The following is a 57,671-nucleotide window of genomic DNA, read 5'->3' as shown; positions in this document are numbered from 1 at the left end:
AAATACCGCGGCCGCGCTCGCTTTTTCAGGTAAATAAAATGTATTTCTTGCTGCGGAATTGCTAATTCTGGGATAAATAAAATAACAAGCACGGCAGTTAACGTATTTATTAAGTAAAAATCAGAAAACTATTTCGCCTGAAAAAGTCCTTTCCGTATACTCAGGGCTCACTATTTTTACGGCTGCGCTTATGAACGCTTTGTGGCTATATCGCCTGCGCTATATTCGTCGGCATCTTGCGATGCTGCTGGTGATGCTGTGCGCGATACTTTTACAAAGCCAGCTCGCTGCCGCCGCGCACCGCTGCCAGATTAACCTGCTGGGCGAAAGCGTGGGCGTTCAGCACGCTGTTCATTTGAATGAGAAAAGCGCGCCGAAGGGGATGGGCAAAACTCTGCTGTGCGAGAAGCACTGTCTTCCCGACAGCGGACAGCAGAGCAGCGACTATCCGCCGCTGATTGCGCTGCCGGCAACGCTGAGTGTTGCGGTTATCGAACCCGATCCGCGCGCCGCCCGTCCCGCTGACTACAGACTTCCGCCTCCCGCCGCGGGGCCGCCGGCGACCATCCGGTTCTGCCGGTTCCGGGAATAACCCACCAGATACTCGATTAATTTCAAACTATTAACGATTATCTGGAGAAAACCATGTCTGTGAAATTATCTCAGGTGCCGGCCGGCATCCTGCTTTTATCCGCGTTTATATTCCCCGCGACAGTCAGCCATGCGGCTGACGTTACCAGCCTCCATCAGCCTACGGCCAGCAGCTACCGCATCAGCGGCGTGGTGAAAGCCATTGCCCCGGATGCCGTGACCCTGGCGCACGATCCTGTTCCCGCCCTGCAGTGGCCCGCCATGACCATGCCCTTCGCGCTGGCGCACGGGGTAACTACCGGCGCACTGAAGGTTGATCAGCCCGTACTGGCCGACGTCAGCCTGATCGGCGGACGCTACGTCATTACAGCAATCAGCCCGCGCGGCTGACGGGGGAACACCATGAGACTATCAACGCTGGGCCTGTGGCTCGGTGGGGCTCTGCTCGGCCTCGTCCATGCCCCCGCGCAAGCGGAAGCCTGGAGCCTGACGCAAACCCTCATCGCCGCGAGGCACTACTCCGCGGAACTTTCCGCCAGCCGCAACGAAGCCCGTGCGCTTGACGCAATGGCGGAGTCGGCGCGCCAGCTCCCGGATCCAAAACTGAAATTCGGTATCGAAAATGTCCCGGTGCAGGGCAATAACGATCGCCGCTTTACCCGGGAAGGGATGACCATGCAGCGCGTTGGCATCATGCAGCGCTACGTCAGCGGGGAGAAGCGCGAGCGCAAGGCGCAAACCCTGCTGGCGCAGTCGCAGAGCATTGATGCCCAGTCGCAAACCCTGCTGGCTAATCTGCAGCGGGATACCGCTCAGGCGTGGCTCGACCTCGCCCTGTCGCAGCAGGCGCTGGCGGCGGCCAGCAGCCTGGTGACTGAAACTGCGCGCCAGGAGGACGCGCAGCGGGCCGGCGTGGCAGGCGGCAGCGCCGCGCCTGACAGCGTGCTGACGCTGCGCGCGGCGCTCTCCGCCATGCGCAACAGCGTGACCCTTGCCGGGCGCGACGTACAGGTGGCGCGGGCGCGCCTGCAGCTGCTCACCGGTAAAGACATCACTGAGGCAAGCGGTTCGATGCCCGCCTGGCAGCGGCTTCCGGCAGATGAGCAGTCGCTGCTGGAGGGTGTTGCCCAACATCCTGAAGTGGTGGCCGCCGCCCGGCAGGCCAACGCGGCCAAATCGCGATCGGCGGAGTCTGCCATTGCCGCCATTCCGGATGTGGACGTGGAGGTCTATTACGCCCGCCGGGGTGATGATTACGACGATATGGCCGGGGTGATGTTCACCGTCGATCTGCCGCTGTTTCAGGCCAAACGGCAGGATAAAGACCACGCGGCGGATGTCTCGCGAACCCTGCAGGCCAACGATCGGCTGGCGCTGGCGCAGCGCGCGCATGCGGCACAGCTCGCCACGCTGATCGCCGAGTATCAGGCGGCGCAAACTATCTGGCTGCGCCAGCGGGACGAGATTGTGCCTCTTCAGCGGCAGCGGATCGCGCTGCTGAACGCACAGTACCGCGCCGGGCAGTCGGATCTCGCCGCGCTGCTGGCCGCCCGCCGCGATCTGCTGAGCGCCACGCTGGAGATGTTTACTGCCGAAAAAACAGTTGCCCGAAACTGGGCCGCGATCCGCTATCTGATCCCGCAGGAGATCCTGTAATGAAACTATTATTCTTGACCGCCGCGGCCGCGGCGGTACTGGCCGCGACCGGCGGCTACTATTTTGGTTCACGGCATCACGACGCGGCTCCGCAGGCTCAACAGGCCCAACGCAAGGTGCTGTACTGGTACGATCCGATGATGCCGGGCCAGCGCTTTGACAAACCGGGGAAATCACCGTTTATGGATATGCAGCTGGTGCCGCGCTACGCCGACGAGCAGGTGCCGCAGGCGGCGGGTATCGCCATCAGCGCCCGCCAGCAGCAGAACCTGGGGATGGTGGTCAAGCGCGCGCAAATGCGCGTTCTCAGCCCGCGGCTGGAGGCCTGGGGAACCATCGCCCAGGACGATCGCAGTCTGCGGGCGATGTCGGCGCCTGCCGCGGGGGTGATTGAAAAACTGTTCGTGCGCGCGGTGCAGCAGCAAGTACGCGCCGGCGAGCCGCTGGCGCAGCTCTGGATCCCCGGCTGGGTATCGGCCCAGCAGGAGTATCTGGCCGTTCGCCGGCTGGGAGATCCTGCGCTCACCCGCGCCGCGCGCGAGCGCCTGGCGCTGCAGTTTATGCCCGAAGACGTGGTGCGGCAGGTGGAGCGCAGCGGAAGGGCGCAGGCGCGTGTGGTCCTGCGCGCGCCGCGCGCCGGGTACGTGGCGAAGCTGGATGCCAAAGAAGGGGCCCAGGTGGCAGCCACGGCACCGCTATTTGAACTGGCGAGCCTCGATCCGGTCTGGCTGGTGGTGGACTATCCCCAGAGTCAGGCGGCGCTGCTGGGCGCCGGGGCGCACATTGAAGCGACCACTGAAAGCTGGCCAGGGGAGCGCTTTAGCGGGCGGGTCAGCGAGCTGCTGCCGCAGATGGATGCCGCGACCCGTACCTTAAAAGCGCGGATCGTGCTGGATAACCCCCGGCAGAAATTGAAGCCCGGGATGTACGTGCGGGTCGCGGCGCAGCAGCAGGCTGCCGCGCCGGCGACGCTGGCGGTGCCGCAAGAGGCGGTGATTGCCACCGGCGACAGCAGCCGGGTGATTGTCGCCAGGGATGAAGGACACTTTGAGCCGGTCAGCGTGGTAACCGGCATCAGCGCCGGCGGCTGGACCGAGATCCGCCGCGGCCTCGCCGACGGGGATCGCGTAGTGACATCCGGGCAGTTCCTGATCGATTCGGAGGCCAGCCTGCGCAGCGCGCTGCCGGAAGCCGGGCACGCGCACTCAAATGCGGAGGTGGCACCATGATTGCTGCCGTCATTCGCGCCGCGCTGCGCAACCGTCTGCTGGTTATTATCGCCGCGCTGGGGATGGCGCTGTGGGGGATCTGGGCGCTGCAGCGCGCGCCGCTGGACGCGCTGCCGGATCTCTCCGACGTGCAGGTGATCGTGCGGGTAAGCTATCCGGGCAAGGCGCCGCAGGTTATCGAAGATCAGGTAACGTGGCCGCTGACCACCACCATGCTGTCGGTGCCGGGTGCCAAAACCGTACGCGGTTTCTCAATGTTCGGCGATGCCTACGTGTACGTGCTGTTTGAGGACGGCACCGATCTGTACTGGGCGCGCTCGCGGGTGTTGGAATACCTGAGCCAGATCCAATCCCAGCTGCCGGAAGGCGCCCGGGCCGAGCTTGGGCCGGACGCCACCGGCGTGGGCTGGATCTATGAATATGCGCTGGTGGACAAGTCCGGGCGGCATAGTCTGGCCGACCTGCGCGCGCTGCAGGACTGGACGCTTCGCTACGAGCTGAAAACGGTGCCCAATATCTCCGAGGTGGCAAGCCTGGGCGGGATGGTGCGGCAGTACCAGGTGGTGGTAAACCCCGAGCGAATGCGCGCCCTGAATGTGACGCACCAGCAGCTGGTGGACGCGCTGAAGGCCTCAAATCAGGAGAGCGGCGGCGCGCTGGTGGAGATGGGTGAGGCGGAGTATATGGTGCGTACCAGCGGCTATCTGCGCGGCCTGGCGGATTTTAGTCAGATTCCCGTTGCCAGCAGGAGCGGCGTCCCGGTGATGCTTTCCGATGTGGCGAGCGTGCAGATGGGCCCGGCGCTGCGCCGCGGCGTTGCCGAGCTCAACGGTGAAGGGGAAGTTGCCGGCGGTATTGTGGTGATGCGCTACGGCAAAAATGCGCTTGAGACGCTTCACGCGCTCAAGGCGCGCATTGCCGAACTGCAAAAAACGCTGCCTGACGGAGTGCAGATTGTACCGGTCTACGATCGCTCCGGGCTGATTGAGGACGCCGTGGGCAACCTGACCCACAAGCTGATTGAAGAGTTTATCGTGGTCGCACTGGTCTGTGCGCTGTTCCTGTTTCATCTGCGCTCCGCGCTGGTGGCGATTATCTCTCTGCCGCTGGGGATCCTCGGGGCGTTTATCGTCATGCACTATCAGGGTATCAACGCCAACATCATGTCTCTCGGCGGCATCGCTATTGCTATCGGGGCGATGGTGGATGCCGCCATTGTGATGATCGAGAATATGCACAAAGTATTGGAGCAGTGGCGTCACGACAATCCCGGTCGCGCGCCGGACAGCGCTGATTACTGGCAGATTGCCGGGCAGGCCGCGGCGGAAGTGGGGCCGGCGCTGTTTTGCAGCCTGCTGATTATCACCCTGTCGTTTATTCCGGTGTTCTCGCTGGAGGCGCAGGAGGGCAAAATGTTTGCGCCGCTGGCTTTCACCAAAACCTGGTCGATGGCGATGGCGGCGGGGCTCGGGATTACGCTGGTGCCGGTGCTGATGGGCTATTTTATCCGCGGGCGGGTGCCGGATGAGAGTGCCAATCCGCTCAATCGCTGGCTGGTTCGCGCCTACGAGCCGCTGCTGGAGACGGTTTTACGCTGGCCGAAAGCCACGCTGCTGCTGGCCGCCGCGCTGCTGGTGCTTACCCTCTGGCCGCTGCATCGTCTCGGCAGCGAGTTTATGCCGCCGCTGGACGAGGGGGATCTGCTGTATATGCCCTCAACGCTACCGGGTATTTCCGCGCGCGAGGCCGGGCGCCTGCTGCAGCAAACCGACCGCCTGATTAAGAGCGTGCCGGAAGTCGCAAGCGTGCTGGGCAAAGCGGGCCGGGCGGATACCGCCACCGATCCCGCGCCGCTGACCATGCTGGAAACTACCATTCACTTCAAGCCTCGCTCCCAGTGGCGGCCGGGCATGACGCCGGAGAAGCTGGTGGAGGCGCTGGATAAGGCGGTGCAGATCCCGGGCATCGCCAACGTCTGGGTGCCGCCGATCCGTAACCGGCTGGACATGCTCGCCACCGGGATTAAGAGTCCGGTGGGGATCAAGGTTAACGGCAGCCGGCTGGCGGACATCGAGCGGGTTGCGCTGGACATTGAGCGGGTGGTCAAACAGGTGCCCGGCGTGACGTCAGCCCTGGCGGAGCGCCTCTCTGGCGGCCGCTATGTGGATATCGCCATTCGCCGGCAGCAGGCGGCGCGCTACGGCGTTTCGGTGAAGGAGCTTCAGTCTCTGGTCAGCACGCTGGTGGGCGGGGAAAATGTCGGTCAAACCATTGAAGGCCGAGAGCGATTTCCCGTTAACGTGCGCTATCCGCGGGATCTGCGGGACAGCGTCGATAAGCTTCGCGCTTTACCGGTATTGACCGCCGGCGGCAGCCAGGTGGCGCTGGGAGAACTGGCGGACGTGCGCATCAGCGAAGGGCCGCCGATGCTGAAAAGCGAGAATGCGCGGCTCTCGAACTGGATTTACGTGGATCTGCGCGATCGCGACCTGAAGTCGGCGGTGGAGGAGATGCAGCGCCGCGTGGCGAAAGAGGTGGCGCTGCCACAGGGGGTGACGCTCGCCTGGTCCGGTCAGTTTGAATATCTGGAGCGCGCCAGCCAGAAGCTGAAACTGCTGCTGCCGGTGACGCTGGGGATCATTTTCGTTCTGCTGTGGCTCACTTTTCGCCGCGTCGCTGACGTACTGCTGATCATGGGTACGCTGCCGTTTTCCCTGATTGGCGGCGTCTGGCTACTGTGGCTGCTGGGCTATAACCTGTCGGTTGCCGGGGCGGTGGGCTTTATCGCGCTGGCTGGAGTAGCGGCGGAATTTGGAGTGATTATGGTGCTCTATCTTAACAGCGCGCTGGAGAAGCAGCGGCAGCGCGGCGCGCTGGACGAACCCGGATTGCTGAAGGCGATTCATGAAGGCGCTGTCCTGCGCGTGCGGCCAAAAGTGATGACCGTGGCCACCATTATGGCCGGGCTGCTGCCGGTGATGTGGGGCAGCGGTGCCGGTTCAGAGGTGATGAGCCGCATCGCCGCGCCGATGATTGGCGGGATGATTACGGCGCCGCTGCTCTCGATGCTTGTCATCCCGGCGCTGTACCGGCTCCTGCACCGGACGGCATAGTCGGGGTAGCGCTGCTGTTAACGATTTGGCAAAAATATGACGTTTGAGCAAAAAAACAGCGAATTGGTCTGTAAGTAAAAAGTTAGCGACTTTTATCACTATTTCGTGAAGTTGGGCTGGACAAAAGCCTCCACAATTGCTGTACTGTTACCCGACACAGCATTTGTGTCTATTTTCTTGTAAAGGTAATATTGATGTCTAAGATTAAAGGTAACGTTAAGTGGTTTAATGAGTCCAAAGGCTTTGGTTTCATTACTCCGGAAGATGGCAGCAAAGACGTGTTCGTACACTTCTCTGCAATCCAGACTAACGGTTTCAAAACTCTGGCTGAAGGTCAGCGTGTAGAGTTCGAAATCACTAACGGTGCCAAAGGCCCTTCTGCTGCTAACGTAACTGCTCTGTAAGCGTAACGACAGTAGAATTCAAAAACCCGCCACGGCGGGTTTTTTTTCGCCTAGCGCGTGGCGGAGAATAACCAAAAGGCCGCCGCGGTCATCGCAAACGATCCCAGTATGTTTACCGCAACGTTCGCCAGCGCCCAGCCGAATCGCCCTTCCTGCAGTAAAAATACCACTTCTGCCGAAAAGGTTGAGAAGGTGGTGAGGCCGCCGCAAAAGCCGGTGGTGATCAGCAGCTTCCACATTGGATCGACGCCGCTCATGCGGTTGAACCACGCCAGCCCGGCGCCAATAATAAAAGCCCCCAGCAAATTCGCCGCCAGCGTACCCAGAGGAATCGCGTGGTGTAAGGGGTTCAGGCGCATGCCCAGCATCCAGCGCGCGACGCTGCCGGTACCACCGCCGATAAATACCGCAAAAAGAAGTTGTAACACCGGGATTTCCTGCTATTTGAATAAAGATACGTAATGTTAGCGCCGGGCCCGCCTTCTGGCTACGGTTTGATACAGGAGAGACTATGCGCGTTGCTGCCGGACAATTTGCCGTAACCCCTGACTGGGAAACCAATGCCCGTACCTGCGTACAGCTTATGCGCCGGGCTGCGGAGCAGGGGGCGTCGTTATTAGTGCTGCCGGAGGCTCTGCTGGCCCGCGATGACAGCGATCCTGATCTGTCAGTAAAATCGGCCCAGCCGCTCGATGGCGGTTTTTTAAATCTGCTGCGCGCGGAAAGCCAGACAAACCGGCTCGTCACTATACTCACCGTTCACGTGCCAACCGCGCAGGGAAGAGCCGCCAATACGCTGGTCGCGCTGCGCGGCGGTGATATTATCGCCCGCTATCAAAAAATCCACCTGTACGATGCGTTCAGCATGCAGGAGTCCCGGCGGGTCGACGCCGGCAGCGTGCTGCCGCCGCTGCTTGACGTTGAGGATATGCGGGTGGGGCTGATGACCTGCTACGATCTGCGTTTTCCGGAAATGGCGCTGTCGCTGGCTTTGCAGGGGGCGGATCTTCTGGCCCTCCCCGCAGCCTGGGTGCGAGGCCCGCTTAAGGAACACCACTGGAGTACATTACTTGCCGCCCGCGCCCTGGACGCAACCTGCGGCATTGTGGCCGCCGGTGAATGCGGTAATAAAAATATCGGCCTGAGCCGCATTGTCGATCCCAGCGGCGTGACCCTCGCCGGCGCGGGCGTCACGCCGCAGCTGATTTTTGCAGAGATGAGTAAAGCGTCAATAGAACACATTCGCGACAGGTTGCCGGTGCTTAAGAACCGCCGGTTTGCGCCACCGCAAATTTTATGACGTTTTTTTAAACGTTGCTTGATTCACCTTGTTACAGATTGCTATTGTGTGCCCGCTTAAAACGGGCCTTAATTATATCACCGTGCTCCCGGGAGCAGATGAACCGACATCGTCGATTCCGTCCTGTAGAGCCGCTGCGAATACCCTTCAAATCAGCGAGCTGATTTATCCTTCATGTGAATTTTCCGGGTATATAGTTACGGCTCAGAGCGTTTATTGTTGTCGTTGTTTCAATGAGAAGGTATCTATGGGTGAGATTAGTATTACCAAACTGCTGGTAGTTGCAGCACTGATTGTACTGGTGTTTGGTACAAAAAAATTGCGCACGCTGGGTGGCGATCTGGGTTCGGCAATCAAGGGCTTTAAAAAAGCCATGAACGAAGATGACACCAGCGCCAAAAAGAGTGCAGAAGACGAGATCCCGGCAGAGAAGCTCTCTCACAAAGAGTAATCCCGCGCTCTGCGACAATTTTTAGCGGCGTCGCTTACTGGCGATGCATGCCGGGGATATACCTGCCCTGCCTGAGAGGCTGCAGCGGGAGTACGCTGCGGCCTCTTGTCATTTCTGTTCCATAAGTGCAACCAATTGTTTCAGCCTGACCGACGTTCTGTTGCCGCAGCGGGCTGGCAAACGGTGCTCTCAGCGCTCTCCTTTGGCAATAGTAGATTAAGCAGCATTGCTGCTATCCCACCGCTCGCTACCGCAGAACCAAACAGATTTTTCACCATCGGCGGCAGCTGGCTAAGGAAGTCCGGTTCGGCGTCAATGCCCAAACCGATGCCGAATGACACGGCAATAATCAGCATATCGCGGCGCGTCAGCGGCGCCTGGGTCATAATTCGGATGCCCGCCGCCAGCACGCTGCCGAACATTACCAGCGTTGCGCCTCCCAGAACCGGGGCAGGGATCTGTTGGATCACCGCGCCAAATGTCGGAAAAAGACCCAGCACAACCAGCAGTCCGCCGATCCAGATGCCGACCCGGCGGCTCGCCAAGCCGGTCATCTGAATAACGCCGTTGTTTTGAGCAAATGTGGTGCTGGGCAGCGCGGAGAACAGCGCTGCCAGGATGCAGCTCACGCCGTCCGCCATAATGCCGCCCTTGAGCCTGGCCGTATACTGCTCGCCTTCCACAGGCTGACGGGAAATCAGGCAATTAGCGGTCAGATCGCCCGCTGTTTCAAGAATGCAGATCAGTGAAATAAGGGCTATCGGCAGAAAGAGCGCGTAGTCAAAATCAAAGCCAAAGCGCAACGGCTGGGGCAGGGCTATCCAGCTGTGGGTAAAGGGCTGCCAGTGTAGCCCGCCGCCGAGGGCCGCGAGCAGGGTGCCGAGGGAAATACCGAGGATCACGGCGCCGAGGCGCAGCCAGCTGTTCCTGGCGCGGCTAAAGATGACGATGGTCATCAGGGTCAGCAGGCCGATAAGCAGATTGTGCGGCGCGCCAAAGCTTTTCGCCCCGTGGCCGCCACCCCAGTCGATGATGCTGACTTTAATCAGGCTGATACCAATCAGGCACAGCACGGTACCGCTAACCAGCGGTGTAATAATTTTTCGCAGCTGCCCGGTAAAGCGGCTGACGACGACGGGAATAAAGGCGGCAACGAGCGTGATGCCAAATATCATCGCCATGATCTGCTCCGGGCTGCCGCCCCGACTTTTTACCGCAAACCCGGCGCTGAGGATCGCCCCCAGAAAGGCGAAGCTGGTGTCCTGCAGGCAAATCATCCCCGCGCCAATGCCAAACGGCCTGCGCGCCTGAATAAACGTCCCGGCGCCGGAAACCATGAGCGACATGCTGATAAGCCAGGGCAGGTATGCGTTCAGACCGAGCGCGGCGCTGACAATCAGCGGTGGCGTGATAATCCCCACCAGACTCGCCATGACGTGCTGAAGCGCGGTAAGAAAGGCGGGAAGTGGGGCGGGCTTATCTTCCAGTCCATAAATCAGTTCTGAAGGTTGGTGGGCTGACATAGGGCGCTCCTGATAATCGGGGTTAACAGGAGATGCATGAAACGTTCCATCTTGAAAAGTTGAGATAAAAACGATAACTGGCTAGATAATAAAGACTTTTATGGTGAGTCAAAAGTTTCACCAAAGGTGTTCATGCATTATTACGGTGCGGGAGGCAATAAAAAACCGCAGCGAATGCTGCGGCTTTGTGCAGGTGAAGCGAGAGGACTATTTAACTTCCATCCCCTTTGCCTGCAAATCGGCGTGGTAGGACGAACGCACGAAAGGACCGCAGGCCGCGTGGGTGAATCCCATCGCCAGCGCTTCGCCTTTCATCTCTTCAAATTCGTCCGGGCTCACGTAGCGCTGCACCGGGAGGTGATGGCGGCTCGGCTGCAGATACTGACCGAGGGTCAGCATAGTGACGCCGTGGCGGCGCAGATCGCGCATTACTTCGACTATTTCAGCGTTGGTCTCGCCCAGTCCCACCATCAGGCCCGACTTGGTGGGCAGCTCCGGATGCGCCTCTTTAAAACGTTCCAGCAGCTTGAGCGACCAGTTGTAGTCAGCGCCCGGCCGAACCTGGCGGTAGATGCGCGGTACGTTTTCAAGGTTGTGGTTGAACACGTCCGGCGGCGTCTCTTTTAGAATGTCCAGCGCGCGGTCCATGCGGCCGCGGAAGTCCGGTACCAGGGTTTCAATTTTAATCCCCGGGCTCTTCTCACGAATAGCGCTGATGCAGTCGGCAAAGTGCTGGGCGCCACCGTCGCGCAGATCGTCGCGGTCAACGGAGGTGATGACCACATAGCGTAGCACCATATCGGCGATGGTCTGGGCCAGCTTCTGCGGCTCGTTGGCGTCGGGCGTCACGGGGCGGCCGTGGGCAACGTCGCAAAACGGGCAGCGGCGGGTGCAGATCGCGCCGAGGATCATAAAGGTGGCGGTGCCGTGGTTGAAGCACTCGGCAAGGTTAGGGCAGGAAGCCTCTTCGCAAACGGAGTGCAGCCCGTTTTTGCGCATGGCGGCCTTAATGCCCTGGATACGGGACGAGTCCGCCGGCAGTTTGATCTTCATCCACTCGGGCTTGCGCAGCAGCGCCTCGCGCTCGGTGGCGACATTTTTTACCGGGATAAGGGCCATTTTGTCGGCATCGCGGTACTTAACACCGCGTTCCATTACAATGGGTTTACTCATAGCTTGCGTGTTCCAGTTGCGAGTAACAAAGGTATAGTGCAAATTCAAGTAACGTTGCTTTTATCAACTATTTTTGAATTTAGATTCGGCGAGTATACCATCAATCGGACGCCGAAAGCAGCCTGCTGCCCCGCAATTTGTAAAGAAGATGTTGCGTTCTGTGCGCTGTGAATTTATGCCAGCGAAGTATGTCCGCCTCCTGCAGCGCGGAACGCCTGAGAGATGCTCTCAATGGCTTTTTCCAGCGTCGGATCCAGCAGACTGTGGCTGTTGAAGTACAGCGCAATATCGATAGGCTCTTCTTCAATATGCGGAACGCTGATTTTCTCAATGGGCCAGCAGCGGGCAAACAGGGTATAGCAGCTTTCCGGCATCACGCCCAGCAGGTCGCTGTTGCTGATAAGCGCGGCAATGGTGACGACGTTATAGCTGCTGACGCTAATTTGCTGTTCGGAAAGGATAGCCTGCATCCGGCGGTGATATTCAGTATGGGCCACGCCTTCGACCATCAGCACGGTATAGTCGTACTCGTTGAGCGTTTCCGGCCCCCACGCAATTTTGCGTGCGGGATGATCTTTGCGGGCAACCAGCACCAGCCTGTCGCGATACAAGATATTGTTATTAAGGGCCCGCGGGGTGTAGATGTGGCTATCAATGATTAAGTCGGTTTGAAATTGTCCTAACTGGCTATCAACATCCGTCACTGGAATATTTTTTATAATCACGTGGGGAAGCTTTTCTTTAATAACCTGATAGATAATTGGCATTACGACTACGCCAATTGAGGGAGATGTTCCAATGGTTATTGTTCTGTGCTTGTCGTAGATGCCGGTTAGATCGAGTGCGCCAAGAATAGATTCCAGACCCTGGCTGATGTATTCGTGTAAATGCGTTGCGTAGCTGGTGGGGACGACGCCGTGGCCGCGACGAATAAACAGCGGATCGGGGAATATGGCGCGCAGTTTTTTAATCGACTGACTAATTGCCGAAGGAGTAAGGTTGAGTATCCTTGCCGCATTGACAATCCCTTTGTGGATGTAAACTGCTTCAAAAATAGTCAGTAAATTAAGGTCGATATTACGCAATGTGTGAAAAATTTGCGGCGAACCTTTTCCGTTATGGTTACTTATTTGGTTTGGGGGCTGGTAGTCATATTCCACAGCAGGACTCCGTATTCATTCATAATATGAATGAAGGTTAATTGTTTACTTCAGAGATATTTTCGCGGGAAAAAGTCCATGCGTTTATTATCATTGCCGGGCGCATTAAAAGATTCGCTGAGTTGTTTAGTAAATACCTAATAAGTAGTATTTAAAAGTTGATATTCTTTCGGTCTGAAAAAGAAAATATAGAAAGAGAGAGTTAATGTAAAGGACAACCAGATAAAAAGTGAGGGAACCCGACGAGAGTCGGGTTTTAGCAGAATATATTAAGTATTGATATATATATGAGCAGGATTGTTTAGCAATGCTAAAAAAGACGATACTAAACGCGGGGCTACTTCTTGAGTATTCACTCCGCTACGCATTGCGTGAATATGCGTCATTTCCATCCCGGCGTAGCCGCAGGGGTTGATGCGTAAAAAAGGTGCCAGGTCCATATTGACGTTCAGCGCCAGACCGTGAAATGAGCAGCCCTTGCGAATGCGCAATCCCAGCGAGCAAATCTTCTTTTCACCGACGTATACGCCGGGCGCGTCTGCGCGCGGATGCGCATCAATATCGTAGTCAGCGAGGGTGTTGACCACGGTTTGCTCCAGCAGCGTCACCAGCTCCCTGACGCCAAGCTTGCGCCGCTTCAGGTTCAGAAGTACGTACATTACCTGCTGGCCGGGGCCATGGTAGGTCACCTGGCCGCCTCTGTCACTCTGAATTACCGGAATATTGCCCGGGGCCAGCACATGTTCAGCTTTTCCGGCCTGACCCTGCGTAAATACGGGGGAGTGCTCAACCAGCCAGATCTCATCCGGCGTATCGTCATCGCGGCGATCGGTAAAATCATGCATTGCCTGCGACACGGGTTCGTAGGGCTGAACGCCGAGCTGGCGCACGATAATCGTATTAACATCCAAAACAACATCTCCGCTGGCGGAAGAAATGATGGGGAAGGAGTATATCACACGGGGCAGCGGTATTGCCCGGCGGGTGCCGGGCAGGCAGGGAATTAGAGAACCATGCGTACAATTTCGATATTGCCGAGCTCTTCGTACAGAGTTTCCACCTGCTCAACGTGCGTGGCGTTGATGGTGATAGAAACCGAATGATAGTTCCCTTTACTGCTCGGTTTTACCTGAGGCGAGTAATCACCAGGGGCGTGGCGCTGTACCACTTCCACCACCTGATCAACCAGCTCAGGTTTCGCCAGACCCATCACCTTGTAGGTAAAAGAGGTAGGGAATTCAAGCAGTTCGTTAAGTTTGGTTTTCATGTCAGCTCCGGGTATTTAAAAGTACTGCTCCCGCGATGAGCGCGGGAGCAGAAATAGTCATGCTTAGTATATGGGGATGAAGATCACACTTTCAAGTGTTCATCTTTTAACCAAACCAGTGGTGAAACATTAATTTAATGTAATCAACAATTTTGCCGAAGAAATTGCCTTCCGGAATCTCCTGCAGCACCACCAGCGGGCGCTGTTCAATGGTCTTGCCATCAAGCTGGAAATTAATGGTGCCAACCACCTGATTTTTTTGCAGCGGCGCGTGCAGCTCCGGAGAGTTCAGCACGTAGCTGGCTTTTAAATCCTTCATGCGACCGCGCGGGATGGTGAGGTAAACATCTTTATCAACGCCCAGCGAAGCGCGGTCGGTATCGCCAAACCAGGCCGGTTCAGAAGCAAATTCTTTGCCCACTTTCAGCGGATTAACGGTTTCAAAGAAGCGGAAGCCCCAGGTCAGCAGCTTTTTGCTCTCTGTTTCGCGTCCCTTGAAGGTGCGGCCGCCCATCACGGCAGAGACCAGACGCATCTGGCCTTCTGTCGCCGAGGCAACCAGGTTGTAGCCCGCTTTGTTGGTGTGGCCGGTTTTAATACCGTCAACGTGCAGGCTGTTGTCCCACAGCAGGCCGTTGCGGTTCATCTGGCGGATGCCGTTAAAGGTGAACTCTTTTTCTTTATAGATGGTGTATTCGTTCGGCACGTCGCGGATCAGCGCCTGGCCAATCAGGGCCATATCCCGGGCGGAGCTGTACTGACCGTCCGCATCCAGACCGTGTACGGTCTGGAAGTGGGTGTTTTTCAGCCCCAGTGCGTTGACGTAGTTGTTCATCAGGCCAACGAAGGCGTCCTGGCTGCCGGCGACGTAGTCGGCCATAGCCACGCAGGCGTCATTGCCGGACTGCAGGTTGATACCGCGGATCAGCTGCGACACCGGCACCTGCATCCCTGGCTTGAGGAACATCAGGGACGAGCCCTTAAACACCGGATTGCCGGTAGCCCAGGCGTCGTTGCCGACGGTGACCATGTCCGACTCTTTGAACTTGCCGGCTTTCATGGCCTGACCGATAACGTAGCTGGTCATCATTTTGGTCAGGCTGGCCGGATCGCGGCGGGAGTCGGCATTCTGTTCTGCCAGCACTTTGCCTGAGTTGTAATCAATGAGAATGTAGGATTCGGCATCGATCTGCGGGACGCCGGGGATCATCGTTTTTATATTGAGATCGTCGGCGCGGACGGCGGTAGAGAGTGCCGTAACGGAGAGCGTCGCGATTAGCAAGCGTACAGAGAAAGAGATCTTCATGGTCAAAACAACAACATCCGTGATGGGATTAAAATAAGTGCCCTACTATAGCAAATGGTCGAAGTTGCAGCACCCGGGAACCGACACGACTTTGTTAACGATTTTTACATGTCTGGTTACCCGGTGTGCATTCTTCATAAGCTAGTTGGCGTGAGTAATAAATGACTGGAGCTGCGCTTCGCTCTGCAGACGCTGCTGCAGGCTGCTGGCTTCCCCTTTGCTGTTAAACGGTCCCAGTTGAATGCGCCATACGGCACCATTCTGCGTAACGCGGCCGGGCACGGAAAACTGCTGGCTGAGCTTTTTCTGAAACTGCTGGCCGCGGCTTTCGTCGCTGACCGCGCCCACCTGCACGACGTAGCTGCCGGAAGCGGCTGTCGGCGCAGGCGTTGCTGGTGCGGTCGTTGCTGCGGCGGCTGCCGGTGCGGGGCTGCCCTGTACCGAGCCCGGCGCGGTTACCGGAGCGGCCTGCGTTGGCTGAGCGACCGGCTCGCTGCTTTCGAGCACGCCGGACTGCAGCGGTACAGGCGCGCCGAGGAAGCCGCCGCTTGCGTTAGGCGCACCGGGGTTTCCCTGGGACTGTAGCGTGTCGTTGCTGACGGGGCGCACATTTGCCTGATCGATAACAGGTTCCGGCGCAGAAGATGCGCTGCCCATACCGCCGCCCAGATCCGGACGGGCGGGAAGGGCGTAGGTTTGCTTCGCGACTTTGACGCAGGCCATACCCGGCCCGGAAAGCCCGCCGTCCGGCGCGACGATAATCGGATCGATGCGGACTTTGGTGTTGTTGGAGGTATTCAGGCGATCGGCGGCGGCGCGCGACAGGGAGATTACCCGGTCATTGCCGTAAGGACCGCGATCGTTGATGCGCACTACCAGCATCCGGCCATTGGCAAGGTTAGTGATGCGCGCATAGCTCGGGATAGGCAGCGTCGGGTGCGCCGCCGTGAGCTGCATCGGATCGAAGGCTTCCCCGGAGGATGTCAGGTTACTGCCGGGTTCGGCATCATAGATAGCCGCAAGCCCGGCCTGAGAAAAGTTCGCCGGATCCTGCACAATCTTATAGTTTTTGCCGTCGCGCTGATAATCCTGATTCGCGGACGGATTCAGGCTTTCATATTGCGGATCTGCGCCGGTAATTTCGACAACCGGCCCGCTGCACACGACAGGTTTAGGTGCGCTGACGGTTTGCTGCGGCTGCCCCTCATCATTTGAACAGGCTGTCAGTAACCCTGCGGCAACGCAGACCCCAATCCATAGCTTACGCATTGCGCACCTCTTATACGCTTTTTGACAACATTTTCCTGTGGGTATGTATCGACATCACGATACCAAACCCGGCCATCAGTACGATCAAGGCGGAGCCTCCGTAGCTGACCAGCGGCAGCGGTACGCCGACCACCGGCAGGATCCCACTCACCATACCAATATTTACGAAGACATAAACGAATAAAATCAGCATCAGCCCTCCGGCCATGACCCGGCCAAAGGTTGTTTGCGCCTGTGCGGCTATTACCAGCCCGCGCATAATCAGCAAAACATACAGCGCGAGCAGGATCAGGATGCCGATAAGCCCAAGCTCTTCTGCCAGCACCGCAAAAATAAAGTCGGTGTGGCGCTCGGGGAGAAACTCAAGCTGGGACTGGGTTCCGTGCAGCCAGCCTTTGCCGCGCAGGCCGCCGGAGCCGATAGCAATCTTGGACTGAATAATATGATAGCCGGCGCCCAGCGGATCGGTTTCCGGATCGAGCAGCATCATTACGCGCTGGCGCTGATAGTCATGCATCAGGAAGAACCACAGTATCGGGATAAAGGCGGCAACCAGCACCACCGCCACGCCGATAAGCCGCCAGCTCAGGCCGGCCAGGAACAGTACGAACAGGCCCGAAAGGGCAATCAAAATCGAGGTGCCGAGGTCGGGCTGGGCAGCAACCAGCAGCGTAGGCAGAAATATCAGCACCAGTGCTATCGCAGTGTTTTTCAGGGACGGCGGACAGACGTCGCGGTTGATAAAGCGGGCCACCATCAGCGGAACCGCAATCTTGGCTATCTCCGAAGGCTGAAAGCGCACAACCCCGAGATCCAGCCAGCGCTGCGCCCCTTTCGATATCGCGCCGAAGGCATCCACGGCCACCAGCAGGATAATACAGATGATATAAAGCCAGGGCGCCCAGCCTTCGTATACCCGGGGCGGGATCTGCGCCATGACCACCATGATAACCAGGCCCATCGCAATCTGGCCGATTTTACGCTCCATCATGCCCATATCCTGACCGCTGGCGCTCCAGATAACCAGCGCGCTGTAGGTCAGCAGTGCCAGCAGGATCAGCAGCATGGTCGGATCGATGTGGATTTTTTCCCACAGCGATTTTTTATTGGGATTATCGGTCATGATTATTGGTCCTCCGCTGCTGCGTTAGCCGGGGCCTCTGCAGGCAGAACGGTATTGTTATCGCCGAGCATGATATGGTCGAGGATCTGGCGCATGATGGTACCCACCGCCGGACCGGCACCGCCGTTCTCGAGGATGATCGCGACGGCCACTTTTGGATTATCGTACGGCGCAAAGGCAGTCATCAGCTTGTGGTCGCGCAGGCGTTCGGCGATTCTGTGGGCGTTATAGGTTTCATTCGCCTTCAGGCCAAATACCTGAGCCGTACCAGACTTGGCGGCGGCTTTATAGGGCGCGCCGGCAAAATACTTATGCGCCGTCCCGTTAGGGCGGTTAGCAACGCCGTACATACCGTCTTTAGCGATTTCCCAGTAACCCGAGTGAACATCGCCAATTGGCGTCTCATGCGGCTGCTGCCAGGGCACCTGTTTGCCGTTCTCAAAGGTGCTGTACAGCAGGTGCGGGACTTTAATGACGCCATCGTTAATCAGGATCATTAATGCTTTATTCATCTGGATAGGCGTCGCCGTCCAGTAGCCCTGGCCGATGCCCACCGGGATGGTGTCGCCCTGATACCACGGCTTTTTAAAGCGTTTAAGCTTCCACTCGCGGGTTGGCATATTGCCGGAGCGCTCTTCAGAAAGGTCGATGCCGGTATAGTGGCCGTAGCCAAACTTGCCGAGCCACTCGGAAAGGCGGTCGATGCCCATATCGTAGGCCACCTGATAGAAGAAGGTATCGGCGGATTCCTCTAGTGCCTTGGTGACGTTCAGGCGGCCGTGTCCCCATTTCTTCCAGTCGCGGTAGCGTTTATCAGAGCCGGGCAGCTGCCACCAGCCGGGATCGAACAGGCTGGTATTGCGGGTGATCACGCCGGCGGTGAGGGCCGAAACGGCAACGTAAGGCTTAACGGTAGACGCCGGTGGGTAGACACCCTGAGTCGCGCGGTTCACCAGCGGCGTGTTCGGATCGTTGAGCAGCCCCGAGTAGTCCTTGCTGGAGATGCCGTCCACGAACAGGTTCGGATCGTAGCTCGGCATTGAAACCAGCGCCAGAATTCCGCCAGTGCGCGGATCGGTAACCACCACGGCGGCGCGGCTGCCCGTCAGCAGCGTTTCAATATACTGTTGTAGCTTGAGGTCGAGAGTGAGGTAGATATCGTGCCCTGCCTGGGGCGGCACCTCTTTCAGCTGGCGAATGACACGGCCGCGGTTGTTAACTTCAACCTCTTCGTAGCCGGTCTGCCCGTGCAGCACGTCTTCGTAGTAGCGTTCAATGCCCAGCTTGCCGATATCGTGGGTGGCGGCATAGTTTGCCAGCTTGCCCTCTTTATCCAGGCGCTCAACGTCTTTGTCGTTGATTTTTGACACATAGCCGATGACGTGGGTCAGGGCAGAGCCAAACGGATAATAGCGGCGCTTGTAGCCTTTCACTTCAACGCCCGGGAAGCGGTACTGATTGACGGAAAAGCGCGCCACCTGAACTTCGGTCAGGTTCACCTTGACCGGGATAGAGGTAAAGCGGTGCGAGCGGGCGCGCTCTTTCTTGAAATTGGCGAGATCGTCGTCGTTCAGATCGACGACGCTGCGCAGATCGTTCAGCGTCTGCTGAAGGTTGTCGACCTTCTCTGGCATGATCTCAAGCTGGCAAATGGTACGGTTCGACGCCAGCGGCGTGCCGTTGCGGTCGTAGATAATGCCGCGGCTCGGGGGGATCGGCACCAGCTTGATGCGGTTTTCGTTAGAGCGTGTTTGATAGTCGGTAAAACGCACGACCTGCAGATTATAGAGATTTGCAATAAGCACGCCGGTCAGGAGCAAAATCCCTACAAAAGCGACCACCGCCCGGCGCACGAAGAGCGCGGACTCGGCCGAATAGTCGCGAAAAGAATTCTGTAATTTCATCCGCTGTTTAATCTTCTGACCTGGTCATCATTACTCACGATGATATGGGTGGTTGGTGGTAATACTCCACGCCCGATAGAGGCTCTCGGCCACCAGTACCCGCACCAGCGGATGGGGCAGGGTAAGGCAGGAGAGCGACCAGCTTTGCTCGGCAGCGGCTTTACAGGCCGGGGAGAGCCCTTCCGGACCGCCGATGAGCAGGCTGACGTCGCGGCCGTCATGCTTCCAGCGCTCAAGCTCGACGGACAGCTGCGGCGTATCCCAGGGTTTGCCGGGAATATCAAGGGTGACGATGCGGTTTTTCCCCGCGGCCGCCAGCATCAGCTCGCCTTCTTTATCGAGGATCCGCTTGATGTCGGCATTTTTGCCGCGTTTGCCGGCGGGAATTTCCACCAGCTCAAACGGCATATCTTTCGGAAAGCGGCGCAGGTATTCGGTAAAGCCGGTTTGCACCCAGTCCGGCATTTTGGTGCCTACGGCGACGAGCTGAAGCTTCACCCATTAACCCCAGAGTTTTTCCAGCTCGTACAGGCGACGACTCTCTTCCTGCATTACGTGGACGATAACTTCGCCTAAATCCACCACGATCCAGTCGGCGACCGTTTCGCCTTCTACGCCGAGCGGCAGCATGCCTGCGGCGCGGGATTCCTGAACCACGTGGTCGGCAATGGACATCACGTGGCGGGTTGAGGTGCCGGTGCAGATAATCATGCAGTCGGTGATACTGGATTTGCCCTGAACGTCGAGAGAGACGATGTCCTGGCCCTTAAGGTCGTCAATTTTGTCGATGACAAAATCCTGGAGTGCTTTACCCTGCAAGAGTTCCCCCTGGGAGGTTTAGAGTGACAATAAAAATAGCCCGTCAGTATACCTGATTCAGAAAGAAATTCGGGACAAATGTCCGGCAGCCGGTGCCAGGCGGAATATCATCCCATCCGAAGCCGTTGAATGCATCGCCGTTTTTGTAAAACAATTTCTGTAAATCAATGTAGACCCGCGAGCCCGGCTGCGAAGAATATCAGCCTGCTCACCGCTGTCAATGTCCGTTAGCGATACAGGCCCTGCTCTTCGATGTACGCCAGCACGCTGGCGGGCATCATTTCCGCACAGGGTTCTCCCCGCTGGAGACGCTCGCGGATCAGTGTCGCGGAGATATCAAACCACGGTGTTTCCGCCAGATAGATTTTACCGGCGGGGAGGCGGTGCAGATCGTCTGCGCTGTGGGTGAGATGATCGTCGAGCCAGGCCTGGTGCGCCGGGTCTTTCATGGTGAGTGGATAGCCCGGACGGCGGCACACCAGCAGGTGGGCGTTATCAAGAATGCTGGCGTAGTCGTGCCAGGAGGGAAAGTTCAGCAGCGAATCCTGGCCGATAATAAAGGCCAGCGGCTGGGCGGGGCCCTGCTCCGAGCGCCAGGCTTTCAGCGTCTCTGAGGTATACGACGGAGTAGGGCGCTTCAGTTCGCGCTCGTCGAGGGTAAACAGCGGCTTGTCGGCAATCGCTAGCGCCAGCATGTGCATGCGTTGGGCGCTGGTGGCTTCCGGCTGCGGACGGTGCGGGGGCACGTTGTTTGGCATAACGATGACCCGCGACAGACCGATCAGGTTGGCCAGCACTTCTACCGGCCTGAGGTGGCCGTAGTGAACCGGGTCAAAAGTACCGCCGTAAAGGGCCTTGAGAACGGTCATATTATCCTTCGAAAAAAATATCGGGCAGCGTTTTATGGCACAGCAGCAGGGAGAGACTTTCCAGCTCTGCCCACACCGATTTGCCGTAATCCTGCTTGAGCGTCAGTTCGATTTGCGTCAGCAGCGACACCGCGTGGCGCAGCTGCTCGGCGCTGAGGCGATTGAGTGCATCCGTGAACAGCGGCCGCCGGTTTTGCCACACTCTGTGCTTATCAAACAGCGCCCGCAGCGGCGTGCTGGCGGACTGGCGCTTCATGTTGACCAGCAGCAGCAGTTCGCGCTGCAGGGTGCGCAGCAGGATAACCGGCTCGCCGCCTTCCTGGCGCAGCTGCTGTAAAATATGCAGGGCCCGCTTGCTCTTTCCCGCCAGCAGCGCGTCCAGCCAGTGAAAAGGAGTGAAGTGCGCGGCATCGTTTACCGCTTGTTCAACTCGCGGCAGGGTAAGTTTGCCGTCGGGCCACAGCAGCGACAGCCGTTCCAGCGCCTGGGACAGCGCCAGCAGGTTACCTTCGTAGCAGTAGCAGAGCAGCTGGCTTGCCGCATCGTCGAGCTGCAAACCGCGGTGTTTGGCTCTTGCTGCCAGCCAGCGCGGAAGCTGCGCCTGCTCGGGCGTCTGGCAGGAAACCTGTACGGCGCGATTAGCCAGCGCCTTAAGCCAGGCGGCATTTTCCTGCGCTTTGGTGAGTTTATTACCGCGAACGATCAGCAGCAGATCGTCGTGCAGCAGGGCGAGCAGCGCCGACAGTTGTTCGTTGATGGCCGCGTTCGGGCCATTGTCCGGCAGGAGCAGCGTCAGGGTCTGGCGGCTGGAAAACAGGCTGCGCGCCTGGCACATTGAGAAAATGGTGTTCCAGTCAGTGCTGGCGTCGATGGCGACCGTATGGTGCTCTTCGAAGCCCTGGGCGTTCGCCGCGTGGCGCACCGCGTCCTGACTTTCCTGAAGCAGGAGGGGATCGTTACCAAGGAGCAGATACGCCGCGCGCAGCCCTTCAGTGAGCTGCGCGCGGAGTTGTTCTGGGTACAGCCGAATCATCAGTTACCCAGCGTGGTGGAAACGCGTGCATTAGCCGGCGTAGCGGCTGGAGCTGCAGGCGTTTGACCGTTCTCTTTCAGTTCTTCATCATCGGCAACCTTGACGCTCGGCAGCTCGCGGATCAGCTGTTCGGCGGCGCGATCGTACATCTCTTTCACGATCATGTCTTTCTCAGCATCCTTCGCCAGCGCCTTCTGCGGGTTGTCGAAGTAAGAGCGATAGACTTTGGTGTGAATCGGATAAATATCATGGCCCGGGATCAGCACGCTCGCCGTCACGGTCATCACCATCTGATACTCCGCCGTATCGCCGTTCTGGAAGATAGACGCGGTGTCTTCGCTGATAGTTGAGCCGCCCATGCGCAGCGACGGAATGTCTTTGCGTACCGAACTGCCTTCAACAATATCGACGTTGTTCAGCCGCAGCTGGTTACGCACCGCGCGGCTCAGAGGACCGTTAGGATCGCCGGACACGAAGATAAGCTTTCGCATATTGTCCGGAACCTGCGTCGTACTGCGCAGGTGCCAGCCACAACCGGCGGTGACAAGCACCGCCACAGATAACAAAAGGGATGTCAAAATGCGCACGTTTCCTCCCGCGCTTAGCCTACGACCAGATTGAGCAGTTTGCCCGGAACGTAAATCACTTTACGCACGGTTACGCCATCCAGATATTTCGCAACCAGATGCTCCTGGCCTGCGCGTTCACGAACCTGCTCTTCGGTGGCGTCAACCGGTACGGTGATTTTGCCACGTACTTTACCGTTAACCTGCACCACTACCAGCGTCGTGTTTTCCACCATCGCTTTTTCGTCTGCCACCGGCCACGGTGCATTATCAATATCGCCTTCGCCGCCCAGCGCCTGCCACAGGGTGAAGCTGGCATGCGGGGTGAACGGGTTAAGCATGCGCACAACGGCCAGCAGCGCTTCCTGCATCAGGGCGCGATCCTGCTCGCTGTCGGTCGGGGCTTTCGCCAGTTTGTTCATCAGCTCCATGATTGCTGCGATAGCGGTGTTAAAGGTCTGACGACGACCGATATCATCGCTGACTTTGGCGATAGTTTTGTGAACATCGCGGCGCAGCGCCTGCTGATCCTCGCTGAGCGCAGCGACGTCGAGTGCCGCTACCGGGCCTTTCTCAACGTGCTCGTAAGCCAGTCTCCAGACGCGTTTCAGGAAGCGATTCGCCCCTTCTACGCCGGACTCCTGCCACTCCAGGGTCATATCCGCCGGCGAGGCAAACATCATAAACAGGCGAACCGTGTCCGCGCCGTAGCGCTCAACCATGACCTGCGGGTCGATGCCGTTGTTCTTGGACTTGGACATCTTGCTCATGCCGGTATAAACCAGCTCGTGGCCCGCGGCGTCTTTAGCTTTAACAATGCGGCCTTTCTCGTCGCGCTCGACGATAGCATCTACCGGAGAGACCCAGTTGCGCTCGCCGCTTGCGCCGACGTAGTAGAACGCGTCTGCCAGCACCATACCCTGGCACAGCAGCTGCTTCGCTGGTTCATCGGAGTTAACCATGCCCGCATCGCGCATCAGCTTGTGGAAGAAGCGGAAGTAGAGCAGGTGCATAATCGCGTGTTCAATACCGCCGATGTAGATATCGACCGGCAGCCAGTAGTTAGCGGCTTTCTCGTCCAGCATCCCTTTGTCGTACTGCGGGCAGGTGTAGCGCGCGTAGTACCAGGAGGACTCCATAAAGGTATCGAAAGTGTCGGTTTCGCGCAGCGCCGGCTGGCCGTTAACGGTGGTTTTTGCCCACTCGGGATCGGCTTTGATTGGGCTGGTGATCCCGTCCATCACCACGTCTTCCGGCAGGATCACCGGCAGCTGATCGGCAGGGGTTGGGATAACGGTGCCGTCTTCCAGGGTTACCATCGGAATTGGCGCGCCCCAGTAGCGCTGGCGCGAAACGCCCCAGTCGCGCAGGCGGTAGTTCACTTTGCGCTCGCCGACGCCAATGGACGTCAGTTTGTCGGCAATAGCGTTAAAGCCTGCTTCGAAATCCAGGCCGCTGAACTCGCCGGAATTAAACAGCACGCCTTTGTCGGTCATTGCCTGTTCGGACAGGTCCGGCTCGCTGCCGTCGGCGGCCAGAATTACCGGCTTGATGGCAAGGCCGTATTTGCTGGCAAATTCGTAGTCGCGCTGGTCGTGACCCGGAACGGCCATTACCGCGCCGGTACCGTACTCCATCAGTACAAAGTTTGCGGCCCATACCGGGATAGCTTCGCCGGTCAGCGGATGAATCGCTTTAAAGCCGGTGTCGATGCCTTTTTTCTCCATGGTCGCCATATCGGCTTCGGCCATTTTGGTATTGCGGCATTCGTCGATAAAGGCAGCCAGCTCGGGGTTATTCTGCGCCGCCTGCTGGGCCAGCGGATGGCCCGCGGCGACAGCCAGATAGGTCGCACCCATGAAGGTGTCCGGGCGGGTGGTGTAAACCGTCAGCTTGTCGGCATAGTCGGCCACGTCGAACGTGATCTCAACCCCTTCAGAGCGGCCGATCCAGTTGCGCTGCATGGTTTTAACGGTGTCCGGCCAGTGGTCAAGGGTGTCCAGATCGTTAAGCAGTTCGTCGGCGTAGGCGGTGATTTTGATAAACCACTGCGGGATCTCTTTACGCTCGACTTTGGTGTCACAGCGCCAGCAGCAGCCGTCGATAACCTGCTCGTTAGCCAGGACGGTCAGATCGTGCGGGCACCAGTTCACGGACGAGGTTTTTTTATACACCAGGCCTTTCTTATACAGTTCGGTAAAGAACTGCTGCTCCCAGCGGTAATATTCCGGGGTGCAGGTAGCCAGCTCGCGGCTCCAGTCATAGCCGAAGCCCAGCATCTTGAGCTGGTTCTTCATATAGGCGATGTTGTCATAGGTCCACGGCGCCGGCGCGGTGTTGTTCTTCACCGCGGCACCTTCTGCTGGCAGGCCGAAAGCATCCCAGCCAATGGGCTGCAGCACGTTTTTGCCCAGCATGCGCTGGTAGCGTGCGACAACGTCGCCAATGGTGTAGTTGCGCACGTGGCCCATGTGTAGTCGGCCAGAAGGATAGGGTAGCATCGACAGGCAGTAGTATTTCTCTTTACTGTTGTCTTCGGTCACTTCAAATGTGCGCTTTTCGTCCCAGTGTTGCTGGACTTTGGATTCTATCTCTTCCGGGCGGTATTGCTCTTGCATGGCAGCCAGTGGTCCTGTTTTCAATACAGCTACGCGTGTAGCCAGTGGATGTGGTGATTCAGATCCGCATAGCATAGCCCAAACGTGCACGTCACAACAGCTTTTCACGCCTTTGCCGGGAGCGTTTATTTACCGTTAGTGCGGTCTTCCAGACAATTCCTCGCTTGAATAAGGTCTATTATTAGAAGACGTTAACCGACCGGAAGAGGGAACCATGAATAAGGTAGCGCAATACTATCGCGAGCTGGTGGCAACGCTGTCGGATAAATTGCTCAGCGGCGAGCGCGACATTGACGAGCTGGTAGAGCGGGCGCGTGAAGACGCTAAACGGACCGGTGAGTTAACGGAAGCCGAGCGGGATCGGCTCTTCAGCGCGGTGCGCCGCGATCTGGAAGAGTTTGCCCTCAGCTACCAGGAGAGTCAGGCGGAGCTGCAGGACAGCGTTTTTATGCGGGTAATAAAGGAAAGCATCTGGCAGCGGCTGGCGGATATTACGGATAAGACCCAGCTCGAGTGGCGCGAGGTGTTTCAGGATCTCAACCATCACGGCGTCTACCACAGCGGGGAAGTGGTGGGGTTAGGCAATCTGGTTTGCGAAAACTGTCACTTCCACCTCGCGATTTACTCCCCCGAAGTGTTGCCGCTGTGTCCCAAGTGCGGGCACGACCAGTTTCAGCGCAAGGCGTTTGAGCCATAATCGATCATGCCGGGCAGTGCTGCCCGGCATTTATCGCTCAGATCAGTGCAAAATTTTCGCCAGAAAATCTTTCGCCCTGTCCGATTGAGGATTGTTGAAAAAGTCGTCCTTATTTGAATCCTCGACGATTTTTCCTTCATCCATAAAGATAACCCGGTTGGCCACTTTGCGGGCGAAGCCCATTTCGTGAGTAACCACCATCATCGTCATTCCCGAATTCGCCAGCTCGACCATCACGTCCAATACTTCGTTGATCATTTCCGGATCCAGCGCCGAGGTAGGTTCATCGAACAGCATCGCCACCGGATCCATGCACAGCGCGCGGGCAATAGCCACGCGCTGCTGCTGGCCGCCGGAGAGCTGGGACGGGAACTTGTCGGCGTGGGCCGAAAGGCCGACGCGCTCCAGCAGCTTGAGACCCTTATCGCGGGCGGCGGCTTTGTCGCGCTTGAGCACTTTGACCTGCGCCAGCGTCAGGTTTTCGACAATCGACAGATGCGGAAACAGCTCAAAATGCTGGAATACCATTCCAACTTTTGAACGCAGCTTTGCCAGATCCGTTTTTTTATCGTTCACGCGGGTATCGTTTACGGCAATCTCGCCCTGCTGTACCGGCTCCAGGCCGTTTACCGTTTTGATAAGCGTCGATTTACCGGAGCCGGACGGGCCGCAGACGACAACCACTTCACCTTTTTTTACTTCCGTGGAGCAGTCGGTCAGCACCTGAAAGTGGCCATACCATTTCGAAACATTTTTCAGGGAGATCATTTATACGGTCCTTTTCTTCAAATAGCTGACCAGCAGGGAAGCGCTCAGGCTAATAACAAAGTAGACGGCGCCGGCGAACAGGATCATTTCAACCTGCGTGCCGTCGCGCTCGCCGATAGTGGAGGCGGTGCGGAAAAAGTCGGCGAGGCTCAGTACGTAAACCAGCGACGTATCCTGGAACAGGACGATGCCCTGGGTCAGCAGCAGCGGCACCATCGCGCGAAACGCCTGCGGCAGAATAATTAACCGCATCGCCTGGCCCTGAGTCATGCCCAACGCCAGCGCCGCATTGCCCTGGCCGCGCGAAACGCTCTGAATCCCTGCGCGAATAATTTCTGAATAGTAGGCGGCTTCAAACATTGAAAAGGCCACCATCGCAGAAACCAGGCGAATGTCCGCTTTCGGCGACAGCCCCAGAACATTTTGTAAAAAGCCTGGCACGATCAGGTAAAACCAAAGCAGCACCATCACCAGCGGAATGGAGCGGAACACGTTGACGTATACGGTCGCAAACCAGGCAACGGGCTTGAACGGTGACAGGCGCATCACCGCCAGCAAAGTGCCCCAGACGATGCCGAAAATGACCGCCGTAACGGTGATTTTTAGCGTGATCAGCAGCCCGTCGAGCAGGTAGGGCATGGACGGAACAATGGAACTCCAGTCAAAATCGTACATTATTTGCCTCCCATATTGCCCGGCAGGCGCGTTTTACGTTCAACCAGATTCATGCCCAGCATAATCACCGTATTAATCAGCACGTAGGCCAGCGTAATGGCGGTAAACGATTCCCAGGCGTGGGCAGAGTAGTCCAGCAGCTTGCCCGCCTGCGCCGCCATGTCCACTAGGCCAATCGTTGAGGCGATGGCGGAGTTTTTCACCAGGTTCATCATCTCCGAGGTCATCGGCGGCACGATCACCCGATAGGCGTTTGGCAGCAGCACGTAGCGGTAGGTCTGCGGCAGGGTTAACCCCATCGCCAGGCCGGCGTTCTTCTGTCCGCGCGGCAGAGACTGGATTGCCGCACGAACCTGCTCGCAGACGCGGGCGGCGGTGAACAGGCCGAGACACAGCATTGAGGAGACAAAAAACTGAATATTGGGATCCAGCTCGGACTTAAACCACATGCCGAGGTTTTCCGGCAGCAGCTCGGGAATAACCAGATACCAGGTAAAGAACTGCACGATGAGCGGCACGTTACGAAACAGTTCGACGTACAGGGTGCCAATTCCGGAAAGAAAGCGGTTGGGCACCGTGCGCAGAATGCCGAATAACGAGCCGACGAGAAAGGCGATAATCCAGGCGCTGATTGACAGTGCGACGGTGACCTGAAAACCGCTCCACAGCCAGCCAAGGTAGGTGGTGTTGCCGAAGGGGGCCTGCTGCAGGAAGATCCCCCAGTTCCAGTCTATAGACATACTTCAACTCCAAAAAAAAGGGTAGCAGCGCTACCCTCGAAGACTGCTAAGGAAATCATTTTTTTTCGCGCCGGAAGGGGAACGGCCTTCCGTCGTATAGTCTGTCCGGTTTCCCCGCAGTCGGGAGGGCAGGCGAACCCGCCCCTCGTTGTTATTAGTTCAGTGCTTTATCGTTAGGATCTTTAAACAGCGTCTTCATGTCGTCAGACAGGTCGAAGTTCATGTTCAGATTTTTCGGCGGAATTGGGTTTTTAAACCACTTGTCGAACCACTTCGCCGCTTCGCCGGAAGTCTGTGCCTTGGCAATAGTGTCATCCATCAGCTTTTTAAACTGCGGATCGTCTTTGCGCAGCATGCAGCCATAGGCTTCTTTCGACTGCGGGGTGCCGACGATTTCCCAGTTATCCGGCTTTTTCGCTTTCGCGCGTTCGCCGGCCAGCAGGGCATCATCCATCATAAATGCCACCGCGCGGCCGCTTTCCAGCGTACGGAAAGAGTCACCGTGGTCTTTGGCGCTGATGATGCGCATATCCATTTTCTTCTCGTCGTTCAGCTTGTGCAGCAGAACTTCAGAGGTGGTGCCCGAGGTAACGACAACCGCTTTGCCTTTCAGATCGGCAAAGTCTTTAATATCGCCGCCTTTTTTCGCCAGCAGGCGGGTGCCGACCACGAAAATGGTGTCGGAGAAAGCGGCCTGCTTCTGGCGCTCGAGGTTGTTGGTGGTCGAACCGCACTCAAAATCGTAGGTACCGTTCTGCAGCAGAGGAATGCGGTTTTGTGAGGTGATAGGGATCAGTTTGACCTGCAGATCCGGCTTGTTAAGCTGCTTCTTGATCGCATCGACGATCGCGTTGGAGTAATCCTGGGAGTAGCCAACCACTTTCTGCTGATTATCGTAGTAGGAGAAAGGGACCGACGATTCGCGGTGGCCGACGACAATTACGCCGTTTTTAGCGATTTTATCGAGAGTACTGCCTGCCGCCGGTGCGTCTGCCGCGTGCACCAGTCCGCCGGACAACCCCATCACCACCATTGCTGCGGCCAGTTTACGTAATTGCATTTCCAACTCCTCATTGTAGCGTCAGGGACGCACAGATACTGATTGTGAACGTTGTGTTGTTATTGTCTGCAACTTAACCGTGCAGTTTGAAGTCTTTTTGTTAACATTTAGCATGGCTTAATGTAAAGATTTTGCTGCGTTATTGTTTATATTTGCGAAGTGCTCCGCACTGATTAAAGGCGAAAAAACCGCATTGCACCGTAATGGTGCCTGTTCCGCACGGTTTGAGTGCGTAAGGCAAACGCGCGGATAGGAATATGCGGCTTCGTTAATAACTAAAGCAATTGATGTGCCAGAGTGGGGTAAGAAACATATACAGGGAGATGAGAGACAGCAGCGATAGGAACGGAAAGCGGGATTAAAAAGCCTCTTCCCGTAGGGAAGAGGCCGAAAGCTAAACTACTTTTTACGCTGGCGCAGTGAGAAGGCGAGCGCGCTGAGGCCAAACAGGGCCGTCAGGATCCACAGCGTCATGTCACCGGTGCGCGCATAGGGCGTCAAACCGGTGGTCGGGGTCACCTTCGCCGTCAGCACGTCGCGGGTAAACTGCGGCAGTATTGCCTGCACCTCGCCCCGCGGGCCGATAACGGCGGTAATACCGTTATTGGTGCTTCGCAGCAGCGGGCGGGCCAGCTCCAGCGCCCGCATCCGCGCCATCTGGAAATGCTGCCACGGGCCGATGGATTTGCCGAACCACGCATCGTTGGAAATAGTCAGCAGGTAATCGGTATCCGGGCGGAAGTTGTCGCGTACCTGCTGGCCGAGAATTATCTCGTAGCAGATGGCTGCCGTAAGCTTCAGATTATGCGCCATCAGCTGCGGCTGAACGTACGGTCCGCGGCTGAACGACGACATCGGCAGATCGAAGAACGGCGCCAGCGGGCGCAGGATAGAGGCCAGCGGCACAAACTCGCCGAACGGGACAAGGTGGTTTTTGTTATAGCGATCCGCGGAGTCGTAGCTGTACGGATTGTCTTTGCCGAGAGTAATGATGGTGTTGTACGTGTCATACCGGTTCTGCGCGTTGCGGCGCGCGTCCACGATACCGGTGATTAACGAGCTGTTATTCTCGCGCAGCATCTCATCCACGTTAGTCAGCAGGCGCTGCTGATTGATTTCCAGATCCGGAATGGCCGACTCCGGCCAGATAATCAGCTGCGATTTGCCCATCACCCGGCGGGTCGCGTCCAGATAGATTTGCAGCGTATTGATTAACTCTTTCTCGTCCCACTTCATGGATTGCGGGATGTCGCCCTGCACCAGCGAAACCTGTAAGGCGCGCTCGGGCAGCGGCTGATACCACTGGATATAGCGCAGCGGAAAAGGCAGCGCGAACAGAATGACCGCCGCGGCGAGCAAGCGCCAGCTGCGCTGAATCAGCGCCAGCGCCAGCAGGCCGCTAACCATCATCAGCAGAAAGTTGATGGTTTCCACTCCCGCCACCGGCGCGAGCCCTTTCAGCGGGCCGTCAATCTGGCTATAGCCAAACTGCAGCCACGGGAAGCCGGTCAGCACCCAGCCGCGCAGAAACTCGGTGATTTGCCACAGCGCGGGGGCAGCAATCGCCACCCGCAGCCAGTGGGTTTTCGGCCACAGGCGCGCCAATACGCCGGCGAAAAGCCCGGTGTAGAGCGACAGATAGGCCGCCAGCAGCACCACGAGAAAGACGTTTACCGGCCCCGGCATGCCGCCAAACTGGGCGATACTGACGTAAACCCAGTTGATGCCCGAGCCGAACAGGCCAAGCCCCCAGAAATAGCCAATCCAGGCACTCTGCAGCGGGCGGCGGTTAAGCGTTAGCCCCTGTAGCGCCATCAGCGAGATTATCGCGGCCGGCCAAATGTCATAGGGCGCAAACGCCAGCGTGCCGCAGGCGCCAAAAATCAGCGCCAGCAGCAGTCGCACGGGCTGGCGTTCAATCAGAGAGGCAAATGCCATGTAAACATCCTGTTGAATTAATCTTCCAGTTCAGGCTGGGGAGCGTCATCCGGAAGTTTGACGTGAACCTGAATAATACGGCGGCTGTCGGCCATCGCAACTTTGAACTGGTAACCGTCAATGTCAATGGTTTCGCCGCGCGCGGGAAGGTGGCCAAATGCCTGCATCACCAGACCGCCGATGGTGTCCACCTCTTCATCGCTGAAGTGGGTGCTGAAAGCGTCGTTAAAGTCTTCAATCGGCGCCAGGGCTCTTACCGTCCAGGTATGGCGGCTGAGCTGGCGGAAATCGATATCTTCCTCTTCGTCATACTCGTCTTCAATTTCGCCGACGATAAGCTCAAGGATGTCTTCAATGGTCACCAGACCGGAAACGCCGCCAAACTCGTCAATCACAATGGCCATGTGGTAGCGCTGTGAGCGGAACTCTTTAAGCATGCGGTCTACGCGCTTGCTTTCGGGGACCACTACCGCCTGACGCAGCACTTTTTCCATACTGAAAGCGTCGGCATCGCTGCGCATGAACGGCAGCAGATCTTTCGCCATCAGGATCCCTTCAATGTGATCCTTATCCTCGCTGATCACCGGAAAACGCGAGTGGGCGCTGTCGATGATCACATCGAGGCACTCGTCCAGAGTCTGGTTGCGTTTGAGGGTGATCATTTGAGAGCGGGGGATCATGATGTCGCGGACGCGCTGGTCGGCGATATCCATTACCCCTTCGAGCATGTCGCGCGTATCTTCATCGATAAGCTCGTTCTGCCCGGAATCGCGGATCAGCTCCAGCAGTTCGTCACGGTTTTTCGGTTCGCCGTGGAAGAGCTGGCTGATTAACAGGGAGAAGAATCCCTTCTTATTAGGTACGTTGTCGCTACTGTGTGAATTGTCGTCGCTCATGGCGTCGTGTGGGGTCTCATGTCAGGGAAATCGTCTGCGTGACGCGCATAATCAGCATCTCGCAACATAAAAAAAACCTGCGCGGCGCGGTAGCGCCACGCGGGTTACTCTTTCTCGGCAATGTACGGATCATCATAGCCCAGAGCAAGCATTATCTCTGTTTCCAGGCTCTCCATCTCTTCCGCTTCATCATCTTCAATGTGGTCATAGCCCAGCAGATGCAAACTGCCGTGTACAACCATATGCGCCCAGTGGGCTTCGAGCGGTTTTTGCTGCTCTTTCGCTTCGCGTTCAACCACCTGACGACAGATAACCAGATCGCCCAGCAGCGGCATCTCCATGCCTTCCGGCACTTCGAACGGGAAGGAGAGCACGTTGGTGGACTTGTCTTTACCGCGATAAGTCAGGTTTAAATTGTGGCTTTCTGCTTCGTCCACCAGCCGAATGGTGACTTCTGATTCGGCCTGAAATGCCGGGACAGTGCCGTCCAGCCAGCGCTGAAACTGCGCTTCGTCCGGCAGACCGGCCTGTTCTTCGCAGGCCAGCTGTAAATCTAAAATCACGGCGCTCATTTCGTTTCGTGCTCCTGCGCGGCAAGCGCTTCGCGTTTGCGTTCTGCCGCCAGTTCGGCTTTACGTTTCTGCTCGGCTTCTTCCCAGGCTTCATACGCGACAACGATGCGGGCAACGACCGGGTGGCGCACCACGTCTTCGCTGTGGAAGAAGTTAAAGCTGATTTCGTCTACGCCGTTGAGTACTTCAATCGCGTGGCGCAGGCCGGATTTGGCATTACGCGGCAGGTCAATCTGGGTGATGTCGCCGGTGATAACCGCTTTCGAGTTAAAGCCGATGCGGGTCAGAAACATCTTCATCTGCTCAATAGTGGTGTTCTGGCTCTCATCAAGAATGATAAAGGCGTCGTTGAGCGTGCGCCCGCGCATGTAGGCCAGCGGAGCCACTTCAATCACGTTGCGCTCAATCAGCTTCTCGACCTTCTCGAAGCCGAGCATCTCGAACAGGGCGTCATACAGAGGACGCAGGTAAGGATCAACTTTCTGGCTGAGATCGCCGGGCAGGAATCCGAGCTTTTCGCCGGCTTCTACTGCCGGGCGGGTCAGTAAAATGCGGCGAATCTCCTGCTTCTCAAGAGCGTCCACCGCGGCCGCGACCGCCAGATAAGTTTTACCCGTCCCCGCAGGGCCGACGCCGAAAGTGATGTCGTGATCGAGAATATTGGCGATGTACTGGGCCTGGTTCGGCGTGCGCGGTTTAATCACCCCGCGCTTGGTCTTGATATTGATGGCCTTGCCGTAGTCCGGCACGCTCTCGGCGCTCTGCTCAAGCACCCGGGCTTCTTTGATCGCCAGATGGATTTGCTCAGGGGAGATGTCCTGCGTCTGGCCGCGCATCGGGGCGGTGTCCACGTACAGGCTGCGCAGGATATCCCCGGCGGCGCTGACGCAGATTGGGCGACCGGTCAGCTTAAAATGGTTGTCGCGACGGTTAATTTCGATGCCGAGGCGGCGCTCAAGGTGTTTGATGTTGTCATCAAACGGACCGCAGAGGCTCAGCAGGCGATCGTTGTCTGCCGGCTCAAGGGTAATTTCGCGGGTTTCTGTATTCAAACTGTCCTCTTTTTCGTTCCGCACGCGCGGCTGCGCATGCTGATAAGGAAATTATTCACGCCAGATAGCAAAGGCGCAAGCATTGCAGACGATGTGGGGATTTTGACGGGGAAAAGCAAGGGCCTGCCCGGACGGGCAGGCCGCAGGGATTACGGCTGGTAGATACCGACGCCGAGGTCGTTCTCTTTGCGGGTGCGGGCAATCACCGACTCCGGTGACTCCGCCATGCGCAGGCCCATTTCCTCTTCGGTGCGCACCAGTTTGCCGCGCAGGGAGTTTGGAAAGACGTCAACAATTTCCACATCGACAAACTTGCCGATCATCTCCGGCGAACCTTCAAAGTTCACCACCCGGTTGTTATCGGTGCGCCCGGATAGCTCCATGATGCTTTTACGGGACGTCCCTTCGACCAGAATACGCTGGGTAGTGCCCAGCATCCGGCGGCTCCAGGCCATCGCCTGTTGGTTAATGCGCTCCTGCAAAATATAGAGGCGCTGCTTTTTCTCCTCTTCCGGCACGTCGTCAACCATATCGGCAGCGGGCGTTCCCGGACGAGCGGAGAAAATAAAGCTGTAGCTCATGTCGAAGTTGACGTCGGCAATCAGCTTCATGGTCTTTTCGAAGTCTTCGGTGGTTTCACCCGGGAAGCCGACGATAAAGTCAGAGCTAATCTGAATATCCGGACGCGCCGCGCGCAGCTTGCGGATAATGGCTTTATACTCCAGCCCGGTATGGGTGCGGCCCATCAGGTTCAGTACCCGGTCGGAACCGCTCTGAACCGGCAGGTGCAGGAAGCTTACCAGCTCCGGCGTATCGCGATACACCTCGACAATATCGTCGGTGAATTCGATAGGATGGCTGGTGGTGAAGCGAATGCGGTCGATGCCGTCGATAGCCGCCACCAGGCGCAGAAGATCGGCAAAGGTGCCTGTCGTGCCATCGTAGTTCTCCCCGCGCCAGGCGTTAACGTTCTGGCCGAGCAGGTTAACTTCGCGCACGCCCTGCGCTGCCAGCTGGGCAATTTCAAACAGGATGTCATCGCACGGGCGGCTTACTTCTTCACCGCGGGTATAGGGCACTACGCAGTAGGTGCAATATTTATTGCAGCCTTCCATGATTGAGACGAACGCGGTTGGGCCGTCGGCTCTCGGCTCCGGCAGGCGGTCAAATTTCTCAATCTCCGGGAAGCTGATATCAACTACCGGGCTGCGATCGCCGCGCACCGAGTTGATCATTTCCGGCAGGCGATGCAGCGTCTGCGGTCCAAAAATAATATCCACGTAGTGGGCACGGCCGCGGATGTGCTCACCTTCCTGCGAGGCAACGCAGCCGCCAACGCCGATAATCAGATCCGGGTTCTTTTCCTTAAGCAGTCGCCAGCGTCCGAGCTGATGGAACACTTTTTCCTGGGCTTTTTCACGAATGGAGCAGGTATTAAGCAGCAGCACATCCGCTTCTTCCGCCACGTCGGTCAGCTGATAGCCGTGGGTGGCGTCCAGCAGATCGGCCATCTTCGATGAATCGTATTCGTTCATCTGACAGCCCCAGGTTTTAATATGGAGTTTTTTGGTCATCGACTTGCTCATGCTCAGGGAATGCAGGGCGCGTATTGTAATGCTTTGCGGCGAATGTGACCAGCCTGAAGGAAGTGCACCGCCCTTTAGCTGAATTTCCGGTAAACTTAAGGGATTCTGCGCTAAGGATTATTTGTTATGAGCACGCAACAAACTGATATTGCCATCGTCGGCGGTGGCATGGTGGGCGGTGCCCTGGCTCTGGGGCTTGCCCGACAGGGTTTTTCGGTGACAGTGATTGAACAATCCGCGCCCCCCGCCTTTGATGCCCTTAGCCCGCCGGACGTGCGGATCTCCGCCATCAGCGCGGCCTCCGCAAATCTGCTGCGGCGGCTGGGCGTTTGGGATGCGGTTCTCGGCATGCGCGCCCACCGCTATCGGCGGCTGGAAACCTGGGAGTGGGAAAGTGCCCACGTCAGCTTCAGCGCCGATGAGCTAAAGCTGCCGGAGCTGGGCTTTATGGTGGAAAATAACGTGCTGCAGCTTGCGCTGTGGCAGGCGCTGGAGGCGCACGATGGCGTCACCCTGCGCGTCGGCGAGCGGCTTGCCTCCATGGTGCCGGGCGGGCAGGGGAGCCTGCTCACTTTTAGCGACGGGCAGATGCTGAAGGCTCAGCTGGTGGCCGGTGCCGACGGCGCAAACTCGCAGGTCAGACAGATGGCGGGCATTGGCACTCACGCCTGGCAGTACCGCCAGTCCTGCATGCTGATAACCGTTGCCTGCGACAGCGATCCGGGCGACAGCACCTGGCAGCATTTTACGCCCGCCGGGCCGCGGGCGTTTCTGCCGCTGTTTGATCGCTGGGCGTCGCTGGTGTGGTATGACGCTCCGGCGCGCATTCGCCAGCTTCAGTCGCTGTCGATGGCGCTGCTGGAGAAGGAAATCGCGCGAACCTTTCCGGCACGGCTGGGCAGCGTGAAGCCTCTGTCAGCAGGCGCGTTTCCGCTGACCCGCCGGCACGCGCTACGCTACGTGCAGCCGGGCGTGGTGCTGCTGGGCGATGCGGCGCACACTATCCATCCGCTGGCCGGGCAGGGCGTTAACCTCGGCTACCGCGATGTGGATGCGCTTCTGGACGTGCTGGGCCGCGCCCGGGACTACGGCGAGGCGTGGGCATCGTTGCCGGTACTCAAGCGCTATCAGAACCGGCGTATGGCAGATAACTATCTGATGCAGTCGGGGATGGATCTGTTTTACACCGGCTTCAGCAACGATCTGGCTCCGGTCAGGGCGCTGCGTAATATTGGCCTGATGGCGGCAGAGCGGGCTGGTGGGCTGAAACGTCAGGCGCTGAAGTACGCGCTGGGGCTTTAACTCCTGCGGTCGGCGGGCGCGGATAACGTCCGCCGCTTATCGCTGCGGAAAGCAGAAACGAAAAAAGCTCGCCGAAGCGAGCTTTTCGAAATTGGCTGGGGTACGAGGATTCGAACCTCGGAATGCCGGAATCAGAATCCGGTGCCTTACCGCTTGGCGATACCCCAACAGGTCGTTCAGAATACTGGTGGCTACGACGGGATTCGAACCTGTGACCCCATCATTATGAGTGATGTGCTCTAACCAGCTGAGCTACGTAGCCAGAATTCATTTTTTACATCGTCATTAGCGATGCTTGCGATCCCGCGCTGTGCGCGAAATCAAAGAATAGATGGCTGGGGTACCTGGATTCGAACCAGGGAATGCCGGTATCAAAAACCGGTGCCTTACCGCTTGGCGATACCCCATCCGTACAACGCTATTCGGAAATGGTGCGGGAGGCGAGACTTGAACTCGCACACCTTGCGGCGCCAGAACCTAAATCTGGTGCGTCTACCAATTTCGCCACTCCCGCAAAAAAGATGGTGGCTACGACGGGATTCGAACCTGTGACCCCATCATTATGAGTGATGTGCTCTAACCAGCTGAGCTACGTAGCCATCTTTTTTTCGCGTTACCTTATCGGCGTTGCGGGGCGCATTATGCGTATTGAGCCCTGTAGCGTCAACACCTTTTTCAATGAAAAAGGCCGGAATATGACTGTTTGGTTAGGTTGCGAACAGCGAGGCGTAATAATCGGCAATTATTGATTATTTCTTATAATTGCAGCACAAAAAAAGCCAGCGGACCGCAATGACCCTCTGGCTTAACCGTTATTTGCGCAAGGTGGAAAGACGCGGCCTGAAACGCAGGCCGCGGCCTTCGCAATGGCTATTTCTGCGCGTAGGCGTCCTGGTGAATGCCCACCGCGCGACCTGATGGATCGTTCATGGTTTTAAACGCTTCATCCCATTCGATAGCCTTAGCCGATGAGCAGGCAACAGAAGGGCCGCCCGGCACGCATTCCGCCGCGCTCGGCAGCGGGAACAGCTCTTCGAAAATCTCGCGGTACAGATAGCCCTCTTTTGAGGTCGGCGTGTTGTACGGGAAGCGGAAACCTGCGGTTTCCAGCTGCTGATCGGTTACTTGCTTCGCGGCCACTTCTTTCAGGGTGTCAATCCAGCTGTAGCCCACGCCGTCGGAGAACTGCTCTTTCTGGCGCCAGGCGACGCTTGCCGGCAGGTAGGATTCAAAGCACTCGCGCAGAATATGCTTCTCCATCTTGCCGTTGCCGCACATTTTATCCTGCGGGTTAATGCGCATTGCCACGTCGAGGAAGGTCTTGTCGAGGAACGGCACGCGGGCCTCAACGCCCCAGGCGGACATTGCTTTGTTGGCGCGGGCGCAGTCGAACATGTGCAGCGCCTGCAGTTTACGCACTGTCTCTTCGTGCAGCTCTTTGGCGTTCGGCGCCTTGTGGAAATAGAGATAGCCGCCAAACACTTCATCGGAGCCTTCGCCGGAGAGCACCATTTTAATGCCCATCGCTTTGATTTTACGCGACATCAGGTACATTGGCGTAGAGGCGCGGATAGTTGTGACGTCGTAAGTTTCGATGTGATAGATAACGTCGCGGATCGCGTCCAGGCCTTCCTGCACCGTGAAGTGAATTTCGTGGTGCACGGTGCCGAGGTGGTTAGCGACTTCCTGCGCGGCTTTCAGATCGGGAGAACCTTCAAGGCCCACGGCGAAAGAGTGCAGCTGCGGCCACCAGGCTTCCGAACGCTCCTGATCTTCCACGCGGCGGGCGGCGAATTTTTTGGTTATTGCCGAAATAACGGAAGAGTCCAGACCGCCGGAAAGCAGCACGCCGTAAGGCACGTCGGACATCAGGTGGCTTTTTACCGACTCTTCCAGCGCCTGGCGCAGCGCGTTTTTATCGGTCACGCTGTCTTTTACCGCGTCGTAGCTGAACCAGTCGCGCTGGTAATAGGAGCGGATCTCGCCGTCCTGGCTCCACAGGTAGCTGCCTGCCGGAAACTCTTTGATAGTGCGGCATACCGGCACCAGCGCTTTCATTTCTGAGGCAATATACAGGTTGCCGTGTTCGTCGTGGCCCATGTACAGCGGGATGATGCCGATATGATCGCGGCCAATCAGGTAAGCATCTTTTTCACTGTCGTACAGTACGAAGGCAAACATGCCCTGCAGATCGTCGAGAAACTCGGGACCTTTTTCCTGATAGAGGGCCAGAATTACTTCACAGTCGGAGCCGGTCTGGAACTGATAGCGGTCGCCGTACTCGGCGCGCAGCGCCTGGTGGTTGTAGATTTCACCGTTTACCGCCAGCGCGTGGGTTTTCTTTTCGTTGTACAGCGGCTGGGCGCCGGCGTTGACGTCGACAATCGACAGGCGCTCGTGCACGAGAACGGCTTTGTCGCTGGCGTAAACGCCGGACCAGTCCGGGCCGCGGTGGCGCATCAGGCGGGAAAGCTCCAGCGCTTTTTTACGCAACTCTGCTGCGTCAGTTTTAATATCCAGTACACCGAAAATAGAACACATAGAGACTTCTCCGTTAAAGCGGTTGCGTGTTGTTATGCTGTTGCATGCCTATGAAAATGCCGTAAACCGCTGACGCAGGCAAGAGAAAACCGGCGCAATTAATAAAAACCGCAATAGCGATTAGCGAATAATGAAAAAGCAGTATGTTTAATGCGTGGCTATTGATGATCTGATAAAAAAATGGCGTTTTTATTAGATGGGGTTCTGTTTTTGATGAGGTTTAAATGAAAAGCCGCGCTGTCGGGCGCGGCTAAGCTTAGAAAATGTCGATTTCGGCGACCGAGGGATAGATCCACGACGGTCGGAAAGGCATGTTGTCGATATCGTCTACCGTTGAGACGCCGGAAAGCACCAGAATGGTTTCCAGACCGGCCTGAAAACCGGCAAGGATATCGGTTTTCAGGTTGTCGCCAACGATAACCGTCTCTTCCGAGTGCGCCTGCAGCTTGTTTAGCGCTGAGCGAATGATCCACGGGCTGGGCTTGCCAACCACGAACGGCCTGCGCCCCGAAATTTTTTCAATTCCGGCGCACAGTGCGCCGCACGCCGGAACGTAGCCGCGGGCGTGAGTATCGGGGTTGGTGGCAATAAAGCGCGCGCCGTTGGCGACGAAAAACGCCGCCTTGTGCATCATGTCCCAGTTGAAGGAGCGGGTTTCCCCGACGATAACGAAATCCGGATTAACGTCGGTGATGGTAAAGCCCGCTTTATACAGCTCGTGGATCAGCGCGCCTTCGCCAACGACGTAGGCCTTTTTGCCCTCCTGGCGGCGCAGGAAGTCGGCTGTTGCCATTGCGGAGGTATAGAAAACGCTATCCGGTACGTCAATGCCTGCAGTTGCAAAGCGGTTCGCCAGATCCTGTCCGGTCTGGGACGGGTAGTTGGTCAGGCACACCAGCGGCATTCCCTTTTCCATAATCCGCGCCAAAAACTCAGCAGCGCCGGGCACGGCCACGTTGTCGTGCATCAGCACGCCGTCAATATCACAGATGATGTTCTTAATAGCAGTCATTCGCTGTCCGACGTTTTATAAAATCAGGGGGTCAGTATATACCTGTACCCGCCGTTAGTTTTCCAGCAGATGCTGAAGAAGCAGGCCGCTTAGCATCGATCGCTTAACCAGCGCGAATGCGCCGATAGCCGAGCGGTGATCCAGTTCGGATCGCACTACCGGCAGATTCTGGCGAAACGCTTTCAGGGCCTGAGTGTTGATGCAGCTCTCTATTGCCGGAAAGAGTATCTTTTCCGCTTCGGTAATTTCACCCGCAATCACCACTTTTTGCGGATTAAACAGGTTGATGGCAATGGCGATGGTTTTGCCAAGATAGCGCCCGACTTGCTCAATGACTTCACCCGCCAGCGGATCGCCCTTATTGGCCGCCCGGCAGATGCTTTTGATGTTGCAATCGTCCAGCGTCAGCTTGCTCTGGTAGCCCTGATCCAGCAGGTGGCGCACCCGCTGCTCGATGGCGGCATTAGCGGCGACCGTCTCCAGACAGCCGAAATTGCCGCAGTGGCAGCGTTCGCCGAGCGGGTCCACCTGGATGTGGCCAATTTCGCCGACATTGCCGTTGCGGCCAATGAAAATGCGCCCGCTGGAGATGATCCCCGCGCCTGTGCCGCGGTGCACGCGCACCAGAATGGAGTCATCGCAGTCTTGAGATGCGCCAAAATAGTGCTCGGCCAGCGCCAGGCTGCGGATATCGTGCCCCACGAAGCAGGTGACTTTGAAGCGTTTTTCCAGCGCGTATACCAGCCCCCAGTTCTCGACCTGAATGTGCGGCATATAGCGAATGACGCCGCTCTCCGGGTCAACCAGTCCGGGCAGAATCACTGAAATAGCGATAAGCTCGCGCGTCTTGCGCTGGGTTTGCTCTATAAAGGTGGCGATCGTATTGAGCAGCGCGTGCTCGAGAGTTTCCTGAGTCCGTTCGGGCAGCGGATAGTGCTCTTCTGCCACCACTTTGCTGCTTAAATCATACAGTGTAAGGGTGGTGTCATAGCGGCCGAGGCGCACGCCGATAGCCTGAAAATTGCGGGTCTCGGTAACAATAGAGATAGCGCGGCGGCCTCCGGTGGAGGCCTGCTGATCCACTTCTTTGATCAGCCCGCGTTCGATGAGCTGGCGCGTGATTTTGGTCACGCTGGCGGGAGCAAGCTGGCTCTGCTCGGCAATTTGGATGCGCGAAATAGGGCCAAGCTGATCGATCAGGCGGTATACGGCCGCGCTATTAAGCTGTTTTACGAGGTCAACGTTGCCAATCTGAGATTGTCCGCCTGATGTCATGCTGTCAGTTACTCTGGTTAACGACCTCGTTACCATTAACGATGGTCTTGGTGATGTCAAAATTGCGCGTGAAGGCGGTGAGGTTTGCCACCATGCCAGGCGCAATGGCGCCAAGCCGCTCTGCGACGCCAATTGCGCGGGCAGGGTAGAGCGTCGCCATGCGAAGGGCTTCATCCAGCGCAATCCCGCAGTGCTCAACCAGATTACGCAGGCCTTCGATCATGGTGAGCGAGGAACCACTCAGGGTGCCGTTCTCATCCACGCACAGTCCATTCCGGTAGTATATTGTTTTACCAGCAAAAATGAACTTATCAATATTTGCGCCCGCGGCGGCAGTGGCATCGGTGACCAGGCACAGCTTCTCGCCCTTGATACGTTTGGCGTTACGGACGTTCGCAAAATCAACGTGCATGCCGTCAACAATGATGCCGCAGTGCAGGTCCGGTTCGTCAAAAATCGCACCGATAAGGCCCGGCGCGCGTCCGGAAATATAAGGCATTGCGTTATAAAGATGGGTGGCAAAGCGTATGCCCGCGCGGAAACCGGCTTTCGCTTCATCATAAGTGGCATTGGAGTGGCCCGCTGAGACGACAATCCCGGCCGCGGTCAGTTTTTTGATTACCTCGGCAGGCACCATTTCCGGAGCCAGCGTTAATTTGGTAATGACGTCCGCATTTTCGCACAACACGTCAACCAGGGCCGGATCCGGCTTGCGCACGAATTCAGGATTGTGGGTGCCTTTTTTGACCAGGTTCAGCCACGGCCCTTCCAGATGGAGGCCCAGCGCCTGATTCGGATGTTTTGCCAGATATTCACGCATCACGCGAATACCCTGCTTCATCAGATCGTCGCTGCTGGTGATAAGCGTTGGCAGATAGCTGGTGCAGCCCGCTTTCTCATTGGTCCGCTGCATGATTTCCAGCGTTTCGACGGTGACCGCATCCGGACTGTCGTTGAACTGCACGCCGCCGCAGCCGTTGAGCTGCACGTCGATGAAACCGGGTGCGAGAATGGCGCCATTTAACGAGCGTTGCTCAATCCCGGAAGGCAGCTCGCTTTGCGGGCAGATACGTTCAATCAGGCCATCAGCGACCACGACAGCATGGTCATCCAGAACGTCACGGCCGGTATAAATCCGGCCCTCGGTTAATGCATACATTTATCGACTCCCGGTGATAAAAAAAGACCGCCCCAGGAACTGAGGCGGAAGAATAAATCACAGACCTTTGATGTTTTCCGCTTCTAACTCATTGAAGTATTTCAGCGTCTTCACTTTCAGCTCCATGGTGGACGGCTCGTCACACACCATGACCGCTTTCGGATGCAGCTGCAGGCAGCTGATGGTCCACATGTGGTTAACGTTACCTTCAACCGCGGCCTGCAGCGCCTGCGCTTTCTGATTACCCAGAACCAGAATCATCACTTCTTCCGCGTCGAGCAGAGTGCCTACGCCAACGGTAAGCGCATATTTTGGTACCTGATCCACGTCGCCGTCAAAGAAACGGGAGTTTGCTACGCGGGTTTCGTGCGTCAGGGTTTTAATACGGGTGCGGGAAGCCAGCGAGGATGCCGGTTCGTTAAATGCAATGTGCCCGTCGTTGCCTACACCGCCCATAAACAGGTGAATTTTACCGTAGGAGCGGATTTTCTCTTCATAGCGGCGGCATTCGGCATCGATGTCTGGTGCATTGCCGTTGAGCAGGTTAATGTTTGCCGCCGGAATATCGACGTGATCGAAAAAGTTGCGGTGCATAAAACTATGGTAGCTCTCAGGATGCTCGGCCGGCAGTCCAACATATTCGTCCATGTTGAAAGTGACGACGTTCTGGAAACTAACCTGGCCCGCTTTGTGCATCTCAACCAAGGCTTTATACGCGGTGAGTGGGGTTCCGCCAGTCGGCAGGCCCAGCACAAAAGGACGATCGGCAGTTGGCTTGAATGCGTTAATACGGTTTACGATATGGCGCGCAGCCCATTTGCCGACTTGTTCTGCAGTGGCCAGTGGAATCAGTCTCATTGTTCACCTCAATAGTTAGTATAAGCAGTGGCGGATTGGCACCTGAAGTCTGTTAAGCGTAATCTGTTTCACGACGCAAGGGGCAATCCGTCTTGATTTTTCGTATGATAAAATAAGTTTTCACATTTAGCCAGTAAGATGGGTGTGTCAATGCGATTTTTGGTGATAAAACTCACAAACATGACGTATATAATTTGCGAGGCGAATTAATTTGCCGGACACTTTGCACACTGGTGAAAAATTGCCGGATTCCAGAGTGAGTCACTATAAAAAATACGACGTCAACTGAGTCGAATCGGGGTTCCATAGGGGGAATAAGATGAATATTTTAGGTTTCTTTCAGCGACTAGGCCGGGCGTTACAGCTGCCTATCGCTGTGCTGCCGGTCGCCGCGCTAATGTTGCGCTTTGGCCAGCCGGATTTATTGAATATCGCCTTCATCGCGCAGGCGGGCGGCGCCATTTTCGATAATCTGCCGCTAATTTTTGCTATCGGGGTGGCGTCAAGCTGGTCCAAAGACAGCGCGGGCGCTGCGGCGCTGGCGGGTGCGGTAGGGTATTTCATCCTTACCAAGGCGATGATAACCATCAACCCTGAAATCAATATGGGCGTGCTGGCGGGGATCATTACCGGCCTGGTCGGCGGTGCCTCTTATAACCGCTGGGCGGGCATTAAACTGCCTGACTTCCTCAGCTTCTTTGGCGGCAAGCGCTTCGTGCCGATCGCGACCGGCTTTTTCTGCCTGATTCTGGCCGCCATTTTCGGCTACGTCTGGCCGCCGGTGCAGCACGCGATCCACGCAGGCGGCGAATGGATTGTTAATGAAGGCGCGCTGGGTTCCGGCATTTTCGGTCTCATTAACCGTCTGCTGATCCCAACCGGCCTGCATCAGGTTCTGAATACCATTGCCTGGTTCCAGATTGGCGAGTTCACTAACGCAGCCGGCAGCATCTTCCACGGCGATATCAACCGCTTCTACGCCGGTGATACCACAGCGGGCATGTTCATGTCCGGCTTCTTCCCGATCATGATGTTTGGTCTGCCGGGCGCGGCGCTGGCAATGTACTTCGCTGCACCGAAAGAGCGCCGCCCGATGGTTGGCGGCATGCTGCTGTCCGTTGCAGTTACCGCTTTCCTGACCGGCGTTACCGAGCCGCTGGAATTTCTGTTCATGTTCCTGGCGCCGGTGCTGTATCTCATCCACGCCATTCTGACCGGCGTCAGCATGTTCATTGCCACGCTGCTGAACATCCACGCGGGCTTCTCCTTCTCTGCGGGCGCGATTGACTATGTGCTGATGTACAAGCTCCCTGCGGCAAGCCACAACGTGTGGATCCTGCTGGTGATGGGCCTGATTTTCTTCGTGGTCTATTTCGTACTGTTCAGCCTGGTCATCCGCCTGTTCAACCTGAAAACCCCGGGCCGCGAAGATCAGCCTGCAGAAGCCGTTACTAATGAAGCCAACAGCAACACTGAAGAGGGCATGACCCAGCTGGCGACCAGCTACATCGCCGCGGTTGGTGGCACCGATAACCTGAAGGCCATTGATGCCTGCATCACGCGCCTGCGCTTAACCGTTGACGACGCGGCGCGCGTTAACGATGCCATGTGTAAACGTCTGGGCGCATCGGGCGTAGTAAAACTGAACAAGCAGACCATTCAGGTCATCGTGGGCGCGAAAGCGGAATCCATTGGCGACACCATGAAGCAGGTGGTGCAGCGCGGCCCGGTTGCCGCTGGTACCGATGCACCGGCAGCGACCGCTACGGCAGCTCCGGCGGCGGCAAAACCGCAGGCGGTAATGAATGCAGCCGTTGTTGAAGCGCTCGTTTCGCCTATTACCGGCGAGGTTGTTGCGCTGGATCAGGTGCCTGATGAAGCGTTCGCCAGCAAAGCGGTAGGCGACGGCGTGGCGGTCAAGCCGACCGACAAAATCGTTGTTTCCCCGGCGGCAGGCACCATCGTGAAAATCTTCAATACCAATCACGCGTTCTGCCTGGAAACCGAGAAGGGCGCTGAAATTGTGGTTCACATGGGGATTGATACCGTTGCCCTCAGCGGCAAGGGCTTTACTCGCCTGGTAGAAGAGGGAGCGGAAGTTACTGCTGGGCAGCCGATTCTGGAAATGGATCTGAATTTCCTCAACGCCAACGCCCGCTCAATGATTAGCCCGGTGGTGTGCAGCAATATCGACGACTTTGGCGGCCTGGTCGTGAAAGCGCAGGACAGCGTCGTTGCCGGTGAAACCCCGCTGTACGAGATTAAAGGCAAGTAAGCGTTTCTGAGTCGCATTATGCCTTAAGCGGCGGAGGGAGATCCTACGCCGCTTTTTTATGCAGCAAATAATCTGGATAGCGTTTTACCGTATATAAAAGGTTGTCTCTTCGCCCTGCTTATAAGATCATACACCGTTATAGATTGTTTACGCTTTGAGGAATCCGCGATGAGTGAGGCTGAAGCCCGCCCGACTAACTTTATTCGTCAGATCATCGATGAAGATCTGGCTACTGGTAAAAATAACACTGTGCATACCCGCTTTCCGCCGGAACCGAACGGCTACCTGCACATTGGTCATGCCAAATCTATCTGCCTGAACTTCGGTATTGCGCAGGATTACCAGGGCGAATGCAATCTGCGCTTCGATGACACCAATCCGGTGAAAGAAGATATCGAATACGTTGATTCCATTAAGCACGACGTTGAATGGCTCGGTTTCCACTGGGCCGGCAACGTTCGCTACTCTTCTGATTATTTCGATCAGCTGCACGCCTATGCGGTCGAACTGATCAATAAAGGTCTGGCCTACGTTGATGAGCTCTCTCCGGAGCAGATCCGTGAATATCGCGGTACCCTGACCGCGCCGGGTAAAAACAGCCCGTTCCGCGATCGCAGCGTTGAAGAGAACCTGGCCCTGTTTGAAAAAATGCGCGCCGGCGGCTTCGAAGAAGGAAAAGCCTGTCTGCGCGCCAAAATCGACATGGCCTCACCGTTTATCGTGATGCGCGATCCGGTGCTGTACCGCATCAAGTTTGCCGATCATCACCAGACCGGCAGCAAGTGGTGCATCTATCCGATGTACGATTTCACCCACTGCATCAGCGATGCGCTGGAAGGGATCACCCACTCGCTGTGTACGCTGGAGTTCCAGGACAACCGCCGCCTGTACGACTGGGTGCTGGAAAACATCAGTATCCCGGCTCATCCGCGCCAGTACGAATTTTCGCGCCTGAATCTGGAGTACACGGTGATGTCCAAGCGCAAACTTAACCTGCTGGTCACCGACAAGCACGTTGAGGGCTGGGACGATCCGCGGATGCCGACCATCTCCGGTCTGCGCCGCCGCGGCTACACCGCCGCGTCTATCCGTGAGTTCTGCAAGCGTATCGGCGTCACCAAGCAGGACAACACCATCGAGATGGCGTCTCTCGAATCCTGCATTCGCGAAGATTTAAACGAAAATGCCCCGCGCGCGATGGCGGTTATCGATCCCGTTAAGCTGGTTATCGAAAACTATCCGCAGGGCGAAAGCGAAATGGTTGCCATGCCGAATCATCCGAACAAACCGGAGATGGGCAGTCGCGAAGTGCCGTTCAGCGCTGAAGTCTGGATTGACCGCGCCGACTTCCGCGAAGAAGCGAACAAGCAGTACAAGCGTCTGGTGCTCGGTAAAGAAGTGCGCCTGCGCAATGCCTATGTGATCAAAGCCGAGCGCGTAGAGAAAGATGCGGAAGGCAATATCACCACCATTTTCTGCACCTACGACGCGGAAACCCTGAGCAAAGATCCGGCCGACGGCCGCAAGGTGAAGGGCGTTATTCACTGGGTGAGCGCCGCGCACGCGCTGCCGGTTGAAATCCGCCTCTACGATCGCCTGTTCAGCGTGCCAAATCCAGGCGCGGAAGAGGATTTCCTGTCGGTGATTAACCCGGAATCGCTGGTGATCCGCCAGGGCTACGCCGAGCCATCGCTGAAGTCTGCAGAAGCGGGTAAGGCGTATCAGTTCGAGCGCGAAGGTTATTTCTGCCTCGACAGCCGCCATTCTAGCGCCGACAAGCCGGTGTTTAACCGCACCGTTGGCCTGCGCGATACCTGGGCGAAAATCGGCGGCTAGTCGCTGCCCGATCCAGTGTGATAAAAACGGCCTTCCGCAGGGGAGGCCGTTTTTTTATACGTGCTGTCCGCCGTTAACGTGAATTTCCGCGCCGTTGACGTAGGCCGCGCCCTGAGTACAGAGGAAGTAGATAAGCGTGGCGACCTCTTCCGGTTTGCCAAGCCGCTGTAAAGGGACGCTTTGCTCTACGATTTGCGCGGTGCCGGGGGAAAGAATAGAGGTGTCGATTTCACCGGGGGCAATGGCGTTAACCCGAATTCCCTCGCGGCCAAACTCGTGGGCCATTTCCCGGGTCAGCGCCGCGAGCCCCGCCTTTGACGCAGCGTAGGCGGCGCCGGCAAAAGGGTGGACTTTGCTGCCGGCAATCGAGGTCACGTTAATCACGCAGCCCTGGGCCGCTTTTAACTCGTCAAAAAGACCGCGGGCCAGCAGGGCGGTGGAAAATAAATTGACGTTGAATACCTTTATCCAGGTTGCATAATCGCTACCTAATACGCCCAGCCTCTCGCCATCAGGGCCTTTCGGTGAAATACCGGCATTATTAACCAGCGCATCCAGCCGCCCGCCCAGCCGGTGTTTAATTTCCGGCAGCTGCGCGCTAAGTTCATCAATATTCTCAAGATCGAGATGGATATGATTCAGCAGCCCTTCGGCCCACGGACACTCGGTAACCCAGCTCTGGCGTGAAGCGGTAAATATTTCCCATCCGGCAGCGTGAAAATGTTTCACGGTTGCGTGTCCGATTCCCCGGCTGGCACCGGTTAGCAACATGACTTTTTTATCACTCACGATAATCACTCCCGGTGCGTTATTAATCATTAAGCCTAATTAATCAGTATCTCCCATTATGTCCGTCATGAAAGGTGACGAACATCATAAAAAATAATATCGGCAATAGAGAAATATTTGTGTATCAAAATTAACATTTTAATGCACTTATTCCCATTGAGATATGTGAGATGTTTCTTAATATTACTTTTCTCACTTCTCTCATCCTAAAGAATAATTAACTATGAAAATAAAATTAGCAGTGGCAAATAAATCGGGGCGGCTCCTGATGCTCAGCGCGATTGCGCTGGCAGCAAGCTCAACCCAGGCATTCGCGGCGGATGCTTTCAGCTACGATTCGCCTTATATGCTGGGTGACTGGGGCGGGCTGCGTACTGACCTTGAAAACGACGGCGTAAAATTCCAGTTCGGCTATACCATGGAGGCCGCCTCTAATCTGGCCGGCGGATATAATACGTCCACCACCGCGCGCTATGCGGATCAGCAGGCCTTCGGCGTTAACCTCGATTTACAAAAGCTCCTCAACTGGGACGATACCGAATTCCAGTTCACTATCACCAACCGCGACGGGCAAAACCTTTCCGACCACATGGCCGATCCGCGCACCGGCAGCGTCTCTTCTGTTCAGGAAGTATACGGCCGCGGGCAGACCTGGCGCCTGACCCAGCTGTGGCTGCGCAAAGGGCTGTTTGACGATGCGCTGGATATTAAAGCTGGTCGTCTGACCGTCGGCGAAGATTTCGACAATTTTGACAGCAAGTTTGAAAACCTGGCTTTCGGCAGCGGCCAGGCGGGTAACTGGCGCGGTGACCACTGGTACAATTGGCCGGTTTCCCAGTGGGGCGCGAGGGTACGCCTGAACTTCATCCCGGAATGGTTCTTCCAGGTCGGTTTCTACAATCAGAACCAGTATAACTACGCGCGCGGTGACGGATTCCGCTTCGAATTCAGCCCTACCGAGGGCAACCTGGTGCCGGTAGAACTGGGCTGGCAGCCTAAACTGGGGCCAGAAGGGCTGCCGGGTAACTATCGCCTCGGCGCTTACTACTCCTCAACCAAAGATCCGGAATACGGTACTTACCACAACGGCAGCTTCGGCCAGGATGACAAGCACTCTTACGGCGGCTACATCCTTGCCCAGCAGCAATTGACCAGCATGAAAGGCGATGTCAATCGCGGGCTGGGTGTTACCGTTCAGGCAATCATGAACGACCACAAAACAGCAAAAATGGACAACTACCAGGCCATTGCGCTGACCTGGAAAGGCCCGTTTGATGCCCGTCCGCAGGATGAAATCGGCGTCGGTGCCGCGCGTATTCACATTAACTCGGACTACAGCCATATGCTGCGCACCGAGAACAATGAAAATGGCATCCATGACTATAACAATCCGGCCTATCTGCCGATCCAGTCAGGTTCAGAGATGAACTATGAAGTTTACTACGATGTCCACGTCACTAACTGGATGTCGCTGCGTCCTAACCTGCAGTACGTTTCGTCTCCGGGTGCGGTCAGCAAAGTTAACGACGCGTTTGTCGGTGGTTTAGTGGCTAACATTAACTTCTAATCCACGCTTCTCTCCTGCCAGGCCCCGGTGCTGTCTCCGGGGCTTTTTTCTGCGTTAAACCTGCATTTCCCATTTTTCATCCAGCGAATTAATTGCTGCCGTAACCATTTCGCCTTTTCATTTTATATCCTGACTAAGCCTGCTTTTTACCCATCTCATCGCCAAAATGACAATGTAACAAAAAGAAAGAGAATATGTGCGCGCTGTCATAATCTTGCGTTTTCGTGCTGAAAAGAGATTGATAATTCGCGACGCGAAAAATAGTCTGTTCAGCGTAGCAATGGGATTTCCCGGCTACTTTTGCAGTTTTTTATTTTTATCGCGGCTCGCCATTGCCGGTCGCGTTTTAAAGTCAAAGAGGATTAACACCATGCGTACGTTCAGTGGCAAACGTAGTACGCTGGCGCTGGCTATCGCCTGCGCCACCGCAATCACAGGCTGGGCGGCTGCGCCGCAGGCCCACGCAGCAGGTTTCGTTGACGATTCCGTAATGACTGGCGGTATCTATTACTGGCAGCGCGAGCGCGATCGCAAAGATGTGACCGACCACGATAAATATAAAACAAACCTCAGCCACTCCACTTGGAACGCCAACCTCGATTTTCAGTCCGGTTATGCGGCTGATATGTTTGGCGTGGACATCGCTGCGTTTACGGCCATTGAAATGGCTGAAAATGGCGACAGCGGACACCCTAACGAAATTGCTTTCTCGAAGCGCAACAAGGGTTACAAAGAGGACTACTCCGGCGATAAAAGCGGGATAAGCCTGTATAAAGCGGCGGCTAAATTTAAATACGGCCCGGTATGGGCGCGGGCGGGCTACATTCAGCCAACCGGCCAGACGCTGCTGGCGCCGCACTGGAGCTTTATGCCCGGCACCTATCAGGGGGCGGAAGCGGGTGCTAATTTTGATTACGCCGAGGCGGGTGCGCTGAGCTTCTCCTATATGTGGGCTAATCAGTACAAATCTCCGTGGCATACCGACGTCGATCGCTTCTATCAGGCCGACAAGCACACCAAAGTGAAATATGTTCACTCCCTCGGTGCCAAATACGATTTCAAAAACGACCTGGTGCTGGAAGCGGCGTTTGGCCAGTCCGAAGGCTATGTGGATCAGTACTTTGCCAAAGCCAGCTACAAATTTGATGTGGCCGGCAACCCTCTGACCACCAGCTATCAATTCTACGGCGCGCGCGATAAAGAGCACGGCCGCAATGTGAACAATATCTATGACGGCACCGCCTGGCTGCAGGGTCTGACCTTTGGCTACAAAGTTGCAGAGGTTCTCGATCTGCGCCTGGAAGGCACCTGGGTACGGGCGGAAGGTCAGCAGGGCTATTTCCTGCAGCGCATGACGCCAACCTATTCATCCTCCAACGGACGGCTTGATATCTGGTGGGATAACCGCTCTGACTTTAACGCCAACGGCGAAAAGTCAGTCTTCTTCGGCGCGATGTATGACCTGAAAAACTGGAATATGCCGGGCTGGGCAGTAGGGGCCTCTTATGTTTACGCCTGGGATGCGAAGCCGTCCAGCTGGATGCTGAGTCCGGACGCCTACTACGACAAAAACAACAAAATCGAAGAATCCTCTTACAGCCTGGACGCGATGTACACCCTGCAGGAAGGGCGGGCGAAAGGAACGCTGTTCAAGCTGCACTTCACCCAGTACAGCAACCACTCTAAAAATCCGAGCTGGGGCGGCGGCTACGGCAACATGTTCCAGGACGAGCGCGACGTTAAGTTTATCGTCATTGCACCGTTTACCATTTTCTGATGCCTGATGCAGCCGGCGCTGGCCGGCTGTACAACAAGGAAACATAACAATGAAAAAGTGGATTATTCTCGCGCTGATGTCCTGCGGTCTGTCAGCCTGTAATCAGAGTCCGGCGCCGAAAGAGGACGGCAATCTCAAGGAAGCCTACAGCGCCTGCATTAATGCGGCAGAAGGCAATCCGGATAAAGTGGAAGCCTGTCAAAGCGTGCTCGACGTGCTGAAAAAAGATGCGCGCCACAAGCAGTTCACGGATAAAGAGACCGTCAACATTCTCGATTATCGCGCGTGCCTGGATGCCAAACGGCAGGCAAACGATGAAGCAGTTAAAACCCGCTGTGATAAGGTCTGGCAGGAGATACGCACCAATAACAGCCGGTGATCGCGGCGCACAAAAAAACCAACCGAAAGGTTGGTTTTTTTACATCTGCCGTACGACGTTACTTCTCAGATTTTTTATTGTCGTGCGCGTGTTCATCTTCACGGCAGTCGCCTTCGGTGCAGTGGCCGTACAGATACAGGCTGTGGTTAGTCAGGCGGATGCCGTGCTCGGCAGCGATTTCACGCTGGCGTGCTTCAATGGAGTCATCGCTAAACTCAATGACTTTGCCGCAGTCGAGGCAGATCAGGTGATCGTGGTGATGCTGCTGCGTCAGTTCAAAAACGGATTTGCCGCCTTCGAAGTTGTGGCGGGTAACGATGCCCGCATCGTCAAACTGGTTCAGTACGCGATAAACGGTCGCCAGACCAATCTCTTCACCCATATCAATAAGGCGCTTGTAAAGATCTTCCGCACTGACATGATGGTTTTCCGGCCCCTGAAGTACTTCCAGAATTTTTAAACGTGGAAGCGTGACTTTCAGGCCTGCCTTCTTTAATGCGGTATTGTTGTCAGTCATGCGGAATCAGTCCTGTAGCTAAGCAATACACTTCCGGAAGGGAAGTATGACTAAAAATGAGTTAAGGATAATGCGTCTCATTATAGGACCGCCGGTACTAAATGAAAACAAAATCCCCTGTGCAAAGTATGCATTCAATGTGAAGAGAGGGCGTCCAGCGCGGTGCTCTCTTCGAAAATCATTGAACATTGTACAGGTATGTGCGTAAAAGTTAAAAAAATGTAGCGATTATTTCGATTGCTATTATCTATCAATAGCTATTGTTTTTATAAAAAAGGCGCAGTTATTCGCTGCGCCCTTGTTAAATCAGGCATTAATAATGGCGTCAAGCTGCAGCTCTTCAGATATCTGCTTAACCCATTTCTCAACGCGCTCGGCGGTTAGCTCCGGCTGGCGATCTTCATCAATGGCCAGACCGACGAAGTGATCGTCATCCGCCAGGCCTTTTGAGGCTTCGAAGTGATAGCCGGCAGTCGGCCAGTGGCCAACAATGGTCGCACCGCGCGGTTCGATAATGTCGCGGATTGTTCCCAGCGCGTCGCAGAAGTATTCCGCGTAATCTTCCTGATCGCCGCAGCCGAACAGCGCGACCAGCTTGCCGGTGAAATCGACTTCCTCGAGCGTCGGGAAGAAATCGTCCCAGTCGCACTGCGCTTCGCCATAATACCAGGTCGGGATACCGAGCAGCAGAATATCAAAACCTTCCAAATCCTCTTTGCTGCTCTTGGCAATGTCATGCACTTCGGCAACGTCTTTGCCAAGCTGCTTCTGGATCATCTTCGCGATATTTTCGGTATTACCGGTATCACTACCGAAAAAAATGCCTGTGATTGCCATGAGTAAAATAACCTCTTGCTACAAAATGGAATGACGGGAAATTACGCCCATAGATGGGGTCAATAATAGCAGGAGCTGCCGGAGGCGGGAACCGCTATCGCCCGGGATTGCACTCTCTGCTACACGAAAGTTTATTTCGGAGAAACTTTCAGCCAGGCTGCTGGCCGCGCAGCGCCGCGAGCTGGCTCATCAGAATCTCTTCAATGAGTTCGCTGCGGCTGATGTCCCGCGCTTCCGCAAGCTCATTCAGGGCATCGACAGCCTCGCTGTTAAGCTTGAGCTCAACGCGCTTGAGGCCTTTGACCCTGTCGCGCTTGAGCTGGTTGCGCTTGTTAATGCGCAGCTGTTCATCGCGAGAAAGCGGGTTGGTCTTCGGTCTTCCCGGACGACGCTCATTCGCGAACAAATCCAGCGTGGTTCGGTCCGTTTGTTCTTTTGCCATGATTCAGAGTGACTTCGGGGAAACAAGCCGCCGGACGACGGGCCCGGCGGTAGATAGCGCGCCATCATACATCACCGGCACCTCACCGCGCCAACGCTGCGATGCGCAACCGCGCGCGGTCGCTCGGTTTTTAATCACTCCTGCAGATAGCGGCGAATAGCGCGCAGCACGGCGTCGGGTTTTTCGGCGTGAACCCAGTGGCCTGCTCCGGCAATCACGTGGGCCCGCGCCTGTGGAAACTGGGCGAGCAGCGTATCGCGGTAGGTTTCCGTCACATAGGAAGAGTTACCGCCGGCGATAAACAGCGCCGGGCGATCCCACGCCGGAAGGGTTTTCCAGCCGACAATATTGGCATACTGATCCCACAGCACCGGCACGTTGAACCGCCACGCGCCGTCAACGAATGATTTAAGCAGAAACTGAATAACACCCTCTTCATTCAGGTACTGGCGCATGATCTCCATTGCCTGATGGCGGGTGCTCGCACCGGACTCCGTCACTGCATTAACGGCGGCGAAAATCTTATCGTGGCGGCGCACGTTGTAGTCAACGGGCGCCATGTCGATAGCCACCAGCTTGTCTACCCGCTGCGGCGCCAGCGCCGTGAGCGCCATCACCGCTTTGCCGCCCATCGAGTGACCAACCAGCGTCGCGGTTTCAATTTCGTGCGCGTCCAGCGTGTCGAGGAGATCCTGCGCCATCGCGGCATAATTCATCTCCGGCGAGCGGGGCGAAAGGCCGTGATTGCGCATGTCTACCTGCACAACGTCGTGGTCTGAAACCAGGTCGCGGGCGAGTAGCCCGAGATTGTCGAGACTGCCAAAAAGGCCGTGTACGAGAAGAATGGGGGAATTCTTGTGCAGGTTCTGCGCAGATTGCGCCCGGCTGTTTAATTTCATGGCAAAGTTCTTATTTAGCATCGGCGTGATAGGGTATCATGTTGGCCATTCTGCCGCCCGGTTGCAACTTTAGGAAATTGTCCTGGAATTGCGGCCACTCTGGTTTGACGCTATCCGCTGTTGGGTTTTGAACCTATAATCCAACGACTTGTATTCAGAAAATATTGCACCGGATTAAGATGAAAACGATCGAAGTTGATGACGAACTCTATCGCTATATTGCCAGCCACACACAGCGCATTGGCGAGAGCGCATCCGACATTCTGCGGCGCATGCTGAAATTTACCGCCGCGTCTCAGGCCGCTGCCCCAGCGCCTGCCGTAAAAGCTACTCCGGCGCCAGCATCTGCCCCGGTAAAAAAAGCAGCGTCGCCTAAAGATAACGTGCGCGCCGTGCGCGAACTGCTGCTCTCCGACGAATACGCCGAGCAGAAAAAAGCCGTTAATCGCTTCCTGCTGATCCTGACTACACTCTACTCTCTGGACCACAAGGCCTTTGCTGAGGCGACCGAATCCCTTCACGGCCGCACCCGCGTTTACTTCGCCGAGAGCGAGGCGACGCTGCTGAAAAACGGCAATCAGACCAAGCCGAAGCAGGTTCCGCAGACGCCTTACTGGGTCATCACGAACACTAACACCGGCCGTAAATGCAGCATGGTTGAGCACATCATGCAGTCGATGCAGTTCCCCGCGGAACTGATTGAAAAGGTTTGCGGTACTATTTAACTCACCCTTGCATAAGAAGGACCAGGCAATGGCAAATCACCCACGTGCGGGCCAACCCGCACAGCAGAGCGATCTGATCAACGTCGCTCAGCTCACGTCGCAGTATTACGTCCTGAAGCCGGACGTCAGCAATCCGGAACACGCCGTCAAGTTCGGCACTTCCGGGCACCGCGGCAGCGCGGCGCGCCACAGTTTCAACGAACCGCACATTCTGGCGATTGCGCAGGCGATTGCTGAAAACCGTGCGAAGAACGGTATTACCGGCCCCTGCTACGTGGGTAAAGATACTCACGCGCTGTCCGAGCCGGCTATTATCTCCGTGCTGGAAGTGCTGGCCGCCAACGGTGTTGACGTGATTGTGCAGGAAAATAACGGCTACACGCCGACGCCTGCTATCTCTCACGCCATTCTGGTGCATAACAAGCAGGGTGGGGCTCAGGCAGACGGTATCGTTATTACGCCATCCCACAACCCGCCGGAAGATGGCGGCATCAAATACAACCCGCCTAACGGCGGCCCGGCCGACACCAACGTCACCAAAGTCGTTGAAGACCGCGCCAACGCGCTGCTGGCCGCCGGCCTGAAAGATGTAAAACGCATCTCTCTGGACGATGCCTGGACGTCCGGCCATATTACAGCGCAGGATCTGACTCAGCCGTTCATTGAAGGCCTTGCTGATATCGTTGATATCAAAGCCATTCAGAAAGCGGGACTCAAGCTCGGCGTAGATCCGCTCGGCGGCTCTGGTATCGAGTACTGGAAGCGCATTGCTGAGTTCTACAAGCTCGACCTGACCATTGTTAACGATCATGTCGATCAGACCTTCCGCTTTATGCACCTCGACAAAGACGGCGCTATCCGCATGGACTGCTCCTCCGAGTGCGCGATGGCGGGCCTGCTGGCGCTGCGCGACAAGTTTGACCTGGCCTTCGCCAACGATCCGGACTACGACCGCCACGGTATCGTCACTCCAGCCGGTTTGATGAACCCGAACCACTACCTGGCGGTTGCCATCAACTATCTGTTCCAGCATCGTCCGCAGTGGGGCAAAGATGTCGCCGTGGGTAAAACGCTGGTTTCCTCGGCCATGATTGACCGCGTGGTCAACGATCTGGGCCGCAAGCTGGTGGAAGTACCGGTAGGCTTTAAGTGGTTCGTTGACGGCCTGTTCGACGGCAGCTTCGGCTTCGGTGGTGAAGAGAGCGCCGGGGCTTCTTTCCTGCGCTTTGACGGCACGCCGTGGTCAACCGATAAAGACGGCATCATCATGTGCCTGCTGGCGGCTGAAATCACTGCCGTGACCGGCAAGAACCCGCAGCAGCACTACGACGAGCTGGCCCAGCGCTTTGGTGCGCCGAGCTACAACCGCCTGCAGGCGTCGGCCACCTCTGCGCAGAAAGCGGCGCTGTCTAAACTGTCTCCCGAAATGGTCAGCGCCAGCACGCTGGCGGGCGATCCGATCACCGCGCGCCTGACTGCAGCGCCGGGCAACGGCGCGTCCATCGGCGGCCTGAAAGTGATGACCGACAACGGCTGGTTCGCCGCCCGTCCGTCAGGCACCGAAGACGCCTACAAAATCTACTGCGAAAGCTTCCTCGGGGAAGAACACCGCAAGCAGATTGAGAAAGAAGCGGTTGAAATCGTCAGTGAAGTACTGAAGAACGCCTGATAGCCCATAGCGTAGGGTGAATGAAGCGCCGCCGGGAGTTGTCCCGGCGGCGCTTTTCTATTATCTCTTCTGCTCTTTTTCTGGATTTACTAACCTGTTCTGCCTGATGCCCCGGCTCCGCAGTTGCAAAAACCGGCCCCCGCTTTAATACTCCCTTATCAATACAGCGCCGCTCATATCCCCACAACCATAAGGATTTAACCCGGATGCACCGCAGACAGTTTCTGGCCTCCTGCGCCTGGGCGCTGAGCCTCGGCCCGCTTTCCGCTGCTGCAGACGCAGCCCGGGTGACCATCCCTCTGTGGCCCGGGCAGCCACCCGGCGGCGGCGGGCCGAAAGGGGCGCGGAAAATCTCCGTACGGGGAGCCGTCAGCCACATTGCGATACCCACCCTGACGATGCTGCAACCAGCAAATCCTGACGGCCGCGCGGTGCTGATTGCCGCCGGCGGCGG

General features: G+C 56.7%; 52 protein-coding genes, 5 tRNA genes and 2 pseudogenes. 18 read left to right on the top strand and 41 right to left on the bottom strand.

Annotation, left to right across the window (positions count from 1 at the left end):
• Positions 1 to 190 precede the first annotated feature (190 nt).
• The 6 genes from QZ766_RS16910 (at position 191) to cspE (ending at position 6,993) form a co-directional block, all read left to right on the top strand.
• Positions 191 to 592, top strand: a complete 402-nt coding sequence (locus QZ766_RS16910; protein WP_297203998.1) for a DUF2946 domain-containing protein — start codon at positions 191 to 193, stop codon at positions 590 to 592.
• A 53-nt stretch (positions 593 to 645) separates the two neighbouring features.
• Complete coding sequence (locus QZ766_RS16905; RefSeq protein WP_297203995.1) at positions 646 to 981, top strand: copper-binding protein; 336 nt, start codon at positions 646 to 648, stop codon at positions 979 to 981.
• Positions 982 to 993: 12 nt separating this feature from the next.
• Positions 994 to 2,247 (top strand): TolC family protein, encoded by a 1,254-nt coding sequence (locus QZ766_RS16900; RefSeq protein ID WP_297203992.1) that lies wholly within the window; start codon positions 994 to 996, stop codon positions 2,245 to 2,247.
• Complete coding sequence (locus QZ766_RS16895) at positions 2,247 to 3,476, top strand: efflux RND transporter periplasmic adaptor subunit (RefSeq protein ID WP_297203989.1); 1,230 nt, start codon at positions 2,247 to 2,249, stop codon at positions 3,474 to 3,476. Before QZ766_RS16900 ends, QZ766_RS16895 begins: the two co-directional genes overlap by 1 nt.
• A complete protein-coding gene (locus tag QZ766_RS16890; protein WP_297203986.1) occupies positions 3,473 to 6,589 on the top strand; it encodes an efflux RND transporter permease subunit in 3,117 nt (1,038 codons plus the stop codon). Before QZ766_RS16895 ends, QZ766_RS16890 begins: the two co-directional genes overlap by 4 nt.
• 194 nt (positions 6,590 to 6,783) lie before the next feature.
• Positions 6,784 to 6,993 carry a transcription antiterminator/RNA stability regulator CspE gene (gene cspE / locus QZ766_RS16885; RefSeq protein WP_000034826.1) on the top strand — a complete coding sequence of 70 codons (210 nt, stop codon included), beginning with the start codon at positions 6,784 to 6,786 and terminating at the stop codon, positions 6,991 to 6,993.
• Positions 6,994 to 7,043: 50 nt separating this feature from the next.
• On the opposite strand, the gene crcB is transcribed toward cspE, so the two are convergent.
• Positions 7,044 to 7,421, bottom strand: a complete 378-nt coding sequence (crcB, locus tag QZ766_RS16880; RefSeq protein ID WP_297203978.1) for a fluoride efflux transporter CrcB — start codon at positions 7,419 to 7,421, stop codon at positions 7,044 to 7,046.
• Positions 7,422 to 7,504: 83 nt separating this feature from the next.
• Here crcB and QZ766_RS16875 point away from each other — a divergent pair, with 83 nt between their 5' ends.
• Both QZ766_RS16875 and tatE read left to right on the top strand, forming a co-directional pair.
• On the top strand, positions 7,505 to 8,293 hold the full coding sequence (locus tag QZ766_RS16875; protein WP_297203975.1) for a deaminated glutathione amidase: 789 nt from the start codon (positions 7,505 to 7,507) through the stop codon (positions 8,291 to 8,293).
• 247 nt (positions 8,294 to 8,540) lie between these two features.
• Positions 8,541 to 8,744 (top strand): twin-arginine translocase subunit TatE, encoded by a 204-nt coding sequence (gene tatE, locus QZ766_RS16870; RefSeq protein WP_297203972.1) that lies wholly within the window; start codon positions 8,541 to 8,543, stop codon positions 8,742 to 8,744.
• 140 nt (positions 8,745 to 8,884) lie between these two features.
• Here tatE and QZ766_RS16865 read toward each other — a convergent pair whose 3' ends face one another.
• From QZ766_RS16865 to leuS, 15 genes are all read right to left on the bottom strand, one after another.
• Positions 8,885 to 10,267 carry a nucleobase:cation symporter-2 family protein gene (locus tag QZ766_RS16865; RefSeq protein WP_297203970.1) on the bottom strand — a complete coding sequence of 461 codons (1,383 nt, stop codon included), beginning with the start codon at positions 10,265 to 10,267 and terminating at the stop codon, positions 8,885 to 8,887.
• A gap of 207 nt (positions 10,268 to 10,474) precedes the next feature.
• Positions 10,475 to 11,440, bottom strand: coding sequence for a lipoyl synthase (gene lipA, locus QZ766_RS16860; RefSeq protein WP_297203966.1), 966 nt, complete (start codon positions 11,438 to 11,440; stop codon positions 10,475 to 10,477).
• A gap of 173 nt (positions 11,441 to 11,613) precedes the next feature.
• Complete coding sequence (locus QZ766_RS16855; RefSeq protein ID WP_297203963.1) at positions 11,614 to 12,600, bottom strand: YbeF family transcriptional regulator; 987 nt, start codon at positions 12,598 to 12,600, stop codon at positions 11,614 to 11,616.
• Positions 12,601 to 12,869: 269 nt separating this feature from the next.
• Complete coding sequence (gene lipB, locus QZ766_RS16850; RefSeq protein ID WP_297203960.1) at positions 12,870 to 13,511, bottom strand: lipoyl(octanoyl) transferase LipB; 642 nt, start codon at positions 13,509 to 13,511, stop codon at positions 12,870 to 12,872.
• 92 nt (positions 13,512 to 13,603) lie between these two features.
• Positions 13,604 to 13,867 (bottom strand): DUF493 family protein YbeD, encoded by a 264-nt coding sequence (gene ybeD / locus QZ766_RS16845; RefSeq protein ID WP_297203958.1) that lies wholly within the window; start codon positions 13,865 to 13,867, stop codon positions 13,604 to 13,606.
• 106 nt (positions 13,868 to 13,973) lie between these two features.
• On the bottom strand, positions 13,974 to 15,173 hold the full coding sequence (dacA, locus tag QZ766_RS16840; RefSeq protein ID WP_297204021.1) for a D-alanyl-D-alanine carboxypeptidase DacA: 1,200 nt from the start codon (positions 15,171 to 15,173) through the stop codon (positions 13,974 to 13,976).
• Positions 15,174 to 15,314: 141 nt separating this feature from the next.
• The gene (gene rlpA / locus QZ766_RS16835) at positions 15,315 to 16,442 is read right to left on the bottom strand and encodes an endolytic peptidoglycan transglycosylase RlpA (RefSeq protein ID WP_297203955.1); all 1,128 of its coding nucleotides are present in this window, start codon (positions 16,440 to 16,442) and stop codon (positions 15,315 to 15,317) included.
• A 10-nt stretch (positions 16,443 to 16,452) separates the two neighbouring features.
• Positions 16,453 to 17,565, bottom strand: coding sequence for a peptidoglycan glycosyltransferase MrdB (gene mrdB / locus QZ766_RS16830; protein WP_297203953.1), 1,113 nt, complete (start codon positions 17,563 to 17,565; stop codon positions 16,453 to 16,455).
• A gap of 2 nt (positions 17,566 to 17,567) precedes the next feature.
• On the bottom strand, positions 17,568 to 19,469 hold the full coding sequence (mrdA, locus tag QZ766_RS16825; RefSeq protein ID WP_297203951.1) for a peptidoglycan DD-transpeptidase MrdA: 1,902 nt from the start codon (positions 19,467 to 19,469) through the stop codon (positions 17,568 to 17,570).
• Between the two features lie 30 nt (positions 19,470 to 19,499).
• Complete coding sequence (gene rlmH, locus QZ766_RS16820; protein WP_297203949.1) at positions 19,500 to 19,967, bottom strand: 23S rRNA (pseudouridine(1915)-N(3))-methyltransferase RlmH; 468 nt, start codon at positions 19,965 to 19,967, stop codon at positions 19,500 to 19,502.
• A gap of 3 nt (positions 19,968 to 19,970) precedes the next feature.
• Positions 19,971 to 20,288, bottom strand: coding sequence for a ribosome silencing factor (rsfS, locus tag QZ766_RS16815; protein WP_297203947.1), 318 nt, complete (start codon positions 20,286 to 20,288; stop codon positions 19,971 to 19,973).
• Between the two features lie 227 nt (positions 20,289 to 20,515).
• Complete coding sequence (gene nadD / locus QZ766_RS16810) at positions 20,516 to 21,157, bottom strand: nicotinate-nucleotide adenylyltransferase (RefSeq protein ID WP_297203944.1); 642 nt, start codon at positions 21,155 to 21,157, stop codon at positions 20,516 to 20,518.
• Position 21,158: 1 nt separating this feature from the next.
• Positions 21,159 to 22,190, bottom strand: coding sequence for a DNA polymerase III subunit delta (holA, locus tag QZ766_RS16805; RefSeq protein WP_297203941.1), 1,032 nt, complete (start codon positions 22,188 to 22,190; stop codon positions 21,159 to 21,161).
• Positions 22,190 to 22,777: an LPS assembly lipoprotein LptE gene (lptE, locus tag QZ766_RS16800; RefSeq protein WP_297203939.1), complete on the bottom strand. Its 588-nt coding sequence runs from the start codon at positions 22,775 to 22,777 to the stop codon at positions 22,190 to 22,192. Before lptE ends, holA begins: the two co-directional genes overlap by 1 nt.
• A 14-nt stretch (positions 22,778 to 22,791) precedes the next feature.
• Entirely contained in the window at positions 22,792 to 25,374 is a 2,583-nt protein-coding gene (gene leuS / locus QZ766_RS16795; protein WP_297203936.1) for a leucine--tRNA ligase, read from the bottom strand.
• Between the two features lie 214 nt (positions 25,375 to 25,588).
• Between leuS and QZ766_RS16790 the strand changes: the two genes are divergently transcribed.
• Entirely contained in the window at positions 25,589 to 26,071 is a 483-nt protein-coding gene (locus QZ766_RS16790; protein ID WP_297203934.1) for a zinc ribbon-containing protein, read from the top strand.
• A 42-nt stretch (positions 26,072 to 26,113) separates the two neighbouring features.
• On the opposite strand, the gene QZ766_RS16785 is transcribed toward QZ766_RS16790, so the two are convergent.
• The 9 genes from QZ766_RS16785 to miaB form a co-directional block, all read right to left on the bottom strand.
• Positions 26,114 to 26,839 carry an amino acid ABC transporter ATP-binding protein gene (locus QZ766_RS16785; RefSeq protein WP_297203931.1) on the bottom strand — a complete coding sequence of 242 codons (726 nt, stop codon included), beginning with the start codon at positions 26,837 to 26,839 and terminating at the stop codon, positions 26,114 to 26,116.
• Entirely contained in the window at positions 26,840 to 27,514 is a 675-nt protein-coding gene (gene gltK, locus QZ766_RS16780) for a glutamate/aspartate ABC transporter permease GltK (protein WP_297203928.1), read from the bottom strand.
• On the bottom strand, positions 27,514 to 28,254 hold the full coding sequence (locus QZ766_RS16775; protein ID WP_297203926.1) for an amino acid ABC transporter permease: 741 nt from the start codon (positions 28,252 to 28,254) through the stop codon (positions 27,514 to 27,516). Before QZ766_RS16775 ends, gltK begins: the two co-directional genes overlap by 1 nt.
• A gap of 154 nt (positions 28,255 to 28,408) precedes the next feature.
• Entirely contained in the window at positions 28,409 to 29,314 is a 906-nt protein-coding gene (locus tag QZ766_RS16770; RefSeq protein WP_297203924.1) for an amino acid ABC transporter substrate-binding protein, read from the bottom strand.
• A gap of 399 nt (positions 29,315 to 29,713) precedes the next feature.
• A complete protein-coding gene (gene lnt / locus QZ766_RS16765) occupies positions 29,714 to 31,252 on the bottom strand; it encodes an apolipoprotein N-acyltransferase (protein WP_297203923.1) in 1,539 nt (512 codons plus the stop codon).
• Positions 31,253 to 31,269: 17 nt separating this feature from the next.
• On the bottom strand, positions 31,270 to 32,148 hold the full coding sequence (corC, locus tag QZ766_RS16760; protein ID WP_297203922.1) for a CNNM family magnesium/cobalt transport protein CorC: 879 nt from the start codon (positions 32,146 to 32,148) through the stop codon (positions 31,270 to 31,272).
• Between the two features lie 104 nt (positions 32,149 to 32,252).
• Entirely contained in the window at positions 32,253 to 32,720 is a 468-nt protein-coding gene (gene ybeY, locus QZ766_RS16755) for an rRNA maturation RNase YbeY (RefSeq protein WP_297203921.1), read from the bottom strand.
• A complete protein-coding gene (locus QZ766_RS16750) occupies positions 32,717 to 33,772 on the bottom strand; it encodes a PhoH family protein (RefSeq protein WP_297203920.1) in 1,056 nt (351 codons plus the stop codon). Before QZ766_RS16750 ends, ybeY begins: the two co-directional genes overlap by 4 nt.
• A gap of 149 nt (positions 33,773 to 33,921) precedes the next feature.
• On the bottom strand, positions 33,922 to 35,346 hold the full coding sequence (miaB, locus tag QZ766_RS16745; protein ID WP_297203919.1) for a tRNA (N6-isopentenyl adenosine(37)-C2)-methylthiotransferase MiaB: 1,425 nt from the start codon (positions 35,344 to 35,346) through the stop codon (positions 33,922 to 33,924).
• 138 nt (positions 35,347 to 35,484) lie between these two features.
• Between miaB and ubiF the strand changes: the two genes are divergently transcribed.
• Positions 35,485 to 36,660 (top strand): 3-demethoxyubiquinol 3-hydroxylase, encoded by a 1,176-nt coding sequence (ubiF, locus tag QZ766_RS16740; RefSeq protein ID WP_297203918.1) that lies wholly within the window; start codon positions 35,485 to 35,487, stop codon positions 36,658 to 36,660.
• Positions 36,661 to 36,752: 92 nt separating this feature from the next.
• Here the strand turns inward: ubiF and QZ766_RS16735 are convergent.
• From QZ766_RS16735 to nagB, 10 genes are all read right to left on the bottom strand, one after another.
• Positions 36,753 to 36,827 (bottom strand) — tRNA-Gln (locus tag QZ766_RS16735).
• 18 nt (positions 36,828 to 36,845) lie between these two features.
• Positions 36,846 to 36,922: transfer RNA gene (locus QZ766_RS16730), tRNA-Met, on the bottom strand.
• Between the two features lie 70 nt (positions 36,923 to 36,992).
• Positions 36,993 to 37,067: transfer RNA gene (locus tag QZ766_RS16725), tRNA-Gln, on the bottom strand.
• 22 nt (positions 37,068 to 37,089) lie between these two features.
• Positions 37,090 to 37,174, bottom strand: a tRNA-Leu gene (locus QZ766_RS16720).
• Positions 37,175 to 37,182: 8 nt separating this feature from the next.
• Positions 37,183 to 37,259 (bottom strand) — tRNA-Met (locus QZ766_RS16715).
• Positions 37,260 to 37,530: 271 nt separating this feature from the next.
• Complete coding sequence (asnB, locus tag QZ766_RS16710; RefSeq protein WP_297203917.1) at positions 37,531 to 39,201, bottom strand: asparagine synthase B; 1,671 nt, start codon at positions 39,199 to 39,201, stop codon at positions 37,531 to 37,533.
• Between the two features lie 256 nt (positions 39,202 to 39,457).
• Positions 39,458 to 40,213 (bottom strand): HAD-IIA family hydrolase, encoded by a 756-nt coding sequence (locus tag QZ766_RS16705; protein WP_297203913.1) that lies wholly within the window; start codon positions 40,211 to 40,213, stop codon positions 39,458 to 39,460.
• 54 nt (positions 40,214 to 40,267) lie between these two features.
• Entirely contained in the window at positions 40,268 to 41,488 is a 1,221-nt protein-coding gene (locus tag QZ766_RS16700; RefSeq protein ID WP_297203911.1) for an N-acetylglucosamine repressor, read from the bottom strand.
• Between the two features lie 4 nt (positions 41,489 to 41,492).
• Complete coding sequence (nagA, locus tag QZ766_RS16695) at positions 41,493 to 42,647, bottom strand: N-acetylglucosamine-6-phosphate deacetylase (RefSeq protein ID WP_297203909.1); 1,155 nt, start codon at positions 42,645 to 42,647, stop codon at positions 41,493 to 41,495.
• Positions 42,648 to 42,704: 57 nt separating this feature from the next.
• The gene (gene nagB / locus QZ766_RS16690) at positions 42,705 to 43,505 is read right to left on the bottom strand and encodes a glucosamine-6-phosphate deaminase (RefSeq protein WP_297203907.1); all 801 of its coding nucleotides are present in this window, start codon (positions 43,503 to 43,505) and stop codon (positions 42,705 to 42,707) included.
• Between the two features lie 319 nt (positions 43,506 to 43,824).
• On the opposite strand from nagB, the gene nagE reads away from it, so the two are divergent.
• Positions 43,825 to 45,780 carry a PTS N-acetyl glucosamine transporter subunit IIABC gene (nagE, locus tag QZ766_RS16685; protein WP_297203905.1) on the top strand — a complete coding sequence of 652 codons (1,956 nt, stop codon included), beginning with the start codon at positions 43,825 to 43,827 and terminating at the stop codon, positions 45,778 to 45,780.
• Positions 45,781 to 45,948: 168 nt separating this feature from the next.
• Complete coding sequence (gene glnS, locus QZ766_RS16680) at positions 45,949 to 47,616, top strand: glutamine--tRNA ligase (RefSeq protein WP_297203903.1); 1,668 nt, start codon at positions 45,949 to 45,951, stop codon at positions 47,614 to 47,616.
• A gap of 54 nt (positions 47,617 to 47,670) precedes the next feature.
• Here glnS and QZ766_RS16675 read toward each other — a convergent pair whose 3' ends face one another.
• On the bottom strand, positions 47,671 to 48,405 hold the full coding sequence (locus QZ766_RS16675; protein ID WP_297203901.1) for an SDR family oxidoreductase: 735 nt from the start codon (positions 48,403 to 48,405) through the stop codon (positions 47,671 to 47,673).
• Positions 48,406 to 48,628: 223 nt separating this feature from the next.
• Here QZ766_RS16675 and QZ766_RS16670 point away from each other — a divergent pair, with 223 nt between their 5' ends.
• A complete protein-coding gene (locus QZ766_RS16670; protein ID WP_297203898.1) occupies positions 48,629 to 49,972 on the top strand; it encodes a carbohydrate porin in 1,344 nt (447 codons plus the stop codon).
• A 174-nt stretch (positions 49,973 to 50,146) separates the two neighbouring features.
• Here the strand turns inward: QZ766_RS16670 and QZ766_RS23105 are convergent.
• Positions 50,147 to 50,254, bottom strand: a pseudogene (locus tag QZ766_RS23105) (methionine synthase); the annotation flags it as partial.
• A gap of 88 nt (positions 50,255 to 50,342) precedes the next feature.
• On the opposite strand from QZ766_RS23105, the gene chiP reads away from it, so the two are divergent.
• Complete coding sequence (chiP, locus tag QZ766_RS16665) at positions 50,343 to 51,749, top strand: chitoporin (protein ID WP_297203896.1); 1,407 nt, start codon at positions 50,343 to 50,345, stop codon at positions 51,747 to 51,749.
• A gap of 49 nt (positions 51,750 to 51,798) precedes the next feature.
• Entirely contained in the window at positions 51,799 to 52,128 is a 330-nt protein-coding gene (gene chiQ / locus QZ766_RS16660; protein WP_297203894.1) for a ChiQ/YbfN family lipoprotein, read from the top strand.
• A 58-nt stretch (positions 52,129 to 52,186) separates the two neighbouring features.
• On the opposite strand, the gene fur is transcribed toward chiQ, so the two are convergent.
• From fur to ybfF, 4 genes are all read right to left on the bottom strand, one after another.
• Positions 52,187 to 52,645, bottom strand: a complete 459-nt coding sequence (fur, locus tag QZ766_RS16655) for a ferric iron uptake transcriptional regulator (RefSeq protein ID WP_297203892.1) — start codon at positions 52,643 to 52,645, stop codon at positions 52,187 to 52,189.
• 306 nt (positions 52,646 to 52,951) lie between these two features.
• On the bottom strand, positions 52,952 to 53,482 hold the full coding sequence (gene fldA, locus QZ766_RS16650; RefSeq protein ID WP_297203890.1) for a flavodoxin FldA: 531 nt from the start codon (positions 53,480 to 53,482) through the stop codon (positions 52,952 to 52,954).
• Between the two features lie 148 nt (positions 53,483 to 53,630).
• Positions 53,631 to 53,924: a LexA regulated protein gene (ybfE, locus tag QZ766_RS16645; RefSeq protein WP_297203889.1), complete on the bottom strand. Its 294-nt coding sequence runs from the start codon at positions 53,922 to 53,924 to the stop codon at positions 53,631 to 53,633.
• A gap of 134 nt (positions 53,925 to 54,058) precedes the next feature.
• On the bottom strand, positions 54,059 to 54,823 hold the full coding sequence (gene ybfF, locus QZ766_RS16640) for an esterase (RefSeq protein WP_297203887.1): 765 nt from the start codon (positions 54,821 to 54,823) through the stop codon (positions 54,059 to 54,061).
• 179 nt (positions 54,824 to 55,002) lie between these two features.
• Here ybfF and seqA point away from each other — a divergent pair, with 179 nt between their 5' ends.
• From seqA to QZ766_RS16625, 3 genes and pseudogenes are all read left to right on the top strand, one after another.
• Positions 55,003 to 55,548, top strand: a complete 546-nt coding sequence (gene seqA / locus QZ766_RS16635; RefSeq protein ID WP_297203885.1) for a replication initiation negative regulator SeqA — start codon at positions 55,003 to 55,005, stop codon at positions 55,546 to 55,548.
• A gap of 28 nt (positions 55,549 to 55,576) precedes the next feature.
• Positions 55,577 to 57,217: a phosphoglucomutase (alpha-D-glucose-1,6-bisphosphate-dependent) gene (gene pgm / locus QZ766_RS16630; protein ID WP_297203883.1), complete on the top strand. Its 1,641-nt coding sequence runs from the start codon at positions 55,577 to 55,579 to the stop codon at positions 57,215 to 57,217.
• A gap of 206 nt (positions 57,218 to 57,423) precedes the next feature.
• Positions 57,424 to 57,671: pseudogene (locus QZ766_RS16625) on the top strand (alpha/beta hydrolase); the annotation flags it as partial.

The sequence above is a fragment of the uncultured Pluralibacter sp. genome (assembly GCF_913775985.1).
GTDB lineage: Bacteria > Pseudomonadota > Gammaproteobacteria > Enterobacterales > Enterobacteriaceae > Pluralibacter.
This window is presented reverse-complemented; position numbering and strand designations above follow the sequence as displayed.

Coding starts and splice junctions, on each gene's coding strand:
- QZ766_RS16865 (WP_297203970.1), bottom strand. CDS start 10,267: ATGTCAGCCCACCAACCTTCAGAACTGATTTATGGACTGGAAGATAAG.
- tatE (WP_297203972.1), top strand. CDS start 8,541: ATGGGTGAGATTAGTATTACCAAACTGCTGGTAGTTGCAGCACTGATT.
- QZ766_RS16775 (WP_297203926.1), bottom strand. CDS start 28,254: ATGTCTATAGACTGGAACTGGGGGATCTTCCTGCAGCAGGCCCCCTTC.
- QZ766_RS16670 (WP_297203898.1), top strand. CDS start 48,629: ATGAAAATAAAATTAGCAGTGGCAAATAAATCGGGGCGGCTCCTGATG.
- ybfE (WP_297203889.1), bottom strand. CDS start 53,924: ATGGCAAAAGAACAAACGGACCGAACCACGCTGGATTTGTTCGCGAAT.
- QZ766_RS16705 (WP_297203913.1), bottom strand. CDS start 40,213: ATGACTGCTATTAAGAACATCATCTGTGATATTGACGGCGTGCTGATG.
- nadD (WP_297203944.1), bottom strand. CDS start 21,157: ATGACCGTTCTCAAGGCCCTTTACGGCGGTACTTTTGACCCGGTTCAC.
- miaB (WP_297203919.1), bottom strand. CDS start 35,346: ATGACCAAAAAACTCCATATTAAAACCTGGGGCTGTCAGATGAACGAA.
- ubiF (WP_297203918.1), top strand. CDS start 35,485: ATGAGCACGCAACAAACTGATATTGCCATCGTCGGCGGTGGCATGGTG.
- QZ766_RS16785 (WP_297203931.1), bottom strand. CDS start 26,839: ATGATCTCCCTGAAAAATGTTTCGAAATGGTATGGCCACTTTCAGGTG.
- QZ766_RS16875 (WP_297203975.1), top strand. CDS start 7,505: ATGCGCGTTGCTGCCGGACAATTTGCCGTAACCCCTGACTGGGAAACC.
- pgm (WP_297203883.1), top strand. CDS start 55,577: ATGGCAAATCACCCACGTGCGGGCCAACCCGCACAGCAGAGCGATCTG.
- corC (WP_297203922.1), bottom strand. CDS start 32,148: ATGAGCGACGACAATTCACACAGTAGCGACAACGTACCTAATAAGAAG.
- lnt (WP_297203923.1), bottom strand. CDS start 31,252: ATGGCATTTGCCTCTCTGATTGAACGCCAGCCCGTGCGACTGCTGCTG.
- mrdA (WP_297203951.1), bottom strand. CDS start 19,469: ATGAAATTACAGAATTCTTTTCGCGACTATTCGGCCGAGTCCGCGCTC.
- QZ766_RS16895 (WP_297203989.1), top strand. CDS start 2,247: ATGAAACTATTATTCTTGACCGCCGCGGCCGCGGCGGTACTGGCCGCG.
- QZ766_RS16770 (WP_297203924.1), bottom strand. CDS start 29,314: ATGCAATTACGTAAACTGGCCGCAGCAATGGTGGTGATGGGGTTGTCC.
- glnS (WP_297203903.1), top strand. CDS start 45,949: ATGAGTGAGGCTGAAGCCCGCCCGACTAACTTTATTCGTCAGATCATC.
- QZ766_RS16900 (WP_297203992.1), top strand. CDS start 994: ATGAGACTATCAACGCTGGGCCTGTGGCTCGGTGGGGCTCTGCTCGGC.
- fur (WP_297203892.1), bottom strand. CDS start 52,645: ATGACTGACAACAATACCGCATTAAAGAAGGCAGGCCTGAAAGTCACG.
- QZ766_RS16910 (WP_297203998.1), top strand. CDS start 191: ATGAACGCTTTGTGGCTATATCGCCTGCGCTATATTCGTCGGCATCTT.
- QZ766_RS16905 (WP_297203995.1), top strand. CDS start 646: ATGTCTGTGAAATTATCTCAGGTGCCGGCCGGCATCCTGCTTTTATCC.
- nagB (WP_297203907.1), bottom strand. CDS start 43,505: ATGAGACTGATTCCACTGGCCACTGCAGAACAAGTCGGCAAATGGGCT.
- lipA (WP_297203966.1), bottom strand. CDS start 11,440: ATGAGTAAACCCATTGTAATGGAACGCGGTGTTAAGTACCGCGATGCC.
- rlpA (WP_297203955.1), bottom strand. CDS start 16,442: ATGCGTAAGCTATGGATTGGGGTCTGCGTTGCCGCAGGGTTACTGACA.
- ybeY (WP_297203921.1), bottom strand. CDS start 32,720: ATGAGCGCCGTGATTTTAGATTTACAGCTGGCCTGCGAAGAACAGGCC.
- asnB (WP_297203917.1), bottom strand. CDS start 39,201: ATGTGTTCTATTTTCGGTGTACTGGATATTAAAACTGACGCAGCAGAG.
- fldA (WP_297203890.1), bottom strand. CDS start 53,482: ATGGCAATCACAGGCATTTTTTTCGGTAGTGATACCGGTAATACCGAA.
- mrdB (WP_297203953.1), bottom strand. CDS start 17,565: ATGACCGATAATCCCAATAAAAAATCGCTGTGGGAAAAAATCCACATC.
- chiQ (WP_297203894.1), top strand. CDS start 51,799: ATGAAAAAGTGGATTATTCTCGCGCTGATGTCCTGCGGTCTGTCAGCC.
- QZ766_RS16790 (WP_297203934.1), top strand. CDS start 25,589: ATGAATAAGGTAGCGCAATACTATCGCGAGCTGGTGGCAACGCTGTCG.
- chiP (WP_297203896.1), top strand. CDS start 50,343: ATGCGTACGTTCAGTGGCAAACGTAGTACGCTGGCGCTGGCTATCGCC.
- seqA (WP_297203885.1), top strand. CDS start 55,003: ATGAAAACGATCGAAGTTGATGACGAACTCTATCGCTATATTGCCAGC.
- nagA (WP_297203909.1), bottom strand. CDS start 42,647: ATGTATGCATTAACCGAGGGCCGGATTTATACCGGCCGTGACGTTCTG.
- dacA (WP_297204021.1), bottom strand. CDS start 15,173: ATGAAGATCTCTTTCTCTGTACGCTTGCTAATCGCGACGCTCTCCGTT.
- QZ766_RS16700 (WP_297203911.1), bottom strand. CDS start 41,488: ATGACATCAGGCGGACAATCTCAGATTGGCAACGTTGACCTCGTAAAA.
- holA (WP_297203941.1), bottom strand. CDS start 22,190: ATGATTCGGCTGTACCCAGAACAACTCCGCGCGCAGCTCACTGAAGGG.
- cspE (WP_000034826.1), top strand. CDS start 6,784: ATGTCTAAGATTAAAGGTAACGTTAAGTGGTTTAATGAGTCCAAAGGC.
- QZ766_RS16890 (WP_297203986.1), top strand. CDS start 3,473: ATGATTGCTGCCGTCATTCGCGCCGCGCTGCGCAACCGTCTGCTGGTT.
- nagE (WP_297203905.1), top strand. CDS start 43,825: ATGAATATTTTAGGTTTCTTTCAGCGACTAGGCCGGGCGTTACAGCTG.
- ybeD (WP_297203958.1), bottom strand. CDS start 13,867: ATGAAAACCAAACTTAACGAACTGCTTGAATTCCCTACCTCTTTTACC.
- gltK (WP_297203928.1), bottom strand. CDS start 27,514: ATGTACGATTTTGACTGGAGTTCCATTGTTCCGTCCATGCCCTACCTG.
- leuS (WP_297203936.1), bottom strand. CDS start 25,374: ATGCAAGAGCAATACCGCCCGGAAGAGATAGAATCCAAAGTCCAGCAA.
- ybfF (WP_297203887.1), bottom strand. CDS start 54,823: ATGAAATTAAACAGCCGGGCGCAATCTGCGCAGAACCTGCACAAGAAT.